A 57,671-nucleotide genomic window follows, 5' to 3' on the forward strand; every position below is an offset into this window, starting at 1 on the left:
GTTAATGTGCTGGTTGTAATACCAGCTGTTACTGTACTTCCAATATTAAAGGGAGCACTGTTAGCTATTGGGGTGCTCATTCCGACTTTATACCACACGAACTGTAGCCCAGTACCTGTAGCACTTACACTGAAAGTTGCTGTTCCTCCCACACATAAAGACTGAGTAGCAGTTGGTAAGTTTGTAGTGATAGTGGCAGGTTGGTCAACTGTTAATACAGCACCGTTAGATGTCAAATTACCGCAGGCACTCGTGCCGATGATCTGCACACTGTAAGTACCTTCATCAGTTTCAACAGGAGATTCTATCACATAAGTACTTGATGTAGCCCCCTCTATTGGTTGTCCATCCTTCAACCACTGGTAAGTTATACCTGAGCCAGCTGCCGTTACGCTGAACTCTGTTCTTGTACCCTCGCAGACTCTTACTGGTACAGGTTGTACTGAAATAGATGGCGGTGTGTTTACTGTTAAAGAACCTAGTGCAATAGCCTGTGTAGTAACACATCCATTTGTAACCACCACACTCACGGGGTAGGCAACATCAGGTGTGAAGCTGCCATCCGCAACTATAGTAAGCTGGTTTGTAGTTGTGGTATATGTTCTTATGTCATTACCTGAGCCTACAGTCCAGGTATATGTAACTTGAGCTGTTCCAGTTGGAGTAACAGGTGCGGTAAAAGTAACCGTACTACCAACGCAAACTATTGGATTTTGCAGTGTTGGAGTGGATTCTATAAGATCATTTACCCGTATTGTAATTGGGTTACTTGATGCATTTCCATCACATTTACTGCCAGTAAAAGCTTCTGCGAGATCAGATGTAAAATCAATAAAGACCTCATCCCCATCAATCAAAGTTGCTGGAGACACACCTTGGGCAGCTAAGGCTGCCTCAATTTCAGTACTAGTTAAATCTAAAGGACCAGTACCTTGTACGGTTTTAATATTATACACAACACCATTCCTCCTTAACTTCCATACCATTGTCAAGTTGGCAATACTCCAAGAGAAGTCAGAATCCAAAGTCGCAGTAAAAGTAGTAGGGTCACCAGGACAAATTGGATTGCTAGATACTGCTATAGATATAGCATAGTCCTCCAGCACCGCTCCATATACTCTGTAAGAAAGCTTACTATTAAATGATTCTCCGCACGCCAAATTACCTGAAACAAAAGCGGCATAATATTCAAGCGAAGACAAGCCTGCATTTGAATAAGTCACCCCTCTATTACCTTGTTCAGTCTTCTGGTTCTTGGTCCATTGGTAGGTAAACTGATTATCAGGCAGCAATACTCCTCCTGTTACAATCGGCTGAAAGAACCTATAGGACAGGTGCTTTTCAATATCAGTCGTTCCAGCAGGATAAGGATAATCAGGATTTGGAACAGGTAGTTCATTTATGCCAACTGATACAAATGAACCTGGATTGTTTGGATCTGGTTTAATCGGATCCCCAGCTTCGTTTGCAAGGTATGGGTATATAACGGTTGCATCACGATATACCTGAACTGTATGCGTAACGTTGTCTCCTCTACAGAAAGGCTTGATATTTGAAAAGGCAACTACATTATACTTAGACTTCCTGATCTTTACAGTTTTCGTTACAGTGTTTGTACAACCATTTGCTGTAACAGTGTAACTAATAGTAACATTAACCTCTGTTGCTCCTGAAGGAGCTGTTTTGATCGCTTCTGAAAACGCTGCACAAGGAGAAAAGGAGTTTCCAGAACTATTTGTTCTTCCTGGCCAACTCCAGGTACCCCCTGAAGGAGACCCTGTTAATGTAATGTTACTTTGCCCCGAGTATATAACCTGGTTATCATTAACACCTGAAATAGATGCTGTTGGCAGTGGGTTTACAGTTAGCGTTGCGGACGCACTGGCACTACTGCAGGACTTACCGTCTGTCACTACCACTCTATAGGTACCAGCCACACTGGCTGTAAAACTGGCAACATTTCCAGGGTCAGTAGCTCCTGATGGCACTGTCCAGGCATAGGTATAATTACCTGTACCTCCTGAAGGAGTAGCTGAAACAGTTGTTGTTTCACCTGCACAAACTGAAGCCCTTGAAAGAGAAACGGTTACTGTTGGTTTAGGATTTATAGTTACAGTGAATGTTATTGGATTTCCTTCACAACCATTTGCAGTAGGTGTTACTGTTACTGTAGCTGTTACTGCAGAGGTTCCGGTATTACTTGTTATAAAAACAGGTATGTTACCTGTCCCACTTAATCCAAAACCAACATTTACATCCGATTTCCAGGTGTAATTAGTGCCGTTAACATTGCTGCTAAAGCTTATGCCAGGCGCAGAAATTCCACTACAATACACTAAGTTTGATACGGTGTTAACAGCCGGTATAGGATTAACTGTTACAGCATAAGCATTACTTGCTTTATCAGTACAACCACCACTGTTCACCAAGCGCCGGTAATACATCTTGCCAACTGCTGAAGTTGACGGAGTGTATTCCGCCCCAGTAGCTCCCTCTATGTTCTCCCAAGGCCCAGAAGCGCTAGCACTTTGCTGCCACTGGTATAACGCCGTAGCAGGGCCTTCTCCACCTGCGAAGCTGCCTGTTAAAGGAGAAGCTGTAGCGTTATGACAATATACCTGAGTACCAGAGAGGAGATGATCAGTAACAAGTGGTGTAACAGTTATTTTTACAATATTGGAAATTGATTCGCAACTACCAGATATAGCAACCCTTCTGTACCATGTTGTTTGTTTTAATGAGCCAGGGCTGTGGTTTTGGAGCCAGTCATAACCTGTACGACTAAATCCTTCTGTACCTGATGTTGTACTATATTCCCAGCGATAAGTGATGTTACCACTGCCACCAGTTAGAACAGATCCTGTTAGCTGACCCGGATATGTATCATAACATACAGAAAAGTCTGAATTCGAGATGCTGTTTCCTACTATAACCGGAGTTACCTCAACTTTTACAGTAGCAGAGTAACTTGTACAGGCACCAGATTCTACCTTTCTTCTGAACCAGGTAGTTTCTGTTAAATTACCTGGACTATAGGTTGGAGTATTCGTTTCGGTTATTGCTGTAAATGATATTCCATCAGAACTACTTTCCCAGGTATAGGTGTAAGAACTATTTCCTCCTGTTGCTGCATTAGCCGTTATTTCTGGTACTGCTTCGCCAGCACAGGTTCTTATCGTTGCGGTTGATATAGTATTACCAACAGGAGGTGTTACAGTTATTTTAACAGCATTGCTGTTTTCTGAACAGTTTCCTGAACTAACTTTTCTTCTGTACCAAGTGTCTGCAGTTAGACTGCCAGGGGTATAATCCTGTGCTGTAGCTCCGCTTATTGCAGTAAAAGTGGTCCCGTCTGTACTTCGCTCCCACTGATAGGCAAAATTACCATTACCACCTGCAGGAGCCCCTGTTAAGGCTGCTGGTATACTACCAGAACAAATTGACTGATCAGTTGTGATGTTATAGTTAGTAATTAATTGAGTAACAGTTATTGTTACAGTACCACTTGGAATCTCACAGGCTCCGGAAATGGCTATTCTCCTAAAAATTGTGGTAGCTGTTAATGCTCCAGGACTATAATTCTGTGCTGTAGCACCGCCTATTTCAGTAAAGTTCGTGCCGCCATCTGTGCTCATTTCCCACTGATAGGCATAAGTATTGTTACCACCTGTTGGTATTCTACCAGTTAGGGTAGGCGCAGATTGGTTAGCACAAATCGTTTGATTTGTTATCGTTAAAGTATTGTTTGCGATTACAGGTGTTACCGTTACTCTTACGGGATCAGAGAAAACCGCACAGGCACCAGAAATCACAGATCTTCTATACCAAGTTGTTTGAGTTGGTGTTCCTGGATCGTAATTTACCCCATTATTAATACCTGATGCTGCCGTGAAACCAGAAGAAGATGATGACGTGCTACTCTCCCACAGATAAGTGTAAGTTCCACTTCCACCAGTAGCAGGATTGCCATTTATTTGAGGTGCTGTACCACCGGAACAGATTTCTGTATCACCTGATGATAATGTATTTGTTACAGCTGGAGTAACATTTATTGTAATAGGGTCTGATGTTTTCTCACAATTGGTACCATCAACCGTAGTTCTGATTGTAACCCAGTACCTACCTGCTTCTTTCGTAACGTACTTAGCAGAGGTAGCTCCAGGAATTATACCATTTTCATCGCTCCACTGATAGGCATAGGTCGAATTTTCTAGTGCCTGCAATGTAATTGATTCTCCTTCACACAAGTTCGTCGAACCCGTGTATGTTATGTTGGCAATATTTGCGTCTAATGCAACTACTTTCACCTGCATAGGAGAGGAAGTAGTTGGGCACCCATTGTTACCGTCTGTCACTCTAACTACATAGCTATAGGTACCAGGTTCTGTTACAGTAATACTTCTCTCTGTGCTTACAGCTGTTGTTCCGCCATTCAAGAACCACTCATATGTGTACCCGTTCCCGGCAGGTGCATCAAGTGTAACAGAATTGCCACCAGCCTGACAAAAATCTGTAGGACCTGATGGGGTTATTACAGCAGATGGTTGTGGTTTTACTGTAACAACAACCTGTTCAGTTAATGAGCAGCCACTGGCTGTGCTGGTAATAATATACGTCACCTGCAACGGATCCTCCGTGGTATTGATGAGCATCTCGTTTACTGCTCCGTTTCCGCTAGCGGCCGCATTGCTGATACCTGTCACTGCTGCTCTACTCCAGGAAAAAGTAGCTCCTGATGGTATACTAGTTGGTGTATAATTGAAAGGTTGGCTACTGCAGACTGTAGCCGTCAAAGAGCTAGTTAGTTTTGGTTTAGGATGTACCTTTACTTTCACCTGTTGAATCACATCTGGACAACCATTTGCTGTGATTCTAATTACATAGTTAATTGTTTGGGTTTCAGAAGTGGTGTTATTTAGCACTTCATTTATTGACCCTGTGTCGCTCGCTCCAGTAGTATTTCCATAGGAATCTGGCTGCCGAGTCCATGTAAAAGTAGCTCCGGCTGTCGCACTTGTTGGGGTGTAAGAAAAAGTGGCCCCGTCACATATATCTGCAGGGGAAGTAGTACTGGTCAAAGCAGGTTTAGGATTCACCGTCACCTTTACCTCCTGTGTATTGCTGCAACCGTTGGCGCTCATCGTAATGCTGTAGGTCACCACAACAGGATTTGGTGTCGAATTATATAGCGTTTCATTAATAGAAGCAGAAGATCCACTGTTCGTCGTGCTAGTGATGCCCGCCACCGCAGCCCTGCTCCAGCTGAAACTGGTGCCCGCTGTAGCGCTTGTGGCTGTGTAGGTGAACGGCTGCCCGCTGCAGACTGTGGCCGTTGCAGGGCTGCTCAGTTCTGGGCTTGGGTTCACCGTCACCGTCACCGGCTGGGTGGTGGAGCAGCCGTTGGCAACCATTGTGACGTTAAAAGTCACCTGCACCGGGCTAGAGGTAGTGTTCACCAGCGTCTCACTGATGCTGGCGGAGTTGCCGTTGTTAGCGGGATTGCTCACGCCCACCGCCGCCGCCCTGCTCCAGCTAAACGTAGTGCCAGGTGTCGCGCTCGTGGCCGTGTAGGTGAAGGGGGTGCCGCTGCACACTGTGGCTGTCACAGGGCTGCTCAGCCCTGGGCTCGGGTTCACCCTGACCGTCACATTCTGAGGAGGTCCCACACAGCCGTTTGCAGAGGCAGTAACCACGTAAGTAACATCAATCGGGTTGGCAGTCGAGTTTGTCAAGGTTTCGTTGATGCTGCCAGAGCTCCCGCTGCCGGAGGTGGAGCCAGTGATGCCCGCCACCGCCGTTCTGCTCCAGCTGAACGTGGCGCCAGGCGTCGCGCTAGCGGCGGTATAGCTAAAGGCGGTGCCGCTGCAGATGGCAGCTGGGGTAAGAGAACTGCTTAAAACAGGACGAGGGTTCACTGTCACGTCAATTGTTCTGACTGCTGTAGGAAAATCGCATTGGTTAAAAGCTCTTACACCTAAACGTACTGTTCCTGCAGCGCTGCCAAAGCTTACCTGTGCGGTACCTGAACTTGCACCTGATACTATTGTAGCACTACCAGAAACTACCGTCCACTCATAGTTCTTTGCCCCTGCAACACTTATACTATAGTTATTTGTTGAACTGGCACATACTGAAGTAGATCCTGCTGGTTGTCCAATAGTCAGCTTAGGATAAACTTCGAAGGGATATGGAGGTGTTGGAGAGAAGAAACCGTTACCCGTGTTATCCCTATTAGCAACTTGAATGGTATAAGTTCCTGCCGAGGTAAAAACTGAGGCTGGCAAAGCAACATTTATTATACTTGCTGAGAAGGCCTGCAAAATCGCATTATACCTTGTACCTCCAGCATTATCTTTTATAACAACATTTACATTTCCTTCACCTTTGTTACCACCAGTGGCAACGGTTCCAACTGTAAAGTCACTGCCATTGATTGTGAGCGCTACACCCTCACCAACTGTAGCACAAACAGGATTAACAGATGTGATCGTCTGCGCCCCCGCTACCTGTGCTATCAGCAGGAGAAATAGCAACAATAGAACACCAATAATATATTGCTTCGCTTCACTAGCTTCAGCAACTAAATGCGTAAACTTTTTCTTCATAATCAGGGGTTAAAAGCTTGGGCTAATTAGATAGGGCTGGGACGTTTATAAAGTAAAATATATAACTATACATATATCCTACTTTGTCGGGAAGTTTTTGGTTTTAAAAATATGGCTTTATAAAGCCTATAGATTCAAAACCTGCTGTTTTACAGCACAAAACCATTAATAATTTTATTTACTGGCTTACAACAGGTTCTCAATACTCTTACCTCAAGTAGAGTTTGAGACACTATCCAGCAACTTTACACAACATATGAAGCTGTAAATATATAACATAATTAATATATTGATTATTTCTTATATTATGTTGAACTTATAGTTAATATTTACAGCATAAACTTTATTTTGTTACATAACCAAACCTATATATTTAAAGCTATTGTACTATTTTTCACTGGCGTAAAAGAGGAGCTGCCAGAAAAGAGGGTGTAGAGTAAAAGAAAGCAGGTGTATAGCACAAAAATTGCACTTAATCCAAGCTCAGATTTTAGCTAAAACTGAAATTTATCTTTTAAGAGGAAGAAAAACACAACATTAGACAGGTATAATCTAAGTCAAACACAGTAACAAATAAGCTCGCAATTCAATGTACCAACCTAAATTACAAGCAAACATAGACACAAGAGAAGCTTCACCATCAAACCTTAGAGTATTTATCTTCAACTGTTTATAAGCAAATAGCTGGAAGGATAATATATGTTAAAATTAACATATAAGAATATATAGCAATGAATTAGCAGACACTCTAATAATTCGAAAACAGGGGGTATCCAGAACTATCATAACATAGTATTGTACTAATTACAAGACAGCTACATACACAGCAATGCAATAGTGTCAGCATAGATTTCTGTTTTTTTCAATCATTTTAGTCCCCTATAGCATCAAAACAGGAACAGCCCCCTTGGAAGTGTCACAGTCAACAAGAATATTAAACAGACAGTAAAACTCAGATGCCACATACAATAAAACTATGAAAGGCAGCAGCTATAATAGCTTGCTAGGGTATTATATAAATTGGTGATCACGTAGCAATAATTACAAACGAAGATGCAGGAGGAGCAGTAACTCCAGAGTGTGAGGGCACAAACACCAAAGCATCTTTAAGAAAAAAGGTATAATAGGAAAGAACTTATATAAACCATTCCTATAAGTTGATCAGGCGCTTCCTATCAACTTTCATTTACAACCCTTTAAATGAAACCCTACATCATTAACCGGCATCAAACAGCTAACTCTTCTACAGAGAACAAATCAAGAATTACATATTTGGAAAAGCTTACATAAAAGGGGAAATTGCGAAAAGACTAATCTACTATACTTGTTTTAACACCCTTAAACTACCTTTTTACAATGAAGAACTTACGTGCGCTTGTCGTAGCTGCAGTACTTGGCTTAACGCAGGCCGCAACAGCACAACAGGCAGACCTTTCTTATTTTTTACCGAAGGAGGTTCAGTATAACAAAGACGTACCCACTCCAAAAGAATTATTAGGCTACAATGTAGGAGAATGGCATGTCAGCCATGACCAACTGGCCATGTACATGCGCATTATGGCTGAGGCTTCTGACCGGATGACCATTACAGAATATGGCCGCACCCACGAGAACCGTCCCTTATACCTGTTAACTGTTACTTCGCCGGAAAACCTTAAGAACATTGAGACCATTAAGGCTAACCATAAAAAGTTAACAAATCCTTCTGAGTCAGGCAGCGTGAACATAAAGGATATGCCTGCCGTGGTTTGGATGGGATACAGCGTGCATGGCAATGAACCGAGCGGAAGCAATGCCTCTTTACTGGCTGTGTACCACCTTGCCGCCGCCCAGGGGCCAGAGATTGAAAAGCTTCTCAAGGAGACGGTGATATTGATAGACCCTTCCATTAACCCGGATGGCCTGAACCGTTTTGCCAGCTGGGTTAACACGCACCGTGGCAAGAACTTGGTTACGGATAACAACAGTGCTGAATTTGATGAAGTATGGCCGCGAGGACGCACGAATCACTATTGGTTTGACCTGAACCGTGACTGGTTACCACTGCAGCACCCGGAGTCAAAAGGTCGATTGGCAAAATTTCATGAGTGGAAGCCTAATGTGCTAACCGACCATCATGAGATGGGAACGAATGCTACATTCTTCTTCCAACCCGGAATTCCTAGCCGCAATAACCCTTTAACACCAGAGAACAACTTCAAGCTGACGCAGAAGATGGGTGGTTACCATGCCAAAGCGTTAGATAAGATCGGCTCCTTTTATTACACAGAAGAAAGCTACGACGACTTCTACTATGGAAAAGGATCTACTTACCCGGACGTGAACGGTTCCGTGGGTATCTTGTTTGAGCAGGCGAGTTCCAGAGGCCACGCACAGGAAAGCGTTAATGGTGTACTGTCTTTTCCTTTCACCATTCGCAATCAGTTTACCACAACGCTTTCTACCCTGGAGGCGGCACAGGCAATGCGTGAGGAGCTGCTAACGCACCAGCGCGACTTCTACAAAAATGCTTTGAACGAGGCGAAAAAAGCACCGGTGAAGGCATATGTTTTCGGATCAGAGCAGGACAAAGCGAAAGCTTATCACCTGGCGGAGATTATCAAGCAGCACCAGATCGAAGTTTATCGTCCGAAAGAGGCGTTCAAAATTAACAACACAACCTACACGCCTGAAAACGCTTACATCATCCCGACGGAGCAGCCGCAGCACAGGCTGATAGAGGCCATGTTTGAAAAGCGTACGACCTTCCAGGACAGCCTTTTCTATGACATATCTGCCTGGACTTTCCCATTGGCCTTTGACTTGGAACATGCCGCCTTGTCTTCGAAGAACTTTAAGAGCAGCCAGTTAGGTCAGAAAGTAGAGCAGCTTACTTTTCCTGCCGGTGAAGTAGTGGGTGGCAAGAGCGATTATGCCTATGTTTTTGAGTGGCACGGCTATTATGCTCCCCGCGCCCTGAACAATCTAATGGAACGAGGTATAGTAACCAGGGTGGCAACAGACAAATTTACTAATGGTGCCAACAAGCAGTTTGATTATGGATCTATCCTTGTTCCTGTAGCAGGCCAACCAGTTAATGCTGAAGAACTGCATAAAACTTTACAAGAGGTGGCAAGCAAAAATGGCATTACAGTACATGCCATGGCAACAGGCCTGATGCCACAGGGTATAAAACTAGGTAGTCCGATGATGCTTAGCCTGCAGCAACCCAAAGTAATGATGCTTATTGGTGACGGCGTGAACAGCTATGACATCGGGGAAGTGTGGCACCTGTTGGACAACCGTTTTGATATGAAGCCAACACTGGTAAAGACGAACAACTTTAACAGAATAGGCCTGAACAAGTACAATGTGATTGTAATGGCTGATGGCAATTACAACAGCATCTCTAAAGATAAGCTAAGAAGCTGGGTGCAGCAGGGCGGAACAGTTATTGGCATGGGAGAAGCTGCCAAGTGGTTAGCAGACAATGGCATTGGCAATATCACGTTCAAAAAAGATGAGGAAGAAACCAAAGCTCGTAAGCCTTATGCTGACATGGACAATACTGAAGGTGCACAGGTAATCGGAGGCGCTATTTTCGAAACTAGGCTTGATCTTACACATCCGCTGGCTTACGGTTACACAGATGCTCAAATGCCAATCTTCCGTAGCAACACGTTGTTTATGGAGCGATCTAAAAGTCCATACGCAAATCCTGTAATGTATACCTCCAATCCTTTGATGGCAGGATATGTTTCGAAGCCTAATTTAGAAAAGGTTAAGAACTCGGCTGCTGTTGATGTTTCGGCACTAGGGGCTGGTAAAGTAATTGCTATGCCGGACAACCCTAATTTCCGGGCCTTCTGGTATGGAACAAATAAGCTTTTCTTGAACAGTATCTTCTTCGGTCAGATTATCAGCGGCAGTTCTGCCCGTGCCGAAGAATAATAATTCTAATACGTCTTCCTGCAAAAAGGCCGAAGCTACTTAAGCTTCGGCCTTTTTGTTTGTCCGTCTTCCTGCCGCTCTCTCAATTAAAACACATCTTGGCTAAAGTTAATTTCTACGGGGGGGTTAGCCTACTTCAATAAACTTCCCACAATCTTTCCAAAGTTTTTAAGTACAATTTTAAACACATCTAATACAAGTTACTTACTAGAACAAATCTTCCTTTCAATACCGACTGAATAAGCTAAAATTCAATGCGGTAAAGAATTAGCAAGATGTAAATTCCAAATTTCAGCAAGCTTCAACAGATATAGCTTACGCATCAAAACCCAAACATAATTAAAGCCTGAAGTTTCTTACCAGCTGAATCTGTCACCAAATTAAATACAAATACAATACAATTTAGCTTAACCGATTTTTTAGTTTACAGCAGCAGTTTTATCTACCAGGGTATCAGTTTGAGCCCCTGATACCTGAAAACAACACCCTTATGAAGATACTTTTACCACTTTTCATCTCTGTCTTTATTTTTTTTGGGGTACAGACTCCGCAGGTGTACGCCCAGTGCGCGACACCAACAGTTTCCTTCCCTGCCGGCAAAGACATTGCCAAGTACTGCGGACCATCCACAGTGGCATTTAGCACAACCAGCACCGACCATAAACCAACTTACACAGTAAACGGAGGAAGTATTAAATCTTACTCCTGGGAAGTTAATGGTGTGGTAACATCTCAGGACCCAAACCCTACTATCAATTTTCCCACAGCTGGCTCCTATACAGTAGCAGTAACAGCTACCAGCACCTGCGGAAAAACATCAGAGCCTGCCACACAGACCATCATAGTTGAAGCACTGCCTGATCCTCCTTTGGTGGAGGACGTGTATGCATGTTCAGGCAGTAAGGCTACCCTTTGGGTACAGGATGCAAGGACTGAGCTGATATATAAATGGTACAGCACTCCTATTGGTGGCACCCCGCTTGTTTGGGGTACATCGTATACAACTGCACCTTTAAACCAGGACGTAACGCTTTATGTGGAAGCTGTTACACAATCAGGCTGCGTGAGTGCGACCCGTACAGAAGCAAAAGCCATAGCATCATCAATAGTGGGTGGTGCACAAAGCATTGGAAGCAACCAGGAAATCTGCAGTGGTGTTGTTCCAGCCATGTTAACAGGAGCAGCACCTTCAGCTGGCTCTATAACTTACCAGTGGTACCAGAGCATTACCAGCGCAAATACCGGTTTCACTCCTATTGCTACAGGCAGAGACAAAGATTACAACTCGCCGGCGCTTTATACTACAACCTGGTTCAAAAGAGTAGCTTACAGAGATGGCTGTGCTGTAGAGTCTAATGTGGTAAAGATCACAGTAACCACCCCTCCTGCCACACCAACCGCTATCGATACATATGTATGCTCCGGGCAGCAGGCAACACTAACTGTTAGTAACCCTGACCCGACTGTGGTTTACCGTTGGTATGCCACTCCTACCAGTACAACAACTATAGGTTCAGGAATCAGTTTCAGAACACCTGTTCTTACTGCAGACAGATCTTACTATGTAGAGGCTTCCACAACATCCGCCACAAACTGCTTTAATCCTACACGTGTAGAGGTGAAAGTATTTGTAACTCCCCCTATCATCAACTACTCTATAACTGCTAACCAGGCTATTTGCAGCGGTGGCACACCATCAAAACTTATCGGCTCCATTCCCAGTGGGGGTGGAAACGGAACTACTGGAGACGGGTACGTTTATCAGTGGCAGCAGAGTACAGACGGCACTTTTTTTAAAGATATTATTGGTGCTAACGCAATAGATTACTCTCCGCCGGCTTTAAGTACCACTACCTGGTACAGGAGGAAAGTAAGAACCTCCGGCCCCTGCCCGGAGGTCATTAGCAATGCGGTGAAAATTTCAGTCACTCCTTTACCTGTCTCTTTAGACATCGTAGATCCAACTGTATGTATAGGGTCGCCTGCCACTATCGTAATCAGTAATCCGGAACCTGGCTTTACTTACCGCTGGTACGATGTATCCTCTGGAGATCCGATATTAGCAACCGGCGCTTCTTACACGACAGTACCTCTTACCTCCGACAAAACTTACTATGTAGATGCCATCACGGCAGATGGATGTATCACGACACGCAGGCCCGTTAATGTGAAAGTTACAGCCCTGCCTGCTAAACCAGCCGCTGACGGGGTAACAGTTTGCCAGGGCAGCAGTGCTACACTTACTGTAAAATCCGCTGACGACAGACTCTTTTATAGATGGTATAACCAGTCGATGACACTATTGGCGAGCGGCACCACCTACACCACACAGCCGCTTACAGCTAACGCTACTTATTTTGTTGAGGCTGTAACTAAAGCTGCGCCAGGTTGTGAGAGTGAATTAACAACTGTAGAAGTCATCATCTCTGCCCCCATCACTAACAACATTATTTCCGGAGAACAGGAGATCTGCAGTGGAGGCATCCTGAACAAAATAACAGGAACTATACCTGCTGGTAACGGAGGCGGGTTCACTTACCAGTGGGAAAAGAGCGAGGATGGCGCTTTCTACTCAAGTATAGCAAATGCAACAGCTAAAGACTATACGCCCGGCACCTTAACCACTACAACCTGGTTCCGCAGACGGGTAAAAGGCATTGGTCCATGTCCTGAACATACCAGCAATGCTGTAAAAATCACTGTAAACCCGCTTCCTTCTACACCTTCAGTTAATAATGTATCCATTTGCGCAAACACCAGCGCCACTCTGAAAGTAAATTCTCCAGAGGCAAATGTTACTTTTAGATGGTATGCTGTTGCAACAGGAGGCAGTCCCTTGGCTACAGGAAACACTTACACAACCGATGTACTGACTACAAACAGAACCTACTATGTAGAAGGCTCATCCGCTGCCGGATGCGTTAGCCCAACAAGACAATCAGTTACGGTTACAGTAAGTTCTATTCCTAACACGCCACAGGCAGATAATGCAGCAACATGCGCAGGCGGAGCGGTCACTTTATCTGTGGCGAACCCGGACGGAAACATGAACTACAAGTGGTATAACGCTGCTACCGGAGGCACACTGCTGGCTACAGGATCAAACTACACAACTAGTGTGCTTTCTACCAGCACTACATTTTATGTAGAAGCCGAAACGGCAGCAGGTTGTACAAGCCCTTCCAGAAAGGCTGTTTATGTTGATGTAACACCTTTACCAGCTACTCCGGAAGCAAACGGTACAACTATATGTGCCGGCGACAAAGCAACAGTTTTTGTTAACAACCCTGACCCAAGCCTGATCTACCGCTGGTACGACGGAAGTAACCTTTTAGGCACCGGAATATCTTTTACCACAGACATTCTCTCTTACAGCACTACTTACTATGTAGAGGCCATCAATAATGCAGCCGCCAATGAGATGGTTTGCGCCAGCCCTACCCGTAAATCTGTGACCGTTACGGTAATTCCGACTATTGCCAACAACAGTATCAGCGCAAACCAGACAATTTGTGGAGGAGGCACCCCTGCTAAGCTAACAGGCACAACACCTAACGGTGGTGGCGGAAACTATACCTACCAGTGGGAGTACAGCGAAGACGGCACCAATTTCACGAAAGTAACAGGTGCCACTAACCAGGACTTCTCACCAGGTGCGCTTACTTTAACTACCTGGTTCAGGAGAAAGGTGCAGGGCCAGAGTAGCTGCCCGGTACATGTAAGTAATACTGTAAAAGTTACGATCTCCCCTGTTCCTGCTACGCCATCTGCTGCTAATGTGACTGTGTGTGCCGGAGAGGCAGCTACACTCTCAGTTACCTCGCCTGATGCATCTTTAACCTATAAGTGGTACACAACAGCCACAGGTGGAACAGCACTGGCATCAGGCAACTCCTACACGGCAGGCTCCCTGACCGCCAGTACCACGTATTATGTAGACGCTACCACTGCTTCTGGCTGCGTGAGTAGCAGAAGAGCAGTAACGGCAGCGGTAAGACCACAACCAAGCGCACCGACTGTTGCTGACAAAGCTGTTTGCGAAGGCGACCGTGCTACTCTTTCTGTTTCATTCCCTGATCCTACACTCACTTATAAGTGGTTCAGCATAAACGGAACATTATTAGCAACAGGAACCACTTACACCACTGATTATCTGACAGCAAGCATTACCTACTACGTAGAAGCATCAACTGTAACAGCCCCTGTTTGTACCAGCTCACGCAAGACAGTTGTGGTCACGGTAAACCCAAAACCAACTGCGCCTTTTGTTCCTTCAGTTACCATCTGCGCAGGAACATCAGCAGTTTTAACTGTACAATCTGCTGACGCTGATCTAACCTACAAGTGGTATACAGCACCAAGCGGAGGCACACCTATCGCAACAGGCTCCAGCTATACCACCACAACCCTTACATCAGCCAGTACTTATTATATAGAAGCCTATTCGGGATCAGGATGCGTGAGCCCGCGCTCAGAAGCACTGGTAAACGTAACTTCATCACCGGACACTCCTTTTGCAGATGACTTAGCCGTTTGCGCAGGCTCTCCTGCTGAGCTTACTGTGAAGGACGTAGATCCAACCTTAACTTACAGATGGTATAACACGGCTACCGGAGGCATACTTTTGGCAACCGGCACTACTTATACTGTTAACACACCGAGCACTACTACTTACTATGTTGAGGCCGTTACGGCACAGGGATGCGCGAGTGCATCACGAGATGCTGCAACAGTGACTGTCACGACAGTTCCAGGTACCCCTGATGCAGACAATGCTAATATCTGCTCTGGCAGCACAACTACGCTGCGTGTTAATAACCCGGCCACAAACCTGATCTACCGTTGGTACAGCACCAATGGCACACTGCTCTCAACAGGCATTGCTTATACTACAACTGCACTGACTATCAACACTACTTATTACATAGAGGCGGCCACAGGCACAACACCAACCTGTGTTAGCAACCGCAAAGCAGTAACAGTAAACGTAACACCGCTACCGGCAACCCCTGTAGCTGACAACGTTACTGTTTGTGCCGGAACAGCAGCCACCCTAAAGATTAAAGTTGTAGAACCTGACATGAATTACAGCTGGTACACAGTGGCTACAGGAGGAACACCAGTAGCTACGGGTACCTCTTTTACAACAGGTTCACTCACTACGAACAGAACCTACTATGCAGAGGCAACCTCGACCAACGGATGTGCCAGCTCCTCCCGAAAGGCCGTAACAGTAACTGTAACGCCACAGCCGGAGCAGCCAGCTGCTCCTGATCATACGATATGCTACGGAGACCGTGCTACGTTAACAGTCTCTTCACCTGATGCTGCTTTTGTTTATAACTGGTATGATAAAAACGGGGCTCCTCTGGCAACAGGAATTACTTTTACAACAGAAGCACAGTACGCCAGCAACACTTTCTATGTAGAGGCTGCAACCAAAACATCGCCAGCCTGCACAAGTCCGCGTAAGGCAGTTAACGTAAATGTTACACCGCTGCCTGCTGTACCGTTGGTTGATGATGTCATGATCTGTTCTGGCGCTACGGCCACACTACTGGTAAAAAATGCCGGCCCATCAGCTGTTTACAAATGGTACGATGACAATGGTATTCTATTGGCAACCAACACCACATATACCACTGCTTCACTTACGAACGATGCCATTTATTATGTGGAAGCTGCCACAGGATCGGGCTGTGTGAATCCGGTAAGGGCAACCGTAACGGTATATGTTACGCAGCCTATCACCAACAATACCATCACAGCTGCGCAGACTATATGCATCGGAGACACTCCTGCTAAACTTACAGGTACGCAACCGGTAAATAACAGCAGCGATGTTTCTTTCCAGTGGGAGCGAAGCGAAGACGGAATCAACTTCACTAGCATAAACAATGCAACAGGAAGGGATTTTGCGCCGGGCTCACTAAACGTCACTACCTGGTTCAGAAGAACGGCAAAGGTTGTTAACAGTATTTGCCCGCCGCATGTAAGTAATAGTGTTAAAGTTACTATCGTTCCGCTACCAGCCACGCCTGTAGCAGATAATATAACAATCTGCTCAGGAGCAACAGCTAAAGTGAGCGTGTCGGCTCCGGAAATAGGTTTTACTTACAGGTGGTATGATGTGGAAACAGGTGGCAACATTTTAGCCGCAGGTGAAACATTCACGGTAGAAGGCCTGAAAGCAGAGAAGACTTATTATGTTGAGGCTGTCAATCAAAACAACTGTGTGAGCTCCCGCAGATCAGTGACTGTTTTTGTGACGCCACTGCCAGCCATGCCACAGGCTGAGGATAAAGTGATCTGCACGGGCGATTTCACCACCCTTAGCGTTACCAACTTAGATGTAAAGCTTAACTACAGGTGGTTTGATGCAAAAGGCAGCCTGGTAGCAAACGGATCCTCATTCACTACCCCTGCCCTTACCAGCAACACCTTATACTTTGTAGAAGCTTACACCAACACATCCCTGGCCTGCACAAGTCAGCGGAAAGCGGTTAATGTGAGTGTACTACAACTGCCAGCTACACCAGAAGCTGATGATAAGGAGATCTGTGCCGGCAGTGCTACAACACTTTCCATCAAACAACCTGACCCATCCCTTGCATACAGATGGTATACAGCAGCCACAGGAGGCGTTGCTATAGCTGCCAGTCCATCTTTAGAAACAGGAGCCTTAACATCAGACAAAACTTATTATGTGGAGGCTATAACAACAACAGGCTGTGTTAGTTTAAGAAAAGCAATCAAAGTAACTGTTGCCCCACTTCCGGATGAACCACTTGCAGACAACCAGGCCGTCTGTTCCGGACAGCCTGTAGTGCTTTCTGTAAAACAACCTGATGCCACCCTTACTTACAGGTGGTTTGATACGGCCGGAAAACTTTTGGCTACCGGTAATACCTACTCTATCAGTGGCCTGCAAACAAGTACTTCTTTCTATGTAGAGGCAATGACAGCAGTAGGCTGCACAAGTCCGACAAGAAAAGCGGTAGTGGTTAGCGTAACATCTCTACCAGCTACTCCATCTGTTGAAAATGGTGCTATTTGTTCCGGAGAGAAAGCTACTCTTTATGTAAAGAATCCTGATCCTTCGCTGGAATACAGGTGGTACAACGATGCCGCCGGCACTAACCCGGTTGGCTCAGGGATATCCTTTACATCACCTACTGCGCTCTACTCCAACAGATCATACTTCGTAGAGGCAGTTAACACAGCAGGATGTGTTAGTCCTGCCAGAGAGCAGGCGGATGTATTGGTAACAAACAGGCCATCCCAACCAGCCGTGAACGATGCTCTCGTGTGTGCTGGCAGCAGCGCTACTTTAGCTGTTACCGCTCCTGATGCTTCTGTAGTGTACAAATGGTTCCATGCCAACGGCACGCTCCTGCACACCGGCACCACGTATACAACAGTTCCGCTATCGTCTCAGTCAACTTATACTGTTGTTGCGTTTGCAGCTACTGCTTCGGGTTGCACCAGTACAAGTGAAGGTGTAACCGTAAGTATCGTAACACCAATAACTAGCAATAGCATCAGCAATGGTCAGACGATCTGCAGTAATACAACTCCTGCTACACTGAACGGTTCATTGCCCGCTGGCGGCGGAACTACTGGATTGGAATACCAGTGGGAACGTAGCTCCGATGGATTGAATTTTGCGAGCATCGTTGGAGCTCACGGACAGGATTACACGCCAAATGCGCTAACATCGGATACCTGGTTCAGAAGAAAGGTAAAAGCTGCCGGCCCTTGTGCAGAAAGCATCAGCAATACAGTAAAGGTAACAGTGGTGCCACTGCCTGCTACACCGGTAGCAGAAGGTGAAACAGTTTGTGCCGGCAACTCTGCCACGTTAAGAGTTAACAATCCTTCTTCTACTGCTGACAACATTACTTACCACTGGTACAATGTTGTTTCCGGGGGCAACTCCCTTGCAAGCGGCATTTCCTTTACTACCCCTATACTTACAGCCAGCACTACTTATTATGTTGAGGCTGTTAATGGGAACGGATGTATCAGCAGCTCACGCAGGGCAGTTCAGGTGCTGGTTGATCAGCCGATAAGCAATAATTCCATCAGCTCACCCCAGCGTGTTTGCAGCGGAGCCACCCCTGCGGCCTTCACAGGCACTGTACCAGCAGGTGGCAACGGCACCTATACTTACCAGTGGCAATACAGCACCGACGGAGCGACCTTCACAGACATACCAGGCGCAACGGGTCAGGGCTACACTTCTGCAGACAAGTTCGTGGTTACTACCTGGTTCAGAAGAAAAGTAATTGCCGGTGGACCATGTGCTGAAAGCATTAGCAATACAGTAAAGGTAGAAGTAGTACAACTCCCGGTTGCCCCTACAGTGAATTCTGCAGCCATTTGCCCGGGCAACAGCGTAACGCTTTCTGTTTCTGCCATGGCTGGACTTACAGTGGAATGGTACGATGCTCCACAAGGTGGGAACCTTATTTTTATAGGCAGCACCTTCAGAACTCCTGTGATCAGCTCTACCACTTCTTACTGGGTTCAGACTGTGAACGCTAACCGTTGTGTGAGCGCCACCCGACAGGAAGTTAAAGTAAACGCAGTTGGCCCTCAGGTAGCTATTACCGATAACATTACCATTACGGAAGGCAAAATGGTACAGCTTAACGCTACTGGCGGAGTTGCTTACAGCTGGTCACCTGCAGAGGAGTTGTCTGATGCTTCCATTGCCAATCCGGTGGCCACACCTACAAAGACAACCACTTACTATGTGGCGATAACAACCAAAGAAGGATGTACAGTTACAAAAGGTGTGACCATCACAGTGCTGCCAAAGGTTGAGATTACAAATGTGATCACACCAAACGGGGACGGTTTCAACGATAAGTTCCTGATCCGGAACATCGAAAACTACCCTAATTGCATTGTGGAAATCTATACCCGGTGGGGTGAAAAGATCTTTGAATCGAAGGGATATAGTGAGCCGTGGGACGGCAGGAAAAACGGTACGCCGCTGCCGATGTCGGCCTACTACTATATTATCCGATTAGACAAAGATTCGGCACCAATATCAGGAAGTGTAACAATTGTAAAATAAACACCAGAAGAGATGAAAAGAATTTTAGCAGTTGCATTGGTTGTTATCGCCACAGTTGCACAGGCCTATGCACAACAACGCCCACAGTACACGCAGTATGCGCTTAACAATTACCTGGTTAACCCTGCAGTGGGTGGCATAGAGACCTACACTGATCTCCGCATGAGTTTCCGCAGCCAGTGGCTTGGTGTGGAAGGAGCACCAGAGACATTCTATGCGTCCATACAGGGTTCTATCGGATACCAGGGCAACGGTTCTTCGGGAAGAACCGCAAAACCAAACAGGTACGGTTTCTCCAGCAGAGGAGGTTATAAAAAAGCAATTCCACACCACGGTGTGGGTGCCGTGGTTCAAGTGGACAAAGCAGGATTACTAAGGGCTTCTACCCTGAACGGAAGCTATTCATATCACCTGCCCCTTACCGGTTATTTCACTTTATCAGGAGGGATAGCGGCCGGTGCAACACAGTATAGCGTAGACATGCAGGAAGCAAGCCCGGTTGATCCGAATGACCCGTACCTGACCGCCATGAAGCTTAACTCAACCAAGCTTGATTTAGGGTTAGGGTTGTGGTTGTATACCCCGGATTTTTACGTAGGTGTGTCGGGAATGCAGTTGGTAAAGAGTAAAGATGATCTTCAGGGCGATTCCCCAAACCTTTCGCTGCAGCCACACCTTTATGCTACGGCAGGTATGCGCTTCCAGCCTGACCGGGACCTGGCACTCATACCTTCCATCATGGTAAAAGCAACAGCATCAGCGGCACCGGCAGTTGACTTTAATTTGCGGGCCCTTTACAACCAACAGGTTTGGGGAGGTGTGTCTTACCGCCACAACGATGCCTGGGCAGCAATGGCAGGTGTTAATCTAAATTACCTCCTCGACCTGAGTTATGCCTATGAAGTCGCAACATCCAATTTAAACCAGGTAAGTGTAGGCACACATGAAGTAGTGCTGGGTATAAAACTTAACAACCGCCGCAAGGTGATCTGCCCAATGTGGGTATGGTAAAATTCCGATAAGTACCTGTGAACTGATTATACATTACCCAAAATAAAAACAGCGGCCGGAGCAGATGTTCCGGCCGCTGTTTTTATATCTGTCAACCAGACACAAGAATAGAAAGTATAAAACATTACCTTTGCACCTGATATTTTAAATCGAACAGATTATGAGCGCCAAGAGCTTTGAGATCCTTCTTGAGACTGCCTTTGACACTGAGAACCCTTCCGTTTTTGAGGAAGGAGCCACAAAAGTATATGAGCAATTTGAAAAAGTTTACAGGGATACGCATCTGAAAGGAGGCAAACTGACAGAAGAACTCAGCTTCAGGTTTGAGCGGCTGCGTTTAGGCGTGGCTATCGCTTTTGTAAAAGCTTTTACACGCCTTTCCACCAATGAGAAAAGCAAGGAAGCACTCGACACATTAAAAGAGGCATTAAAAGCAAAAAGCACCCGGGAGATTGATAAGATTGTTCAGAAGAAGATTACCACCTTCGATAATCTGTACCACGAGATTTTTGTTAATGAGCAGCGCGAGCAGATACTGGAGCTGTTTGAGCGCACCTTGGATGCCGCCACAAAGGAGGAGCTGGATGAGCTAATCTTTGAAGGCCTTGATCTGTTGCAGGAAGTAGATTGGGATGCTGCGGAACAGGAGGAAGACGATGATATAGAGCCTTTAGATGAGGATTTCCTGAAAAACATCTAACTTATCTCCTGAAAACGTAAGTATGGAAATTACACTGACTACACCTGCCTTACTTTTTCCTGCTATTTCGCTGCTCCTACTGGCCTACACCAACCGCTTTATGGCTCTGGCAAACCTGATCCGTAGTCTGAAGCAACGGTATGCCACCACCCAAAGCCAACTGATTTACGGTCAGATAGAAAACCTGCGTATTCGTCTGGTGTTGATCCGAAACATGCAGGCATTTGGCATCAGCAGCATCTTCGGCTGCGTATTTTGTATGTTTATACTTTTTGCCGGCTATACCACCGCCGGAAAGTATCTTTTTGGAATCAGCCTAATCCTACTCATGGTTTCCCTGGCATTAGCCTTGCGGGAGACACAAATTTCTGTTAATGCCCTTCGCCTTGAACTTGATGACTTGGAGGAGAAAGAAAACACTGGTGACAAGAGTATCTTATAGCTTCACCAAAATTGTAAACCCCCTTTAATCTTTCTGCTTTTCAAGCATTGTTGCTTAAGTTGTTCATAACCCTCCTACCTTCTATAACAGCAATTCCCCAAAGGTTTTTTAAAAACTTACACAACTTTAGAAAAACAATATATAAAACAAGATTTTTCACAATACGTTTGACTGTATTATTAAGGTATAAACTTTAGATTTAAAGGGATGAAGCTACGCTTATTCCTCCTCTTTCTATTCACTTGTTTCTGTTACAAGGTAAATGCAACTCATATTGTAGGAGGCGAGTTTGAATTGCAGCACCTAACAGGCTATAACTACAGGTTAATTTTAAACCTGTACTTTGACGACGTCCATGGAAACCCTAGTCGAAAAGACAGGTTTGTTAGAATAGGTATTTTTGAAAAAGGCACAAACCGCTTGATTTCAAGAATGGAACTTAATATGCGTGGTGAGTCAGCTATCAATTATACAAATGTAGGCTGCACTACTAGCGACCTTAAGACCTCAAAAATCATATACTATGAGGACATTTATCTTGATCCTTCTATTTATAAAAACCCTAATGGCTATTACGTTGCCTCTGAAATCTGCTGCCGAAATCCTCCTATTAGTAATATAGTTTCGCCAGGAGACGCAGGAACTACCTTTTATTTAGAGTTTCCTGCTGTAGTAAAAGATGGGGCATTTTTTATGAACTCATCCCCTAAGTTCTCTCCTCCTCTAAGCGACTATGCCTGCGTCGGCGAGCTGTTCTACCACAATTTAGCTAGTACAGACGCGGACGGAGATGAACTTGTGTATGACCTGGTGACTCCCTTGAATGGTCATAGCAAGCCTGGTAAAGATGCAGTACCCCCTGCATCTCCTGCACCCTATCCTGAAGTACAGTGGCAGCCAGGGTACGATGTCATGAATCAGGTACAGGGTACGCCACCAATGAGCATAGACAAAACTACAGGCAGACTTACTGTTAGACCTAAAAGCCTTGGATTGTTTGTTTTCGGTGTGCGGGTTCAAGAATTCAGAAACGGTGTTAAGATTGGCGAGGTCAGAAGAGATTTCCAACTCCTGGTTAAGTCATGCCACCGGAACGAATCTCCTCAGGTTTCAGCTTTGGTTCCAGGCACAAATGAACCTTACCAGGAAGGACAGGTGCTTCGTATAAGTTCAAAAGACCCGCGGTGCATAAAGGTAAAATTTACTGATCCGGACGAGGGTGAGCCAATCTCACTTACAGTGAAGCCTGTTAACTTTAACAACAGTTTCTTCAGCTTAGAAGGTAATATAAGCGGTGTTGTTAATACAGGAAATCAAGACGAAGTATTAGAAGCAACTCTCTGTTTAGACGCTTGCTTTGATACAAAAGGAAGTGTTTACCAACTTGACCTGATTGTGAGTGATGCAGGCGACAATGGCTGCAGTTTACCGCGTCAGGATACGTTGCAACTTAGTCTTATAGTTGAACCACTACCTAACAGCCCTCCCTCTATCTCGCTTTCTACCACTAAAAGGACAATGGAAGTGTCTGAGGGCGATGTTATCAGTTTTGATGTAGCAGGAACAGATTTAGATAACGAAGAGGTCACTGTTTCAGCTACTGGTAAAGGTTTTGATCTGAACTCTCAAAAAATAACTTTTGAAACAAAAAGTGGAATTGGAAAAGTCACAGTACCTTTTACTTGGCAGATAGACTGTGAAACTCCTAAAAAGAGTTTATATCAGGTTGAATTTTCTGTTACTTCCACTTCCTGCGGTAATCAAATAACTAAAACAGAGATTATTGATGTTATACCTAGAAGGTATGACATAGGTAACAACCATATTTCTAAAGGTCAGGTGGTATGTTTGGGTGAAACACCTGACCAACTTACTGGCAGCACTCCCACTGGTGGCAGAGGAGAGTTTATTTATGTATGGGAAATTTGTACTTCTGGTTCTCAGGACGAATTCAAACCTGCTCCAGGCATAAATAATCAACAGCACTATACACCGCCCATGCTAAACCAGACTGCTTGGTACAGGCGAAGAGTTACTTCTGGAAATTGCGATGTAAGTTTAAGCGAAAGTGCTAAAATAACTGTTGATGTGATACAACCATCAGCAGGCGAAGATGTTATAATTACCCAAGGAGGCTTTGTCGGACTTTCAGCTAAAGGAGGAAAAACATATTCCTGGTCTCCTGAAACGGGACTGTCTGATCCAAATATCCATAATCCAATTGCGAAGCCACAGGAGACGATTACTTACACCGTTACTGTTACAACTCAATATGGCTGCGTCTATACAGATGAGGTTACTGTTACTGTGCTCCCTCTAGTTGACCCCGCCAACGCCATCACGCTAAATGGCGATAATATGAATGATACTTGGCAGATACGCAACATTGAGCATTACCCTAACTGTCGTGTTCAAGTGTTTACCAAATGGGGCTCGCTTGTATATGAATCTAGAGGCTACAAAAGCCCTTGGGATGGAACGCACAATGGTAATCCCCTTCCTATGGCCGCTTATTATTATGTTATCGACCTTGGCATGGGTAAAAAACCAGTTTCCGGAAGTATCACACTAATAAAATAATAGCTTATGAGACCAGTTTTTACTTTACTATCTCTGGTTTTCATTACCTTGTCTGTTAGATCTCAGCAATTACCCCAACATACACTTTACGTACAGAATAATTTCCTGCTCAATCCTGCAGTAGCAGGTATAGAGAATTACATTGACCTACGCGCAGGCTACCGCACCCAATGGGTAGGTATGGAAGGGGCGCCAACCAGCTTCTATGCTAGCTTTCATACTTCTCTAAACAAAAACGATAGAAACACAAAGCGTTTGAGCATGCGGAACAACGGCTCAAATCCAGGGTCAGGAGCTAATACAAACAACCGCTTTTATATTAAGCCTCACCATGGATTAGGTGCAGTTGCTCAGGTGGATAAGGCTGGACTACTCAAAACATCCTCCTTAAGCCTTAGCTATGCCTATCACCTACCTTTAACTAGTAGAATTAATCTCGCTGGAGGTTTACTGGCAGGAATAAAGCAATACAGACTAAATGTAGATGCGCTGGATCTTGTCACTCCTAATGACCCTTTTGAGGCAAGTGATTTTAGTAATATGAATAAGGCTGACTTGGGCGTAGGCTTATGGCTGTACAGCAACTCGTTCTTTCTGGGAGTTTCTGGCATGCAACTTCTAAGAAGCAATTCAAACAGTGCAGAAGGAGGACCTTATGCGACTCTTCAGAAACATTACTTTGCAACTAGTGGAATAAAAATAAAGGCATCCAGTGAATTAGCTCTAACTCCTTCATTAATGGTTAAGATGGCTGAAAGTGGAGTTGTAATGGTGGATGGAAATGCAAAACTAACGTATAATGATCGCTTTTGGACAGGAATATCCTACCGCCATAATGATGCTTTTGCAGGCGCAGTTGGCATCTATATCAATCACATGTTAGATGTTAGTTATTCCTATGATGTAACAACATCAGCCATAAACACAGTAAGCGCTAACACACATGAGGTTGTGATAGGTCTTAAACTGAATAACGCTCAAAAAGTGCTTTGTCCGCAGTGGGTTTGGTAAAATATTAAGCGACTATTCTTCAATATTGTAAGCTACTTATAGAAGACAGTGTTTGTTAGGCTAAAAGGGAAACGCAGCAGGTATAATACTTCATGAGGATTATGATATAGAAGTCATACCTAATATTGCTACCTACAAAAGCATTAGCCGTCCCGTCAGTTGAACTTAATTAGCAGGCACTACACAATATTTTGTTTTAGTACACTAATTCAAAATGATTCTGTGGCAACCATGGCAGATTTCTGTCTTACTTAATGCCCTTCGCCTTGAACTTGATGACTTGGAGGAGACTTCTGAAGAAGGGAAAAAATAAATACTTGTTCAACAAATCGCCTTCTATACTTCTACTGCTTCAGGCCCTGGATTTAAATACTTTTCTTCCCAGCATTAGTCACTCATTCGCCTTCTTTTGCCCCTTTGTTATTCCTCCTTACTAAATAATATAGATAAGTTATATATATTTATTATCTTGAAATATCCAACTAAGTATAGATAACATCAAATTCCTGTATAGCTTGAGTTGGTTTTATTCATACCATTCTACCTTTAGTATCAAATGAAGAAACATCTACTGTTGCTGCTTCTGCTGTCTCTCTTAGTTTGCTCCAAAGCAATGGCAACACATATTGTAGGTGGCGAATTTGAACTACAGCACCTTTCAGGTTACAACTACAGGCTCTACTTTAATTTGTACTTCGACCAGGTAAATGGTCTGCCCGGAGCCAAAGACCCCTTTGTTGATGTTAATATTTTCGAGAAAGGTACAGACAAGCTGATCAAAACTATAAGGCTAAACAGAAAGTCAGAAACCAACCTGAACTACACCAATGTCGGCTGTACCACCAGCGACCTGAAGACATCAAAGTTGGTTTATTTTGAAGACATTTACTTAGATCCTTCCATTTATACTAGTCCTGCCGGTTATTATATGGTATGGGAGCGTTGCTGCCGCAATGGTACTATTACAAACATAGTTACCCCCGGCGAATCGGGAACAACTTTTTACATGGAGTTTCCTGCTGTTGTGAAAAATGGAACGTTTTTTAAGAACTCCTCCCCAAAGTTGCCTGCCCCACCTAGTGATTATGCCTGTGTTGACGAACTCTTTTACTATAACTTTAAAAGCACTGACTCTGATGGAGATGAACTTGTTTACGATTTAGTTGATCCACTTAATGGCCACTCCTCGCCAAGTAGCATAATTCCTCCTCCCATCAGTGCTCCCTATCCGGAAATTAACTGGCTTCCGGGTCACTCCAAAGACAACCAGATACAAGGTAACCCTGCCTTAAACATAGACTCTCAAACAGGTAGACTTACGGTTAATCCTGGCTTTGTTGGGTTATATGTTTTTGGAGTTCGCTGCCAGGAGTTCAGAAATGGAGTAAAAATTGGTGAAGTACGAAGAGACTTTCAGTTGCTTGTAAAGGCCTGCAGCAAAAATGAATCTCCTGAAATTTCCGCCAAGCTAACCGATAATACAACGCCTTATGTGAAGGGACAGGTACTAAAAATAGGAGGTACAGATTCACGTTGTATAAAAGTATACTTCACTGACCCGGACAAAGATGAGCCACTTACGCTTACCGCAGTTCCTGTAAACTTTAGCAATAACTTCTTCAGTTTGTCCGGCACAACAAGCGGCGTGGTAAACACAGTGACAGGTGAAAGAGTGCTGGAAGCCTCACTTTGTCTTGATAAATGCTTCAGCACCAATGGTGAAGTCTATTTACTGGACCTCATTGTAAGCGATAATGGAGACAATGGATGTGGCTTACCCAAACAGGACACCTTACGTGTCAGTCTGCAAGTGGAGCCTCTTCCAGACCAACCACCAGTCATCTCCTTGTCACCAAATAAAAGGGTAATAACTGTAGAAGCAGGTGATATTATTAATTTCGATGTACTTGGTTTCGATCCTGACAACGAAGAAGTGACATTATCAGCAGTAGGTAAAAACTTTGACCTGAACACGCAGAACATCACTTTTGAAACCAGAACAGGTGTCGGGCAGGTAACCTCCCCTTTTACCTGGCAGATAGATTGTAAGGCTATTAATGAGCCAAGTTACCAGATAGAGTTTACTGCCACATCATCCTGTGGAGAGGATATAAAATCAACTACGATAGTTGAGATCAGAACCAGACGGTACGACATTGTAAATAACGTTGCCACAGCTGAGCAAAGCATCTGCTCCGGTCAAACACCAATAAGTCTAACGGGTAGTATGCCTTCAGGAGGTAAGGTCGCTTATACTTACACCTGGGAGGCGAGTACCACCAGTAGTACCAGTGGCTTTACAGCGGCTCCGGGCATCAACAATACACAACATCATACCTCCCCGGCATTAACCAGAACAACCTGGTTCAGAAGAAAAGTTACTTCAGGTTTGTGCAGTGAAAGCTTAAGCGAGGCTGTGAAAGTCACAGTTTACGAGAAAGTAGATAACAACACTGTCTCAGGTACCCAGACTATCTGTATCAACACCGCTCCTGCTCTTTTAACAGGCTCTGCTCCGAACGGTGGCAGTGGTAACTACGGCTACCTTTGGGAGTACAGCCAGGAAAGTGAAAGTACCGGTTTTCAACCAGCCAGTGGTGTAAATAACGAGCAGAGCTACCAACCCGGCTCACTTTCCCAAACGACCTGGTACCGAAGAGTGGTAAGCTCCTCTCCATGTGAGTCTTTGCCTAGTCAAGCTGTGAAAATTACGGTGGTACCTTCTGTAACCCAGAATACAATTAGCGGTAATCAATTAGTGTGTTACGGAAAAGCTCCTGCACCACTTAAAGGCACTTTACCAATGGGTGGTACCGGAAGCTTTACATACCGCTGGGAGTACAGTACTGAGAGCGCAACGACAGGGTTTTCCCCAGCACCAGGTGTTAATACAAGTGTGGACTATACTGCCCCTCCTTTGTTTAGAAGCACCTGGTACAGGCGCGTAGTTACCTCTACACCTTGCGAGAGCATCAGTAATGCAGTATTTGTGACTGTTGATCCCTTACCTGATCCTCCTACGGCAACAGGTAGTATAATTTGTCCGGATGAAACAGCAACTTTGAAGGCAAGTTCACCTGCTGCAAGCTATATTTTAGAGTGGTATGACCAGGCTACAGGTGGCACTCTTTTACATACAGGCGACACCTATACAACTCCCTCACTACAGGTAACTACACATTATTTTGTGCAAACCGTGAATAAAAATGGCTGCTCCAGTTCAGAAAGAATAAAAGTAACAGCCACAGTTATGCCGCCAACTGCTGACGCAGGACCGGACAGAACTATCATCCAAGGTAACTATGTAGAGTTAAGAGCTAAGGGGGGGCTAACTTACTCCTGGTCACCAACAACCAGTTTATCAACTCCTAACGCTCAGAATTCTGTTGCAAGACCACAGGAGACAACCACTTATACTGTAACAGTAACATCGGAGTACGGCTGCATCTATACAGATGAAGTGATAATCACTGTACTGCCCCGCATAGAACCGACAAACGCTCTTACCTTGAACGGTGACAACATAAATGACACCTGGCACATCAGAAACATAGAGTACTACCCAAACTGCCGGGTACAGGTTTTTACCAGGTGGGGCGCCCAGATCTACGACTCAAAAGGGTACCAGGAGCCATGGAACGGTACGCACAACGGCAAGCCGCTGCCTATGGCCGCTTACTATTACATCATTGACCTTGGCATGGGTGAAGAACCAACTGCTGGCAGTATTACCTTAATTAAGTAATCAACATGAAGTTAATTTTTTCTTTACTTTTCCTGGTTACTTTAACCGTAACTGTGTGTGCTCAGCAAATGCCACAGCGAACGCAGTATACGCAGAATAACTTCCTCTTAAACCCGGCTGTGGCAGGTATTGAAAATTACACCGATGTGCGTGCCGGGTACCGGAATCAGTGGATAGGTCTGGAAGGAGCACCAACAAGCTTCTATACCAGCATTCACTCATCCCTGAATAAAAACGACAGAAATGTCAAGCGCCTGAGTATGCGTGGCAGAGGTTCTTCCGCCGGGTCAGGAGCCAATAAGAACAACCGGTTCTATGTAAAACCACATCACGGAATTGGCGCTATAGCTCAAATGGATAAGTCCGGATTACTCAGAACTTTCTCCCTGAATCTTAACTATGCTTATCACCTGCCTCTGACAAGAGAAATCAATATGTCGGGTGGTGTTGTAGCAGGCTTAACGCAATACCGGTTAAATAAAAATGCCTTGAATCTACTTACCCCTGATGATCCTTTTGTGGCAGGTGACATAGGGAACATGAATAAAGTGGACCTTGGTGTTGGAATCTGGTTATACAGCCAAAGCTTTTATGTGGGGGTATCAGGTATGCAGCTCCTAAGAAGTAGTTCCGACAACGCTGCAAGTAGACCAGGTGCAGCATTGCAAAAGCACTATTATGCTACTGGCGGTGTCAGAGTCAGAGCATCTGATTTGGTAACCCTTACACCTTCAGTCATGGTAAAAATGGCTGATAACGGACTTACTATGGTGGATGTGAACACGAAACTGATGTATGCCGAACGCTTTTGGTTAGGCGCCTCCTATCGCCATAAGGATGCGGTGGCAGCAACAGTTGGTGTTTACTTAAACCACATGCTTGATGTCAGTTACTCACAAGACATTACCACTTCTGACCTAAACAGGGTTAGCGCTAACACTCATGAAATTGTTCTTGGCCTAAAGCTAAATAATGCACAGAGAGTGCTCTGCCCGAGCTGGATCTGGTAAGCCTCACATGCCCTCCATTACATAACTTTTCAGGTGTTCTTACCTGCAGGGGTGTGGAATAAAAATTATCTAATCTTGTTCCTATTTTTGACACCTCATCATCAGTTGTTATCGTATAACCTGAATAACATATCATAAAAAGTAAATAATTTATAAAAAATATAATACTTAAAACTAATTTGTATAGAATCCAGAATAGTGATATATGCTAAGCATAGACTTACAAGAACGCCTGCCGTTTGCCTGCTAGTTTTTGTTTTGACGAAGTTACTTTAAAAGTAGTACAGATAATACGCATCGGAGAAGAGAACACCTCATTATCATTGGCAGAGTAGTTGGAAAACTAGGTGACAGGAAATTAGAGCGAAGAGAGTAAACACGCGGCGCTATTTAAAATAGAATTTATTCGTAATAATAAAAGTTTGATCAATGTCTAAAGCTAGAACATTCATAAGGCTTGTCTTTATCTCTTTCAGGCACATGTTTTTTACTAAACTTTACGGAATGGATATCCATAAATCTTGCCGCATTTCTTTGAGGGCACGTTTAGATAAAACATATCCCAAGGGCATCCATATAGGAGAAAGAAGTTATGTAGCAGCTGGTGCTGTTATCTTATCTCATGATTTTACAAGAAACATACATTGTGATACCTTCATTGGTAAGTCTTGCTTTATCGGCATAAATGCAATTGTGTTACCTGGCTTACGAATTGGAGATAATGTAATTGTAGGTTCCGGAACTGTTATTACGAAAGATGTGCCTGCTAACAGTATAGTAGCAGGTAATCCCGGCAGAATAATCAAATCTGGTATAGGAACAAAAAGATTTGGTCAACTTGCTAAGAGTTAATCCAGGTGTCTTAATTCTTGCTCTAGTAATGTTAGTAAGTTATTTGGAGTATCATAACTTACGTGATATAGTAATCAAAATAGCTGCTCCGGTTTTTGGCTTGGAAAAGCAAATAATTAGAAAACATAAAAGCCAGATTTTAGCTTATGAAGAACAAAATTCAGAGATAAAGGAGTGCGATTTCCTTTTAATTGGAGATAGCCACACCTATGGAATACCAGAATTTGAACTGCATCATACTTCGACTGTCGCTAACAGAGCGCTCAATGGCGAGACTACAAAAGGAGTATTATTCAGATTAGAAAAGAATATCTTATCTCTAAATCCCACTTATACGGTTATCCAATTAGGATATAATGATCTAAAATACCGATCAGTAGAAAATACTATCACTAATTATAAAAAGATCCTTTCGGAGCTTAAAAGTGAGAGAACTTACATTGTAAGTCTTTTTCCTGTCTTTCATGAAAGAACCTTCATTAACAGTAAGATAATCACCTTCAATAAAGCATTAAGAGACATTTGTGCAGGTTCGGAGAACTACATATATATTGATATACACAGGAAGTTATATGATTATTCATTGAAAGGTATCAACCCAACATATACCAGTGACGGAACTCATTTAACAGCTTCAGGATATAGCATTTATGTTGAAGGACTAAAAAATCATATTCTAAAAAATTGAACAAGACCACCCTACTTATACTGTACCATCGAGTATGGCTGCATCTATACAGATGAAGTAACAATCACTGCACTGCCCCGCATACCCTTTCAGGTGTTCTTACCTGCAGGGGTATGGAATCAATTCAAAAACTTTAGAAAACTTTTAAAGTTTAAGTCCCTCATCCTCAGTAGTGATCCTAAAATCTTAAATGTTGCAACAAGGAAATTAAAGTTTTTATCCTATATTTAACAATTTATATTTAATTTTTGCAAAATATAAAGCAATTAGATTCTTTGAGCGTAGCTTTACAAAAATGCCTGCCATTTACCTGGCAGCTATTTGATTTCCTGCTTACCTAACACACGACGAATGGCGAAGATACTTATAGCAGACAATTTTGCCCTGATCAGGGAAGGTATCAAGAAAGTACTGCACAGCGAGCCAGAAATAACTGTTGTAGCTGAAACAGATCATGGGGGTAATGTCCTTCGCTTAGTTGAGAAACATAAAATAGATATCGTACTCTTAGACATCAACATTCCAGGCATGCATGGTCTTGATATATTGAAAGACCTTAAAAAGCACTTTCAGAACCTGCCTGTGCTTATGCTTAGCATGCACCCGGCCCAGGACTATGCCTTGCGTTCCCTAAAGCTAGGTGCTTCAGGCTATCTCAGGAAAGACTCTCCTACCGAAGAACTGGTAAAAGCAGTACAGATGATCCGAACCGGCGGAAAGTATATACCATTTGCACTGGCAGAGCAGCTGGCAAACTGGATGGCAGGAAACAATGGCGAGGAGAGTAAGCACGCGGCACTATCAAACCGTGAATTTGACATTATGCAGCAGCTAGCTACAGGTACTACCTTAAAGCAGATTGCGGAGACTTTGAATATTACTGTCAGTACCGCTACCACTTATAAAAACAGGATGTATAAAAAAATGGGCTTCAGCACAAACGCAGACCTGTTGCGGTATTGTTTTAAAAACAACCTGATCCTATAAGCTACACTTAAAGGCCTGACCTTTACAAGTCACTTCTACCTGCCACTATTGTCACGAAAATAGTGACATACAATTACCTAAAATATCTACACAACTTTTTCACCCCTTCATACGTAGCCTCGCAACATTTTACCTACTTTTGCCAAAGTATTGTCACCCAGAATGGCGAAGCCATACCCTGAAGTGAAAATCATAGAACAAAACACACAGAATATAGATTTTATCTAATATATATCTTTAAAAAGAAGATATGTAGCTGCCTTATATTTAAGGTGCTCTTGTTCAAAAAATCAATATGTTTTTTACTGATCAGAAGCAATGGCGTGTGAGCCAGAATGGCGAAGCCATATCTTTTAGCATTCAACACGCTTGATAACATGGAGGAAAAGAACTGGTACGCCATCTACACAAAGCCGCGCTGGGAGAAAAAAGTGGCGGGCATGTTAAGCCAGGCGGGAATAGAAAATTACTGCCCCACTACAAAGGTGGTGCGCCAGTGGAGTGACAGAAAAAAAACCATCATAGAACCCCTGTTCAAATCCTATGTTTTTGTAAAGGTTGCCGAAAAACAGAAGTGGGAAGTAAGAAGCGTGCCTGGAGTGCTGAACTATGTTTACCACCTGGGTAAACCTGCCGCTATCAAACAGGAAGAGATAAATGCCGTCGCAGATTTCCTTAAAGAGCACGAAAGCGTGAGTGTACAGGAAATAAGTTTAAATGCGGGGGATGTGGTAAAGGTCAGAAGCCTTCCTTTTTCAGACCTGGAAGGAGAAGTGGTAGCAGTTAGAGGCAACGAGGCAATCCTGCAAATAACAAGTATGGGATTAGCACTGGTAGCCATCAGCAAGCGCAACTTGCAACTGGTAAAGACGCTGCAGACAAACTAAGAGTTTTATACCTGCTGCCAATGTTTTAACTTGCACCCTTTAAGGCTATAAATTCAAACTTCGCTCTACTCAAACTACGGTTCTCTTATATAATACTTCTACACCCTTTATGATTTTCAAGTACAAACGCTTTTCTTTTTTTAGTAAGCCCCTGCTTTTACTATGCATCCTTTGCTGTTCTTGTGTGAGCCAGAAAGAAGTAATCTATTTTCAGGCAGACCAATCCGGAAACGAGACGCAAACAATCGCGCAAAAACATGTATCTAAATTGCAGCCAGGTGATATACTTTCTATAATGGTGAGCAGCTTAAGCCCTGAAGCCAGTGCCATGTTTAATCCTTACCTACAAGCCAACGCTACAACGCAGCAGCAAACAACACAATCTACTGCCCCTTCTCCGGCAAATGGCTATTTGATCAATGAAGAAGGCTTTATTTCGCTCCCGTTGGTTGGAAAAGTAAAATTAGCGGGCTTAAGTACAAGTGAGGCCACAGATCTGGTGACAAAACACCTGGATAAATACCTGCAACAGCCTACAGTTAATATCCGCATCCTGAACTTTAAGATCTCTGTGTTGGGTGAAGTAACCAGACCAGCTTTATATACCATCCCCAACGAAAAGATTACTTTGCCGGAGGCTATAGCCTTGGCAGGAGATTTGACTATATACGGGAAGAGAAATAATGTGCAGGTTATTCGTGAAGTTGATGGCAAGCGTGTTTTCTCACAGGTAGACCTTACCGAGCGTGATCTGTTTAACTCCCCCTATTATTACCTGCAGGCAAACGATGTCGTGTATGTGGAGCCTACGAAAAGTAAAGTGATGTCAAGCGACAGAACAGTTCAACTCATTCCGGTTGTACTCAGCGGGCTTAGCTTGCTTACTGTTATTGTTACTTCTCTAACACGCTAATCCATTCCAGATCTTACTGCCTTTTATTTTTATATAAAGATGAACAATACCGACTTAAATAAGATCTTATTCAAGCAGCAGGAAGAAGAAACCATTGACCTTGCTGAGATCCTGTACAAATACCTGGTCCACTGGAAATGGTTTGTCATATCATTTGTACTGGCACTTGGAGCAGGATTTCTGTACCTGAAAACACAGGCCCCTATTTACAGCATCAACAGCAGCGTGCTCATAAAAGACGATAAGAAAGGTTTAGGCCAGGACGACATGCTGAAGCAACTCAACATCTTCTCCGGCACAAAGGTAGTGGATAACGAAATCGATATCCTGAAGTCTTATACCTTAATGGAGCAGGTTGTAACAGACCTTAACCTGCCGGTTCATTACTATAAAAGCGAACAATTAAAGAATATTGAGCTTTATGGCGTAAGCAGCCCCGTAAAAGTTACAGTTGTAAAGCCATCTGATCCAGGCGAAGATGCAGAGCCGCTTGAGTTGAAAATCATCAATGATAAAACTTTTCTGTTAAACGGCAACGAAGTAGCTTTTGATAAAGAAGTAAGCTCAGCTTACGGTACAATCCTGATCAGCCTGACTGGCAATGCCCCGGATGTAAAAGAGTTATTTGTTACTATCAGACCTGTATCTGCTGTAACAGAAAATTACATGGAGCTCTTAACAGTAGAAGCCAGCAGCAAAATGTCTACTGTGCTCAACATGTCGCTGGAAAGTGCTGTACCGCAGAAAGGCATCGACATCTTAAACAAGTTAGTAGATGTCTATAACCAGGCAGGTTTAGAAGATAAAAATAGAGTAGCAGCTAATACGCTTACTTTTATTGAGAATCGCCTGAAACTTGTATCAGAAGACCTGACTGAAGTAGAAAAAAATGTAGAAGCATATAAGGCTTCGGAAGGTATCACAGACATCAGCACAGAATCTAAATTATTCTTAGAGAGTGTTCAACAAAACGACCTGCAATTAAACCAGATCAAGATACAGGAGAGTGTTCTAAACAGTGTGTACGACTATGTACTGCGCAAAAATAACACCGCAGGAACAGTACCTGCAACCCTGGGGATAAATGACCCTACCCTGCTGGCACTCATAAATCAGTTGGTAGAGCTGGAAGCGAAGCGGGAGCAAACTGTAAAACTCGTAAAGGAAGACAATCCATTGATGTTGGCAATAGATGAACAGATCAGGAATGTCAAGATCAACTTAAGTGAAAATATTCAAACGTTTCAAAAAAGTTTGGCCATCACCAGGCAAAAACTTGAAGGCCAGAATGCAAGAATAGAAAGCACCATTAAAACAATACCAGGTAAGGAGCGAAAATTAGTAGATATAACCCGCCAGCAAGCCATTAAAAACAACCTGTATACTTTCCTTTTACAGAAAAGAGAAGAAACCGCCCTCTCCTATGCTTCAGCGGTATCTGATAGTCGCATCATTGACAGAGCCCGAAGCAAAAACAAACCAGTAAGCCCGAGCAAGACAAAGATATTGTTACTATTTGGCTTAGTAGGCTTGGCAGTTCCGTTTGGCATCATCTTCATCAAAGACTTGCTTAACAATAAGATCAGTAGCAGACAGGAAATAGAAAAAGCAACGAAAGCTCCTATTCTAGCAGAAATTTCCTATTCAGAACATGAAGAAGCTTTAGTGATTACCAGTAAAGAGCAAACTATCATAGGGGAACAAATTAGAGCTTTAAGAACGAACTTAGCTTTTGCTTCTCCTGGCCAGGCCTTACAAACGATTCTCTTCACATCCAGCATGACTGGCGAAGGGAAAACATTTATATCCTTGAATCTAGGTGCTAGTCTGGCCATGATAGACAAGAAAACAATTATCCTGGAAATGGACATGCGCAAGCCTAAACTTCATGCTTCGCTCAATATCCAGAACAACCTGGGCATCAGCAATTACCTGACAGGGCAAGCAAGCTTAGATGAGATCATACAACCAGTACCAGGACAGGAAAACTATTATATTATTACCTGTGGCACCATCCCTCCTAACCCAGCAGAGTTGTTAACAAAGGGACGTTTAGATGAACTTTTCCAGAGCCTGCGAGCGACTTTTGATTACATTATTGTAGATGCCCCACCGGTAGGTGTAGTAACAGATGCACAAATTCTGGAGCAGCAGGCGGATACAACCATCTACATCCTAAGACACAACTACACCCTCAAATCACATCTACCATTGGTGGACTCCCTTTATAAGGAGAGCAAATTCAAGAATATGAATTTGGTACTTAATTCTGTTTCTGAAAGAGCAGGTTATAACTATGGGTATGGATACGGCTATGGATATACAGAAAACCCTAAGGGTAAGAAAAGAAAAGCTTTTGCAAGAGCGTAAATAGATAACAATAAATAAAAATGAGAATAGCAGTAATTGGTACGGGATATGTTGGCTTGGTGACAGGCACCTGTTTTGCGGAGGTAGGTATCGATGTTACCTGCATCGACATAGACGCAAAGAAGATCGAGAACCTCAAGCAGGGTATCCTGCCGATATATGAGCCGGGTCTGGAAGAGATGGTGCAGCGTAACACACTCAAAGAGCGTCTTTCTTTCTCTACTGATCTTCCTGCCAGCATCCAGGGCTGCGATGCTGCTTTCATTGCCGTAGGTACCCCTCCGGGAGAAGATGGCTCTGCTGATCTGAAGTACGTGCTGGCTGTAGCCCGTGCCATTGGTCAGAACATGACCAATTACATGGTAGTAGTTACCAAGAGCACAGTGCCAGTAGGTACTGCCAATAAAGTACGTGCTGCCATAGAAGAAGAACTGGCTGCAAGAGGAGAGAACATTGCCTTTGATGTAGCTTCTAATCCTGAGTTCTTAAAAGAAGGTGCGGCTATCAATGACTTCTTAAAGCCAGACAGGATCGTAGTAGGTGTGGCCTCAGAGAAAGCAGAAGAAGTGATGAAGAAGCTCTACAAGCCTTTCCTGATGAACGGCCACCCTTTGATCTTCATGGACATTCCTTCTGCTGAGATGACCAAGTATGCAGCCAATGCCATGTTGGCTACTAAGATCTCCTTCATGAATGATATTGCCAATCTTTGTGAAATCATGGGAGCAGACGTGAACATGGTTAGAAAAGGAATAGGCTCTGATGCCAGAATAGGCAACAAGTTCATCTACCCGGGCATCGGCTACGGGGGAAGCTGCTTTCCAAAAGATGTAAAGGCGCTCATCCGTACAGCAGGGGAGAACGGTTATGAGATGCGCGTGCTGAAATCAGTAGAAGAAGTGAACGAGAACCAGAAGTCAGTGCTCTTCAACAAGATCAACACGCACTACAACGGAGAACTGGCAGGCAAGACCTTTGCTGTCTGGGGCCTTTCTTTCAAGCCTAAGACAGATGATATGCGGGAGGCGCCATCGCTGGTAATCATTCAGAAGCTACTCGAGCAGGGAGCAAAAGTAAAAGCCTATGATCCTGTAGCCATGGAAGAAGCCAGGCATACGCTTGGCGACAGCATTGAGTATGGCAAGGATGAGTATGAGACGCTTATTGATGCTGATGCTCTCTTGCTGGTAACAGAATGGCCGGAGTTTAGATCCCCTAACTTTACAGTAGTAAAAAAGCTGATGAAAGAGAAGGTGGTCTTCGACGGCAGAAACATCTATGATGCTACAGAGATGTGTGAAAAAGGATTTACCTACTACGGTATCGGCATCAAACGTTTCGTGCAGCATCAGTTAGACACAATTATAATTTAGAAGTAATTTCAATAATTTATATAAAATGAAAATTTTAGTTACTGGTAGTGCTGGTTTTATTGGCTTTCACCTAGCCTGTGCATTACTGGAAATAGGCCATGAAGTAGTAGGCATTGATAACATCAATAATTACTATGATCCAGCGTTGAAATTTGCGAGGCTTAATGAAAGTGGCATATTAGAAGAAGAAGTGTTATGGCACAGGGAAGCAAGGAGTCATAAATATCCAAAATACCGCTTTGTGCGAATGAACATAGAAAATAAAGGGGAATTGATGTCTCTTAGTGCTAGAGAAAATTTTGAAGTTGTAATACATTTAGCAGCACAGGCAGGTGTAAGATATTCTATTCAAAATCCTGATGCTTATGCACAATCAAACTTGGTGAGTTTTTTAAATATTTTAGAAATTTGCCGACATAATCCTGTAAAACATTTAGTCTATGCTAGCTCATCTAGTGTGTACGGTTTGAATGAAAAGATGCCTTTCTCGGTACAGGACAACGTTGACCATCCTGTTTCACTATATGCAGCAAGTAAGAAAGCAAATGAATTAATGGCTCATACTTATAGCCATTTGTATAGAATACCTACTTCAGGCCTTCGCTTTTTCACAGTTTACGGCCCATGGGGAAGACCTGATATGGCTTACTTCCTGTTTACAAAAGCAATTTCAGATAATAAGCCAATACAGGTTTTCAATTATGGCAAAATGAAAAGAGATTTTACATATATAGATGACATAGTAAATGGTATAATCAATGTAATGCAAAAACCAGCTGAGCCAGATAATTCCTGGAACGGGAAGTCACCCAATCCATCACGATCAACAGCTCCATACCGCATATTCAATATTGGGAATAATAATCCTGTAGAGTTGATAAGTTTTATCAAAGAGATTGAAAAAGGAATGAAAAAAAATGCATTAATGGAGATGAAGGATACTCAACCTGGAGATGTTGAAGCCACTTGGGCTAATATTGATGAGTTGATAGAAAGTTTTAATTATAACCCTAGTACTTCTATCCAATGCGGAATTTCAAAATTTGTCTTGTGGTACAAAGAACATTATGAAGTACAAGAGAGAAGTGCAGTTTAATTTAAGATTCAGATGCAAACTACTTTTCTAATTTAAATGATCATTAGCAGTATTAATTCCTACAGTGAAAGGTATTTAAGAAGCGGAAGAATTAAGCAAATACTTACTCTTTTTTCCGTTACGCTAGCAAGTATACCAATAGGAATAGTAACAAGTGTGGTATTGACTGGATTTTTAGGATCAAAACTTTATGGAGATTACCAATTTCTAAATAGCCTTTTTCTTTTTGCTGTAGTAATTTTTTCAACAGGTTTCTTTCAGGCAGCAAATAGAGCTTTAGTCTTGAACGAAGACAAACAAAAGAATAGAGAATACTATGGTGCAACACTAGTAATTTTATTAATGCTGTTTTTAGTGATGGCAGCTTTTCTTATAATATATTCTTATTTAGATGTAAATATAAAAAGTAAAGGTTTAAATAACCTTCTACTATTACTTATACCTTTTGGTTGGCTATATCTTCTAATAAACTATTTTGAAGTATTATTTCAAGCAGATAATAAAATTGGACTACTTTCAATATCTAGATTGTTACCCAAAGTGGGGTTCCTAACTTCTTCATTCATTATTTACTACTTCTTTATAAACATTGAAAAATATAAACTAGAATTAGTCTGGTTCTTTTTTATTATTACACAAATCATAGTATACTTCTATATAATAAAGAAATTAAAGGTTTCATTTAAAAATTTTAAACATAGAGTAAATGAGCTATGGAACTTGAATAAATCGTTTGGACTTCATATTTATTTAGGTTCTGTTTTTGGAGTAGGAATAGCACAGTTAACAGGAATTATAATAAGTTATTATAGTCATGATAACTCAGGTGTAGGCTATTTTGCATTAGCCTTCACTTTTTGTAGTCCTTTACAATTCATTCCAAATACAATAGCCACAACACATTATAAAGATTTCGCTTCCCAAAGTGTAATTCCCAATAAACTGATTTATTTTACTTTATTTCTTACGTTCATTTCTTTGATTCTATCGTGGATACTTGTGCCCATATTTATAAATTATTATTATGGGAAGGAGTTTGAACCGGTTATTCAATTAAATTTTGTTCTAAGTATTAGTATAGCATTGTATGGTATAGCAGATTTTTATAATCGGTTTCTTGGTGCGCATGGTAAAGGTAAACAGATAAGAAATAGTTCTTTTATAGTTGGGTTTATTGTACTGCTAGCTAGTTTGATTCTAATTCCTCAATTTGGTGCGCAAGGTGCCGTTTATTCCAGATTGGCAGGTGGATGTATTTATATTAGTTGTATGTTATTTTATTATAAAAAAAGTCATAAAATAATTTGACTTTCTTGTTCTTATAGATTAAAAGTGCTATAAGACAAATGAATATTTATTCAAATATTTATATTATCAACATTGTATAAGATAAATAAAAACCAGCCCATATTTGTTATTTTAATGTTAGGTATAATATGTAAGGTAATTTATACCTTTTTATACCAAATAGATATGGAAATAATAACAGTCGATGAGGTATACAGATGGTATCATCAGATAGGGTATATAGGTGATGGCATTATATCTATAGTGAGTATAATAAGTTTCATAAAATACAACAACCGTTTTCCAAAATTTGTAAATTTTTGTTATATAACCTTAGTACTTCTAGTATTTCTAGCTTCCATAAATGATATTAGTATAGTTGTAAAGAAACCAAGTTTATTATATTCTCCTAAAGGAGTAGGCACATGGATTAACATTGGAATTTTATACTTCGCGGGTAATGAAAAATATAGAGTAAAAGTATTTAAGGTTTTCCTATATATATGTTATTTTTTTATAGGAGTAAATTTAATACAAATTTACTCCCTTGGATCTGTTGAAAATAGAAATGAAGCTCTTTATGCCATAAGAGATACGACAATTAATTTAATATGGATTTATCCCTACTATTTTTTTCAAGAGAATAAAAATGGCAGCAGTGTTGAAATTATTAAAAAATATATTATAATATTACTGCTTGCTTTATTTGCTTTTACTATTGCTTCAAGGAGCTATTTAGCCATAGTGACCATTTTTGTCTGTATTAAAATAAAGCATGACTTAAAAAATCAAAGCAATAGCATCTTAATATATTTTAGTTTGAGCATAATATTAGGATGCATTTATTATTTTTTAATAAGTTCATCATTTTATAATTCCTTCGAAAGCTTTGCACAGATTTTTATCAATCGAGTAGATGAAGATAGTAGAAGCGATCAATTAGAAGAGTTTTTTTCTCAGTATGATGTAACCTCTATAATAACAGGTGAAGGCCCCCTTATTACGTGGAATTGGTCGGGTTACAAGGATGGGCCTTATCAATGGCTAGATAATCAATTCATATTAATCATGTGGTGGTTCGGTTTACCAACATGCATTATTTATTTCTGCTTTATAGTTAAGGCTTTATTCAAGAAGATACCAATTAATAACGGGGAAGCTGATAAAGGAAAATATATATTGTTCTTTTGGGTTTTAGCATGTGCAGGATTTGCAATTTATGTAACAATTAGTTCAACTCTATACTATTATTTTATTTCATTGATCATAGGTGGAATATATGTTAATAATAAAAGCTTTAACATCAATATAATCAGAGATGCATTATTAACAGAAAATAGATTAACCAAATATGAACAAATAAAATGCAGTATTAATGAGAAAGCTACATTGGATACTTGAAATTACAAATAGAATAATAGGAAATATTAACATTTTAACAGCTTATTTATGGGGAGTAAAATTAGGTATAAAGAATAAATTTTATGGTAGAACCCATTTTTTTAAGACCAAAAATTCTTCAATAACAATAGGTAAAGGATGTACATTTAGATCAGGGACTGTATCCAACTGGATAGGGGTTAATAGACCCTGCATGATTTCAACGCAAGAAAAATCTGCAACTATAGAAATAGGGAATAATTGTGGTTTTAGTGGTACAGTGATAGGTGCTTTTAAAGGAATAAAGATAGGTAACAATGTAAGATGTGGAGCTAACACATTAATTACTGATTCGGATTGGCATTTAGATGATCCACGGGCTAGTACTCCATCTGAAATTATTATTGAAGATCATGTATGGTTAGGAGTAAACAGTGTTGTACTTAAAGGAGTAACTATAGGATCGAATTCAGTAATTGGAGCTAATAGTGTAGTCACAAAGAGTATTCCAGCAAACGTAGTAGCTGCAGGAAATCCATGTAAGGTGATAAAAAACTTAGCACAAATAGAACATTAACAAATGAAAATATATATTGTATTGAATGAACCTTTTCCTAATGGTATGGCCTGTACTGCAAGAATTACATTGTATGCCAAAGGCTTTATTGAGCAAGGAATACCAGTACAAATATTGATCCCAAGAGCTACGGAAAAGTACAATTCAAAAATCAATAAAGATACTTTAGGTGATAAAGATGGAATAAACTTTAGATACTTTTCTGCTTCAACTTTAAGAAGTAAAACATTTATAAGACGAAGAATTGATGACTTCACTTCAATCTTAAAAACTTTCTTCTTTCTGATTACAAACATTAAAAAAAAGGATGTTCTATTAGTAGTTAGTAATGATGTACCACATATACTAATATGTAAGTGTACTTCATTATTAGTAGGCAATAAACTATTCCAAGAAAAGAGCGAATTTCCTTTAATTTTTATACGGGATACTTTTTTAAATAAACTCTATAAAAAGCTGTACATCAATAGTATTTATAAGTTATTTGACGGAATAATTGTAATTTCTGAAAGCCTGAAGGAATACTTACAAACAAAGACTAGAAATAACTGTAGGTTTTTAGTTGTGCCTATTATTGTTGATCTTAATCAGTTTAACCAAAACCAACAAAATATAAGGCTTACTAATGAAATAGTATATGCAGGAGCTTTAAATCAAACGAAGGACGGTATATTAAACTTAGTCAACTCTTTTGATCAATTTTCAAATAAAAATAAAACAAAAAGACTTGTACTCATGGGTGATATCAATGCTTCAGACTCTAAAGATGAAATCTATGAGCTAATTAGTAAAAAGAAACTAGAAGATAAAATAGAAATTACAGGATACATAGAAAGGGAAGAAATGATAAAGAGAATGAAATGTGCTGATACTTTAGTGTTATCTAAGCCTTCAAACTTACAATCTCAGCATTGTTTTCCTACTAAATTAGGAGAATATCTAGCAACAGGAAAACCAGTAGTAATAACGAGAGTGGGACCTGTTGATTTATATTTTAAAGATTCATTGAATGCATTTATAGCTGAACCAGATGATATTGATTCATTTACTTCAAAGTTGAATAAGGTATATAATGATTATGACAAAGCATTAGCTGTGGGCAAAGAAGGAAAAAAAGTAGCAAAATATAATTTTGATTATATTAAAAATACTGCTTCAATAATAGAATTTTTTAAAGATTAAAGCATATGGTTAAGTTATTACTTACTGGTGACTTCTGTCCAATTAATAAAATTGAGGATGTATATTTAAAAGGTTCAGCTATTAACCCATTCCTTGAATTTCGGAAAGAGTTCAAAGATATTGATTTACACATTACAAATTTAGAGTGTCCACTAACAGATCATCTAAGTCCAATAAGTAAAAATGGTCCCAATTTAGCAGCATCAACTAGAGCAGTTGGTGCTTTAAAAGAAGCTAAGGTAGATGTGGCTTGTTTAGCAAACAATCATATTTTAGACCATGGTAGTACTGCTTTGTTGAACACAATTGATGTGTGCACAGCAAATGGTATCAAGACAGTTGGAGCAGGTAAGAATATTGAACAAGCATCTAAAATTCTTTACTTAAATGTAAAGGGGAAAAAGATTGCACTAGTAAATCTAGCTGAAAATGAATTTACGATAGCAAATAAATTAATGGCAGGTGCAAATCCTTTAAGTATAACACAAGGATTTAAACAAGTAAAAGAAGCAGAAAGAAATTCTGATTTTGTAATTGTTATTATTCATGGGGGTAATGAATTTTATAAATATCCATCACCTCGAATGGTAGAGACATATAGATTCTTTGCAGAAAATGGAGCTTCTGTCGTAGTAGGCCACCACACTCATTGCATAAGTGGATATGAAATATATAATAATATACCAATCTTCTATAGTCTGGGAAATTTTGTATTTGATTGGAAAAACAAGAGACATAAATCTTGGTATTCTGGTATTGCTCTCAATTTATTTATAAAAGATGACAACAAAGTTGAATTTCGAATAAAGCCATTTTCACAAAACGATGGATTTGTAGGAATAAAGTTTCTAGACCCCGAAGAGGAGAATACCATTTTAGAAGAAATTTTTGAGATTAACAAAGTAATAATAAATCAAGATTTACTAGAAAAGGAATGGAATCAGTTTTGTTACAAGATGGGGCCATATTATTTATCTACAATTTTCAATTTAAGCCGAATTGAAAGAAAGCTGCTTAAGTTAAAGTTTTTCAGTAACATATTTATTAAAGGAAATAGAAAGATCAAGACACTTAACATGATACAGTGTGAAGCTCACAAAGATATCTTGTTAAATTTATTAAATAAATAATTCTATAATGGAAGTAGGTATACATAAAGATCGCTATGGAAAAATTGATCCTTTTTGTCTTAAGTATGAAGTAATTTTAAGTTATAATAGTATAAAGTCAAGCTGGATAGACATAAACGACAATACGTTTTGGAATGATATAAAAAGAATTAAAATCTTCATTTATAGATGGATTCAGTGGGATGATCATCATCAAATTGCTAAAGATATCATGCCTATAATTGAAAATAATTTTGATATAAAATGTTTCCCAGACTTGGCTACTTCATGGCATTATGATGATAAAGTAAAACAATTTTTTTTACTCAGTGCGTTTAAATATCCATTTATTAAATGTTGGATATTTTATGATAGAAGAAAAGCTTTGGAATGGGTAGAAAAAACATCCTACCCAAAGGTATTTAAGCTAAAGGGCGGAGCGAGTTCACAAAATGTGTTACTAGTGAATGATAAGAACGTAGCTAAGAGAATTATTGATAAAATGTTTGGTGAAGGTATAAACCCTAATAATCTTTACATAAGTGGCAGTACGAAACAAAAGGATTTCAAACTTATAAACTTTATCAAGCATCAGGGAGCAAACTTATTAAGAAAATACAGAGGAGAAGATGCAGAGCCTTATTGGCAGATAAATAAAAATTATATCTTATTTCAAGAATTCTTACCTAATAACAAGTTTGACACCCGAATCACTGTTATCGGAAACCGAGCATTTGGTTTCAGAAGATTCGTAAGAAAAAATGATTTTAGAGCATCCGGAAGTGGTTTGATTGACAATAATCCAAAACTTATTGACTTACGTTGTGTTGAATTGGCCCTTAAAATTTCAAAGGAAATGAAGTTTCAATCAATGGCTTATGATTTTCTTTATGATGAAAACAATAATCCGATGATTTGTGAAATAAGTTATACCTATGTAGATAAAGCTGTTTATAATTGCCCTGGTTATTGGGATGATTCACTTAATTTTCACGAAGGACATTATTGGCCCCAGTATTTACATCTTGTAGATTTATTGGGAGATGAATCTTTAAGGCAACCACAATTTATAGATGTTGATTAGATCGCTATTTTTATACTTTATTTATAATATAAATGAAAATTTTGATGGTTGTAGACACCTTAATAAAAGGGGGTCTCGAAAGAAGAATGTTAGAACTCATCAAAGCGTTGTCAAAAGATACTCTACAGTATGATATATATTTAATATCATTAACAAATAAAGTTGAATATGATTATGTGTATGATTTACCAATTAAATTTGAAGCTCTTGAAAGGAAAGGGAAAAAAGACTTTTCTTTATTAGGAAAACTCTGGCAAAGAGTGACTTCATTTAATCCTGATATAATACATTCATGGGGAAGTATGGCAAGTGTATTTCTTGCACCAATAGTAAAATTCAAAAAAATCAGGTTTGTTAATGGTTATATTGGCCAAGCACCACTAAAAGTTTCTCTCAACGATCCCTTTTATATAAGGGGTTTATTTACTTTCCCTATTTCTGATGCGATTGTGTCTAATAGTTTAGCAGGTTTGTCTGCTTACCGTACACCTGTTAAAAAGTCTTTCTGTATTTATAATGGAATTGATTTTGAAAGATTTCAAAATTTGAATGAACCATCTGAAGTAAAAGAAGACTTGTTTGGTAGTAATTATGATAAAAGTTTTCTAGTTGCAATGGTTGCAGCTTTTGAAGAGAGAAAAGACTATCATACTTTTATAAGAGTAGCTATAAAAATTTGCAAACAAAATTTGCAAACAAAGTTTTTATTAGTTGGGGGGGGAGAAAACCTTGAAGCGATAAAAGCTCTTGTTCCTAAAGAATTTCTCAATAAGAATATTTATTTTCTTGGAAAAAGATCAGACATAGAATCAATTTTACAGATAATAGACATAGGTGTTTTACTGACAAATAGTACAAAACATGGAGAGGGAGTTTCTAATTCTATTATCGAATATATGGCATCTTCAAAACCTGTAATAGCCACGCTTGGAGGTGGAACTAATGAAGTAGTTGAAAATGGTAAAAATGGATTCTTAGTTGATTATGCAGCAGAAGAACAAATTATAGATAAAATAAAATACTTGCTTGCAAACAAAACTGTTTCTCATGAAATGGGAAGAGCAGGATATCAAACAGTCCGTAATAAGTTTAGTATAGAAACTATGCGTGACAATTATATCCGCTTGTATAACGAAACTTTGTCTAATAAAAGAAATAAACACCATTCATATTCTTCACAATTTGAGTTACAAGTTAGCTCTCACTCATAATAGAAATATTAAATAGATTTTAACTAATTTTTCTAACAATAGAAGGTTTACTTCTATTGTTAGAATACAAAAAAATGAAAATATTAGTTTGCAATAAGTTCTACTTTCCTAAAGGTGGTGATTGCGTATATTCTATAGAACTTGAGAAATTATTGAAAAAGAATGGTCATGAAACAGCCTTCTTTGCAATGAATCATCCTCAGAATCATTTTTCTACTTACTCCCAATATTATCCTTCTACTGTTGATTATTCAACCAAAAATTTAGCGAACCTACAAGAACAATTACTGCGACCTATATTTTCAGTTGAGGTAAAGAAGAAGTTTAATGCTTTACTTGAAGCTTTTAAACCTGATATAGTACATGTAAACAATATTCATTCCCAGCTTTCCCCAATCATTGTAAAAGAAGCTTATAAGAAAGGTATACCTGTTGTATGGACTTTACACGATTACAAGCTTATATGTTCCCGATATGACAGCATGCGTAATGAAAAACCATGTGAATTGTGCTATCAAGATAAAACCAACGTCATACGCCATAAATGTTTGAAGGGTAGTTTAGCTGCGAGTATGTTAGCCTATACTGAAGCAACTTGGTGGAGTAGTGATAGGTTAGAAAAGTATACTTCAAAATTTATAAGCCCTAGTACCTTTTTAAAAGAAAAGATGGTTACAGGTGGTTTTAATCCATCAAAAATAATTACCCTACCTAATTTTATCGACGAGAAGAAAATCGCTGATCAGCCAGAGGTCAAGGAAGATTATTACTGTTTTGTTGGCAGATTATCAAAAGAAAAAGGAATTGACACTCTTTGTGAAGCAGCATGCAAAATTCCTTCTCATAAACTTCTAATAATAGGAACAGGACCAGAAGAAAAATTTTTAAAAGAAAAGTACTCCTGTCCTAACATCCAATTCTTAGGTCATAAAGGGTGGATTGAACTACAGCCAATAATTGCAAAAGCAAAATGTTTAGTAATTGCGTCTAAATGGTATGAAAATAACCCTTTAAGTGTAATTGAAGCTTTAGCAAATGGTACTCCAGTAATTGGCGCAAAAATAGGTGGTATACCAGAATTAATACAGGATGGAGTAAATGGTCTCTTATTTGAACCCGGAAATAGTGATGACTTAAAAAATAAGATTGATCTGTTCTTTGATAGTTTCTACAGTAAGATAGACAACACATCCCTTATAGAACAAATTAAAAAGAATCACTCTTCTGAAAAGTATTATTTTAAACTGATTACCCTTTATGAAAGTCTTCTTTCAACCCCCTCTCTTATAACTGCCTAAAAAAGCATATTTATGAAACTTATTGTTATTGGAACTAGAGGCTTCCCTTATATACAGGGAGGCATAGAAACTCATTGCCAAGGCTTATATCCGGAGCTTGTCAAACTAGGATGTGACGTAACTGTAGTTAGACGTACAGCCTACATTAACGCATCTAATAAAATAAAAAAATTTCATGGAGTTAAATTTAAAGATATATGGACACCTAAATTGAAGAGTTTAGAAGCAATTGTCCATACATTTCTTGCTCTTATTTACTGCAGTATTAAGAGACCAGATATAGTACATTTTCATGGAATAGGCCCTTCTATTTTTGTACCACTAGCAAGGATTTTAGGATTAAGAGTAGTTGTAACAACACAGGGTCCTGATTATGACAGGCAAAAATGGGGGACTTTTGCAAAATTTGTACTAAAGCTAGGAGAAAAGCTAGGAACTAAATATTCGAATGAAGTTATAGTAGTCTCTGATGTTATAGAAAAATTAACACAGGACAAGTACAACAGATTCAATTCTAATCTGATTTTTAATGGAGTTAATTTCCCAAATAAGAGTGAAAATACCGAATATATAAAATCTCTTGGTTTGACTAAAAATGGATATATAATTGCTGTCGCAAGGTTTGTTGAAGAGAAAGGCTTTCATTATTTGATCGATGCTTATATCGCATTAAAAAACAAAGACTATAAGTTGGTACTAGTTGGTGATGCTGATCATGAAACAAATTATTCTCTTGAACTGAAGAAAAAAGCTAGAGAAAACGGAATAGTATTGACAGGCTTTATCAAAGGAGAACAACTAAATGAAATTTTCTCACATGCACGTTTATTTATACTACCTTCTTTTCATGAAGGATTATCTCTTGCACTTCTAGAAGCTTTAAGTTATGATCTTGATGTTCTGGTAAGCGATATCCCTGCAAATACTAGTGCTCCATTAGCTAAAGATTCTTTTTTTCCTGTTGGTAATGTTAAGGAATTAACCAGAAGATTAAGTTATAAGCTAAAAGAACCTGTTTTTTCAGATAAATATGATTTGAATGAATATCAGTGGGATATAATAGCGAAAAAAACTTATAAGGTCTATACCAAGGCCTTACCAGCAAGAAAATCTAAGCAAATTCAAGTTGGTCAGGAAAAAGTAACTTATGTTGAGATACAACAACCACATAAAACTAGTAATAGAATTAGCAGAAATAGTGAATCAAGTAACCCACCAAAGACAGCTTCAGTTTTATAAAAATCTACATTTAGTCTGTAATCAAGATTTTGAATAAAATCTTGATTGTTACTCTTACAATTTTTTCTTCCCGCTAATCCGCACTCCTGCTTCAATAGTTCTTAATGAAAGCTATTATTTCTGAAAAAAGTGTTGAAAAAAATTGTGAAGAGATTTCACTAATCAGAAGTATAATATTCAAGATAATATAAAAACATACCTAGTTAAACTAGTACAGTAAATTTGATGAAAAAAGCTTTAATTACAGGTATCACCGGACAGGATGGTGCTTACCTGGCAGATCTTTTATTAGAAAAAGGTTACGAAGTACATGGTATCAAGCGTAGAAGTTCTTTATTCAATACCGATCGAATTGATCACTTGTACCAGGATCCGCATGACAAAAATGTACGGTTTCATTTACATTACGGAGATCTGAGCGATTCCACTAACATCATTCGTATTATTCAGCAGGTGCAGCCAGATGAGATCTATAACCTAGGTGCCATGAGCCATGTGAAGGTAAGCTTTGATACACCTGAATATACCGCTAATGCAGATGGTATAGGCACACTTCGCATTCTGGAAGCTGTGCGTATACTTGGTCTAACAGAGAAAACCAGAATTTACCAGGCTTCTACTTCTGAGTTGTATGGCCTGGTACAGGCTGTGCCACAATCAGAAACTACGCCTTTCTACCCACGTTCTCCTTACGCGGTAGCGAAATTGTACGGCTACTGGATAACGGTGAACTACCGGGAAGCCTATAACATGTATGCCTGCAATGGTATCCTATTCAATCATGAATCCCCATTGCGTGGTGAGACCTTCGTTACCAGAAAAATTACGCGTGGAGCCGCGAAAATTGCGATGAGTCTACAGGATAAACTTTACCTGGGTAACCTGGACGCACGTCGTGACTGGGGTCATGCAAAAGATTATGTAGAGGCTATGTGGCGCATCCTGCAGCAGGATACTCCTGAAGATTTCGTGATCGCCACGGGTATCACTACTACCGTTAGAGATTTTGTAAGAATGGCTTTTGCGGAAGCAGGCATTGAACTGGAATTCACAGGAGAAGGTGTGGATGAAAAAGCAACAGTTGTATCCTGTGCTAACCCGGATCTCCAGCTGGAGATCGGTAAAGAAGTAGTAGCCATAGATCCACGTTACTTCCGCCCTACTGAAGTAGAGTTACTGATAGGTGATCCTACTAAGTCTAGGACTAAATTAGGTTGGGAGCCAAAGTATGATCTTCCTGCCCTAGTACAGGATATGATGCAGGCAGACCTGGAGCACTTCCACAGGGAAAAGATGCTACAGGAAAGAGGGTATGCCGTTAAGAATCAGTTCGAGTAAATGCAGCAAAAAAATAAAATTTATGTAGCCGGCCATAGAGGCATGGTCGGCTCTGCTATTGTCAGGAAGCTGAAGCAGGAAAGTTATACCAACATCCTGGTCCGTACTTCCAAAGAACTGGACCTTCGGAACCAACAAGAAGTATTTGATTTCTTTGCAGAAGAGCAACCTGCTTACGTTTTTTTAGCAGCTGCCAAAGTGGGTGGCATTGTAGCCAACAATACCTACCGTGCAGAATTTCTGTATGATAACCTGATGATCCAGAGCAATGTGATCCATGCTTCCTACCTGAACCATGTACAAAAGCTTATGTTCCTTGGTTCATCCTGCATCTATCCGAAATTAGCTCCGCAACCTTTAAAAGAAGAGTACCTGCTAACAGGTGAACTGGAACAGACGAATGAGCCTTATGCCATTGCTAAAGTTGCCGGAATAAAACTTTGTGATGCCTACAGACACCAGTATGGGTGTAACTACATATCGGTAATGCCTACCAACTTGTATGGCCCAAATGATAATTACGACCTGCAGAACTCGCATGTGTTGCCTGCCCTGCTAAGAAAATTCATTACAGCGAAAAAGAACAAAGCTCCTTCTGTGCAGCTTTGGGGTAGCGGCACACCTAAGCGGGAGTTTCTACATGCCGATGATCTGGCAGATGCCTGTTTTTACCTGATGAAGCACCACAATGAGCCGGGTCTGGTAAACATTGGTGTTGGGGAAGACATATCTATCCTGGATCTGGCAAAGCTCGTTCAGAGAGTAGTCGGATATGAAGGGGAGATTGTGCTGGATACAACAAAGCCAGACGGTACGCCTAGGAAGCTGATGGATGTATCTAAGCTCCACTCCCTTGGATGGAAAGCATCTATCCCTTTACAAAAAGGTATCGGAGAGGTATATGAAGAAGTGAAAGATTTTGACTGGAACTAAATAGTGGCGTTACCTTTACTGCCTGAGCGTGACTCTGAGAATCTATGCCTTTTACTTTTTCACATCCAGCTGCTGTACTACCACTGAGACTACTTCCTCAAAAGTGGACATCCTTAACTGGTTTGGTAATAGGTAGTATTATTCCTGACTTCGAGAAGTTTTTGAAGATGGAGGCAGGTAATACTTATAGCCACACCTGGCATGGATTGTTATGGTTTAACTTACCTCTGGGAATACTTCTTTCGTTTTTATTTCATGGAGTCGTTCGCGATCCTTTACTTGAGAACCTCCCTCCTGTTTTCAAAAGGAAACTTTTATGGGCCAGGAGCTTTAACTGGTTTTCCTACTTTAGAAGGAATAGTTTCGTTGTACTAGCATCCTTATTAATCGGGTCTGTTTCTCATCTTTGCTGGGATAGTCTTACACATCAGGAGAGCTTAGCCATAAAATTGGCTCCCGTTTTAGCAGAAACAGTAAAGATTGGCGACTATAAGATACGGCTATTCAAAATGCTGGATCTCTTAAGTTCAGTTTTAGGTCTGCTTTTTATTATTTACGTTATTTTACAGTTTCCTGCAACTAAGAGTCAAATAAGACCAACCAATACTTTTGGCATCTACTGGCTTTTAGTGCTTGTTACAACATTCCTCATCATAATTTGCAGGATCTTATTTGGATTGGATTTAACTGAACCCTGGAGCTTGTTGTTTACTTCCATTTCAGCAGGACTAATAGGTATAATAAACGCATCACTCCTGGTTAAGCACATTTCCAGGTTGTTATCATAGCTGCGGTATTGAGCACCAAATCTTACTTTAGGATTTGGTCACATATACTACATACTTATAAAGACTAAACATGAAAGAGAAACTTTTCTCAGCAATAGAAAAACAATTAACAGAAGAAAACTTCTCTATTGCCAGCAAAAACCATAACCGCCCATGGGGTGGTTATTTTGTGATTAACGAAGACCAGGCACAACAGTTTGCCGATACTTACTTTGATGGCATGAATGTGGATCAGCTTAAGATATCGGGGAAACTTAGTCCTAAGATTCTGATCGTAGCACCAGAGAAACGCCTTTCCTGGCAATATCACCACCGCAGAGCCGAAATATGGAAAGTAGTAACAGGTAAAGTAGGCGTGGTAACAAGTACTACCGATGAAGAAGGTCCACTACAAGAATTAGAGCCAGGGGAATTGATAACCTTAAAACAAGGTGAACGCCATCGACTGGTTGGCTTAAAGGAATGGGGAGTGTTGGCAGAGATCTGGCAGCACACGGATGCTATTCACCCATCTGATGAAGAAGACATAATTAGATTGCAAGACGACTTTGGCAGATAAGCATAACAAAGCATACCCTTCGGCAAACCAGTGAAATGATCCTACACATATCTACTTGCACTATGAAAGTAAGTTATAAAAATAAAAGTGCCATCACCATTCTCTCAAAAGAAGACCCCATCTATAAAGTAGCCTTACATGCTTTATAAAGTCAATAGCCAACAATAAACAAAATATAAAATTTCAAATAATTCTTATATTTATATATATAAATATCTAAAAATTTTATAAATTGCTGCCTCTTTGATTACACTTTTACTCCAATGCAAACCAGATATACAAGCTTTTCGAAAGCACTTAACCTAATAGTAGACTTTTTCCTGTTGAATCTGGCCTTATACATTTGCTTTGTATTAAAGAATCCGGACAAATTTGGAGATGATGTATCAGAGCGCTATAAAGTAGGCTTTCTTATCCTGAACCTGATATGGTTCTACTGTGCCACCATAAACAAGCTTTATGAGGATATTTTCAAGCGTGATGCTATACCTACTATAAGGGTAACCTTACAGGCTTTGATACTTATGGGCATAATAAGCCTTGTGCAGAGTTCGATTCTGCCTTATACGAACCTGTCATTCTGGTTGATCAGTACTTTTCTCATCATATACGGAATTCTGCTCCTTACCTGGAAGACAGTTTTCCTGCTTGCCAGAAGACCAAAACGCTGGTCGTTGGTGAGGTTTAAAAGGATCGTGATAGTGGGAGCTGGCACACAGGGTGTAGACCTTTATAATTACCTAACAGAGAACAAACAACTTGGCTATGATGTAGTAGGCTTCTTTGACGACAACACCCCCTCTCTGCCGAACAGGAATAAAGTATTAGGCACAGTAGAGGATTGCCTGAACTTCGTTGAAGAACACGGTATAGCGGAGGTATACTGTGCCTTACCAGACATCGCAAGAGATAAGATCAGGATGTTGATGGAAGAATCAGACAAGCGCATGATCCGGATCAAACTGGTACCTGATGTAAAGGATTACTTCAAGACGAATTTCATGGTAGAGCTATACGGCCATATGCCTATACTTACACCACGCCGTGAACCACTGGAGGATAAAGCCAATGAAATTGTAAAAAGAGGCTTTGATATTGCCTTCTCTTTATGTGTGACCGTTTTCCTGCTCAGCTGGTTAATACCTGTTATGGCGCTTATTATTAAGATGGAGTCTAAGGGTCCGGTCTTTTTCAGACAGCTTAGATCAGGGAAAGATAACCGCCCGTTCTATTGCCTCAAGTTCAGAAGCATGCACGTGAATAATGATTCTGATCTGAAGCAGGCTACAAAAGGAGATGCACGCATCACACGGGTTGGCTCCTTCATCCGGAAAACAAGCATTGATGAATTGCCTCAGTTCATCAATGTACTAATGGGCGACATGTCGGTAGTTGGTCCAAGGCCACACATGCTTAAGCATACCGAAGACTACTCGCAGATAGTAGATAAATTTATGGTGCGCCACTTTATCATTCCTGGCATTACAGGCTGGGCACAGGTTACAGGTTACCGGGGCGAAACAAAAGATGCGGAAGTGATGGAGAAAAGAGTGGAAGCCGACATCTGGTACCTGGAGAACTGGTCGTTTCTGCTTGACCTCAAAATTGTTGTACTCACAGCCTGGCAGGCTATCCGTGGAAATGGTAATGCCTATTAACCCTTCCCTTTTAACTATCCAGAATTAAGAAATTTAACAGAAACAGTTAGGCTCTTCCCAAGCCAGCTTCTGGCTAAAAATCATTAAGCTCGTCAAACAAAATCTCTTCTACATATTTGAGGAGATTTTTATTTGACGAGCTTTGAAGGTTTAGGCACTGACTTTTCTATTATTTACTTTTCTATTTTAGAAAAGCTATTATTATAAATAACCTATATTGTAGCATAGAATGAGCAGAAGCAAATTGATAAAAGCGTTCTCTGTAGTACTTTTTTTATTTGTTGTATATAGCGCGAAAGCACAACAAACATTTATCCCGCTGCAGCAGGAATACAGCAGACTTATTGAGAGAGAAGCGATAAAGCAAAACTTAGCAATACACTCTTCTTTGAAGCCTTACCTCCAGAGCGAGGTAGCAGAACAATTCTCTTACGACTCCCTTCTCGCTGGTAGATACAGCAATACAAGCAGGAAAGAACATTCCTGGATTCTTCGTAAGCTTTATCAGGAACACCTACTACAGTATAAAGACAGTACAACCGGTCTTTACGCTGATTTGCTGATGGATTTTACTTTCGGAAAAGAACTGGGTCAGGGCTACCTATTCACAAATACCAGAGGTGCACAAGTGCAGGGAAATTTGGGCAAACACTTCTCGTTCTATACTGCTTTTTATGAAAACCAATCAAAACTCCCTGATTATCTGGATAAAAATGTAAAAGAAAGAGGAGTCGTTCCCGGTCAGGGCAAAGCCAGAAGCAATGGAGAAGGCTTTGATTATGCCATACCTTATGGCTATATAAGCTATACACCTAACAAGACCTTTAACATTCAGTTTGGGCAGGATAAGAACTTTTTAGGAGATGGATACCGCTCGCTCATACTCTCCGACTATGCTTATAGTTATCCATTCTTAAAAATTAATACACGTTTCTGGAAGATCAAGTACACAAATCTCTGGACACAGTATATGGATATTAGCAAAGGATTTCAGGGTTCATCTTACCCAAAGAAATATGCTGCTTACCAGTACCTGTCTTTTCTTCCTACTCCGGAGCTAAACGTGAGTATCTTTCAATCTCTGATTTGGGCGGCAGACTCAACTGGGAACGGCGCTTTTGAGCCAGCTTTTCTGAACCCGATCATTTTCATGAACTCCCTCAACTTTAACATGGGGTCTCCTGCAAATTCTATGATGGGTTTGAATATTCGCTATAATTTATTCCGTCAATTCTCATTTTATGGCCAGTTTGTTCTCGATGATTTTAATGTCGGTAAACTCAAACAAGGGAATGGTTTCTTTCAACAGAAGTTTGGGTATCAAATGGGTTTGAAGGCTTTTGATATTTTTGGGCTAAGTAATCTATATGCTCAGGTTGAATATAATACGGTGAGACCTTACGTTTATGCTCATAAAATTCCTAGCCTCAACAACACACACTATAATGAGCCACTTGCGCACCCACTAGGTGCTAACTTTAAAGAATTGATAGCTATAGGTTCCTACAGGTACAGGCGGTTCTCACTAGATGCTAAATTGAATTATGCCGCTTATGGCGCTGATGCTACTATTAACGAACATAATGGTAAGAATATCTTCTTATCAGATTACGATGCGCCTAATGGAGAGCTGTCTTTTGGCAATTACACTGGTCAAGGCACAAAAACAAAACTCTATCATTTCAGCTCCAGCCTAAATTACCTGATGAACCCACATACAGGACTCAAAGTAGAAGCAGGGTTTGCCTATAGGAAGGAAGCATCTGCTATAGTAAATACAAATACACAATTATTTTATTTTGGTGTTAAAACAAACCTGAGAAACAGGTACTATGATTTTTAATTACTGATACATTATAAATTGCCAGGAATATAATAGAGAAGTAGATGAGTATGATCCCATCAACAAGAACGATAAAAGAGCTTAGTGGGGTATATGCAGAGTAAGGCTAGTGCTAACACACACGAGGTGGTTCTTGGCCTCAAGTTAAACAATGCGCAGAAAGTACGCTGCCCACAGTGGGTCTGGTAAGGTAGGTTTAGTGGCACCAGATCTCTCTGAGCTATTTTCCATTCAAAGAGCTACCTTTGCACTTATAATTAAAGTGCTAACGAATGACAGACCCAAAGAAGCTGGCCATAAAGGATTTTGTGTACGAGTTGCCGGATGAACGCATCGCAAAGTTTCCATTGCCGGAGCGCGATCAATCTAAGTTGTTGGAATACCGCCACGGACAGATTTCCGATCATACATTTACTGAACTTCCAAGCCTGCTGCCACAATACACATTGCTGGTCTTTAATGATACCAAAGTTGTGCAGGCACGTCTGCTGTTTCAGAAAGAAACAGGTGGAGTTGTAGAGATCTTCTGTCTGGAACCTATAGCCCCGCACCGTGAAGTTCAGATGGCAATGCAACAGACCGGAAGCAGCACCTGGAAATGCCTGGTAGGGAACAACAAACGTTGGAAAAGTGGCCCTGTAACACTGGAATTTGAAGGGGGTACCATTCGAGCAGAACGTGAGGCACAGCAGGAAGGGCATTTCCTGATTCGCTTTACGTGGGAACCGGCCGAACTGACTTTTGCAGAGGTGCTGGAGCGTTGTGGAAAGCTACCGCTCCCCCCCTACCTGAACCGTGAGCTTACGCCTGAAGACCATACCCGATATCAGACTATTTACGCAAATCAAAAGGGCGCTGTGGCAGCCCCTACTGCCGGATTGCATTTCACGGATCGGGTAA

Annotated in this window: 34 protein-coding genes (2 of these 34 cut by a window edge); 33 read left to right on the plus strand and 1 reads right to left on the minus strand. The window is 41.0% G+C overall.

Features of this window, described 5'->3' with window-relative positions:
* Positions 1–6,605 carry the 5' portion of a PKD-like domain-containing protein gene (locus ACFSRY_RS10585; RefSeq protein ID WP_377506662.1) on the minus strand. Its footprint begins 1,231 nt before the window's first position, so only the first 6,605 of its 7,836 coding nucleotides appear in the window; its start codon is at positions 6,603–6,605; its stop codon lies off the left edge, out of view.
* Between the two features lie 1,356 nt (positions 6,606–7,961).
* Between ACFSRY_RS10585 and ACFSRY_RS10590 the strand changes: the two genes are divergently transcribed.
* From ACFSRY_RS10590 to ACFSRY_RS10750, 33 genes are all read left to right on the plus strand, one after another.
* Positions 7,962–10,535, plus strand: coding sequence for a M14 family metallopeptidase (locus tag ACFSRY_RS10590; protein ID WP_377506665.1), 2,574 nt, complete (start codon positions 7,962–7,964; stop codon positions 10,533–10,535).
* A gap of 490 nt (positions 10,536–11,025) precedes the next feature.
* A complete protein-coding gene (locus ACFSRY_RS10595) occupies positions 11,026–19,620 on the plus strand; it encodes an Ig-like domain-containing protein (RefSeq protein WP_377506668.1) in 8,595 nt (2,864 codons plus the stop codon).
* A 12-nt stretch (positions 19,621–19,632) separates the two neighbouring features.
* A complete protein-coding gene (locus tag ACFSRY_RS10600) occupies positions 19,633–20,631 on the plus strand; it encodes a PorP/SprF family type IX secretion system membrane protein (RefSeq protein WP_377506671.1) in 999 nt (332 codons plus the stop codon).
* 160 nt (positions 20,632–20,791) lie between these two features.
* Positions 20,792–21,331: a hypothetical protein gene (locus tag ACFSRY_RS10605; RefSeq protein ID WP_377506674.1), complete on the plus strand. Its 540-nt coding sequence runs from the start codon at positions 20,792–20,794 to the stop codon at positions 21,329–21,331.
* 22 nt (positions 21,332–21,353) lie between these two features.
* Entirely contained in the window at positions 21,354–21,773 is a 420-nt protein-coding gene (locus ACFSRY_RS10610; RefSeq protein WP_377506677.1) for a DUF2721 domain-containing protein, read from the plus strand.
* Positions 21,774–21,980: 207 nt separating this feature from the next.
* A complete protein-coding gene (locus ACFSRY_RS10615) occupies positions 21,981–24,353 on the plus strand; it encodes a gliding motility-associated C-terminal domain-containing protein (RefSeq protein ID WP_377506680.1) in 2,373 nt (790 codons plus the stop codon).
* Positions 24,354–24,359: 6 nt separating this feature from the next.
* Complete coding sequence (locus ACFSRY_RS10620) at positions 24,360–25,364, plus strand: PorP/SprF family type IX secretion system membrane protein (RefSeq protein WP_377506683.1); 1,005 nt, start codon at positions 24,360–24,362, stop codon at positions 25,362–25,364.
* Positions 25,365–25,977: 613 nt separating this feature from the next.
* Positions 25,978–29,109 (plus strand): Ig-like domain-containing protein, encoded by a 3,132-nt coding sequence (locus ACFSRY_RS10625; protein ID WP_377506686.1) that lies wholly within the window; start codon positions 25,978–25,980, stop codon positions 29,107–29,109.
* A gap of 5 nt (positions 29,110–29,114) precedes the next feature.
* On the plus strand, positions 29,115–30,119 hold the full coding sequence (locus tag ACFSRY_RS10630; RefSeq protein ID WP_377506689.1) for a PorP/SprF family type IX secretion system membrane protein: 1,005 nt from the start codon (positions 29,115–29,117) through the stop codon (positions 30,117–30,119).
* Positions 30,120–30,623: 504 nt separating this feature from the next.
* The gene (locus tag ACFSRY_RS10635) at positions 30,624–30,971 is read left to right on the plus strand and encodes an acyltransferase (protein WP_377506692.1); all 348 of its coding nucleotides are present in this window, start codon (positions 30,624–30,626) and stop codon (positions 30,969–30,971) included.
* Complete coding sequence (locus ACFSRY_RS10640) at positions 30,958–31,659, plus strand: SGNH/GDSL hydrolase family protein (RefSeq protein WP_377506695.1); 702 nt, start codon at positions 30,958–30,960, stop codon at positions 31,657–31,659. The genes ACFSRY_RS10635 and ACFSRY_RS10640 overlap by 14 nt, the downstream gene beginning before the upstream one ends.
* A gap of 351 nt (positions 31,660–32,010) precedes the next feature.
* Positions 32,011–32,646, plus strand: a complete 636-nt coding sequence (locus ACFSRY_RS10645) for a response regulator (RefSeq protein ID WP_377506698.1) — start codon at positions 32,011–32,013, stop codon at positions 32,644–32,646.
* A 335-nt stretch (positions 32,647–32,981) separates the two neighbouring features.
* On the plus strand, positions 32,982–33,533 hold the full coding sequence (locus ACFSRY_RS10650) for a UpxY family transcription antiterminator (RefSeq protein WP_377506701.1): 552 nt from the start codon (positions 32,982–32,984) through the stop codon (positions 33,531–33,533).
* A 184-nt stretch (positions 33,534–33,717) separates the two neighbouring features.
* Complete coding sequence (locus ACFSRY_RS10655; protein ID WP_377506704.1) at positions 33,718–34,446, plus strand: polysaccharide biosynthesis/export family protein; 729 nt, start codon at positions 33,718–33,720, stop codon at positions 34,444–34,446.
* A gap of 39 nt (positions 34,447–34,485) precedes the next feature.
* Complete coding sequence (locus ACFSRY_RS10660; protein WP_377506707.1) at positions 34,486–36,816, plus strand: GumC family protein; 2,331 nt, start codon at positions 34,486–34,488, stop codon at positions 36,814–36,816.
* Positions 36,817–36,836: 20 nt separating this feature from the next.
* Complete coding sequence (locus ACFSRY_RS10665; protein ID WP_377506710.1) at positions 36,837–38,189, plus strand: UDP-glucose dehydrogenase family protein; 1,353 nt, start codon at positions 36,837–36,839, stop codon at positions 38,187–38,189.
* Between the two features lie 25 nt (positions 38,190–38,214).
* Positions 38,215–39,285: an NAD-dependent epimerase gene (locus ACFSRY_RS10670; protein ID WP_377506714.1), complete on the plus strand. Its 1,071-nt coding sequence runs from the start codon at positions 38,215–38,217 to the stop codon at positions 39,283–39,285.
* A gap of 36 nt (positions 39,286–39,321) precedes the next feature.
* On the plus strand, positions 39,322–40,593 hold the full coding sequence (locus ACFSRY_RS10675; protein WP_377506717.1) for a lipopolysaccharide biosynthesis protein: 1,272 nt from the start codon (positions 39,322–39,324) through the stop codon (positions 40,591–40,593).
* 165 nt (positions 40,594–40,758) lie between these two features.
* Positions 40,759–41,973, plus strand: a complete 1,215-nt coding sequence (locus ACFSRY_RS10680; RefSeq protein WP_377506720.1) for a hypothetical protein — start codon at positions 40,759–40,761, stop codon at positions 41,971–41,973.
* Positions 41,948–42,529 carry an acyltransferase gene (locus tag ACFSRY_RS10685; protein WP_377506723.1) on the plus strand — a complete coding sequence of 194 codons (582 nt, stop codon included), beginning with the start codon at positions 41,948–41,950 and terminating at the stop codon, positions 42,527–42,529. The genes ACFSRY_RS10680 and ACFSRY_RS10685 overlap by 26 nt, the downstream gene beginning before the upstream one ends.
* Positions 42,530–42,532: 3 nt before the next feature.
* On the plus strand, positions 42,533–43,711 hold the full coding sequence (locus ACFSRY_RS10690) for a glycosyltransferase (RefSeq protein WP_377506726.1): 1,179 nt from the start codon (positions 42,533–42,535) through the stop codon (positions 43,709–43,711).
* A 5-nt stretch (positions 43,712–43,716) separates the two neighbouring features.
* Positions 43,717–44,841, plus strand: coding sequence for a CapA family protein (locus tag ACFSRY_RS10695; RefSeq protein ID WP_377506729.1), 1,125 nt, complete (start codon positions 43,717–43,719; stop codon positions 44,839–44,841).
* A 7-nt stretch (positions 44,842–44,848) separates the two neighbouring features.
* Positions 44,849–45,904 carry a hypothetical protein gene (locus ACFSRY_RS10700; protein ID WP_377506732.1) on the plus strand — a complete coding sequence of 352 codons (1,056 nt, stop codon included), beginning with the start codon at positions 44,849–44,851 and terminating at the stop codon, positions 45,902–45,904.
* 44 nt (positions 45,905–45,948) lie between these two features.
* Positions 45,949–47,115, plus strand: coding sequence for a glycosyltransferase family 4 protein (locus ACFSRY_RS10705; protein ID WP_377506735.1), 1,167 nt, complete (start codon positions 45,949–45,951; stop codon positions 47,113–47,115).
* A gap of 74 nt (positions 47,116–47,189) precedes the next feature.
* Positions 47,190–48,413 (plus strand): glycosyltransferase, encoded by a 1,224-nt coding sequence (locus tag ACFSRY_RS10710; protein ID WP_377506738.1) that lies wholly within the window; start codon positions 47,190–47,192, stop codon positions 48,411–48,413.
* A 12-nt stretch (positions 48,414–48,425) separates the two neighbouring features.
* Positions 48,426–49,652, plus strand: a complete 1,227-nt coding sequence (locus tag ACFSRY_RS10715) for a glycosyltransferase family 4 protein (RefSeq protein WP_377506741.1) — start codon at positions 48,426–48,428, stop codon at positions 49,650–49,652.
* Between the two features lie 225 nt (positions 49,653–49,877).
* Positions 49,878–50,990: a GDP-mannose 4,6-dehydratase gene (gene gmd, locus ACFSRY_RS10720; RefSeq protein WP_377506744.1), complete on the plus strand. Its 1,113-nt coding sequence runs from the start codon at positions 49,878–49,880 to the stop codon at positions 50,988–50,990.
* Entirely contained in the window at positions 50,991–51,923 is a 933-nt protein-coding gene (gene fcl, locus ACFSRY_RS10725; RefSeq protein WP_377506747.1) for a GDP-L-fucose synthase, read from the plus strand.
* Positions 51,924–51,967: 44 nt separating this feature from the next.
* Positions 51,968–52,711 carry a DUF4184 family protein gene (locus tag ACFSRY_RS10730; RefSeq protein WP_377506750.1) on the plus strand — a complete coding sequence of 248 codons (744 nt, stop codon included), beginning with the start codon at positions 51,968–51,970 and terminating at the stop codon, positions 52,709–52,711.
* Positions 52,712–52,781: 70 nt separating this feature from the next.
* Entirely contained in the window at positions 52,782–53,270 is a 489-nt protein-coding gene (locus ACFSRY_RS10735; RefSeq protein WP_377506753.1) for a phosphoheptose isomerase, read from the plus strand.
* A 263-nt stretch (positions 53,271–53,533) separates the two neighbouring features.
* On the plus strand, positions 53,534–54,928 hold the full coding sequence (locus tag ACFSRY_RS10740) for an undecaprenyl-phosphate glucose phosphotransferase (RefSeq protein ID WP_377506756.1): 1,395 nt from the start codon (positions 53,534–53,536) through the stop codon (positions 54,926–54,928).
* A 229-nt stretch (positions 54,929–55,157) separates the two neighbouring features.
* Positions 55,158–56,771: a hypothetical protein gene (locus ACFSRY_RS10745; protein ID WP_377506759.1), complete on the plus strand. Its 1,614-nt coding sequence runs from the start codon at positions 55,158–55,160 to the stop codon at positions 56,769–56,771.
* Between the two features lie 272 nt (positions 56,772–57,043).
* Positions 57,044–57,671 carry the 5' portion of an S-adenosylmethionine:tRNA ribosyltransferase-isomerase gene (locus ACFSRY_RS10750; protein WP_377506762.1) on the plus strand. 590 nt of this gene lie beyond the right edge of the window, so the window shows 628 of its 1,218 coding nt (coding positions 1–628); the start codon lies at positions 57,044–57,046; its stop codon lies off the right edge, out of view.

It is taken from the genome of Pontibacter locisalis, from assembly GCF_042684605.1.
Classification (GTDB): Bacteria; Bacteroidota; Bacteroidia; order Cytophagales; family Hymenobacteraceae; genus Pontibacter; species Pontibacter locisalis.

What these genes read in the sequence shown, in the direction of transcription:
- ACFSRY_RS10705 (WP_377506735.1), top strand. Translation starts at nt 45,949, where the DNA reads ATGGTTGTAGACACCTTAATAAAAGGGGGTCTCGAAAGAAGAATGTTA.
- ACFSRY_RS10635 (WP_377506692.1), top strand. Translation starts at nt 30,624, where the DNA reads ATGGATATCCATAAATCTTGCCGCATTTCTTTGAGGGCACGTTTAGAT.
- ACFSRY_RS10645 (WP_377506698.1), top strand. Translation starts at nt 32,011, where the DNA reads ATGGCGAAGATACTTATAGCAGACAATTTTGCCCTGATCAGGGAAGGT.
- ACFSRY_RS10670 (WP_377506714.1), top strand. Translation starts at nt 38,215, where the DNA reads ATGAAAATTTTAGTTACTGGTAGTGCTGGTTTTATTGGCTTTCACCTA.
- ACFSRY_RS10675 (WP_377506717.1), top strand. Translation starts at nt 39,322, where the DNA reads ATGATCATTAGCAGTATTAATTCCTACAGTGAAAGGTATTTAAGAAGC.
- ACFSRY_RS10650 (WP_377506701.1), top strand. Translation starts at nt 32,982, where the DNA reads ATGGCGAAGCCATATCTTTTAGCATTCAACACGCTTGATAACATGGAG.
- ACFSRY_RS10685 (WP_377506723.1), top strand. Translation starts at nt 41,948, where the DNA reads ATGAGAAAGCTACATTGGATACTTGAAATTACAAATAGAATAATAGGA.
- ACFSRY_RS10600 (WP_377506671.1), top strand. Translation starts at nt 19,633, where the DNA reads ATGAAAAGAATTTTAGCAGTTGCATTGGTTGTTATCGCCACAGTTGCA.
- fcl (WP_377506747.1), top strand. Translation starts at nt 50,991, where the DNA reads ATGCAGCAAAAAAATAAAATTTATGTAGCCGGCCATAGAGGCATGGTC.
- ACFSRY_RS10680 (WP_377506720.1), top strand. Translation starts at nt 40,759, where the DNA reads ATGGAAATAATAACAGTCGATGAGGTATACAGATGGTATCATCAGATA.
- ACFSRY_RS10700 (WP_377506732.1), top strand. Translation starts at nt 44,849, where the DNA reads ATGGAAGTAGGTATACATAAAGATCGCTATGGAAAAATTGATCCTTTT.
- ACFSRY_RS10715 (WP_377506741.1), top strand. Translation starts at nt 48,426, where the DNA reads ATGAAACTTATTGTTATTGGAACTAGAGGCTTCCCTTATATACAGGGA.
- ACFSRY_RS10615 (WP_377506680.1), top strand. Translation starts at nt 21,981, where the DNA reads ATGAAGCTACGCTTATTCCTCCTCTTTCTATTCACTTGTTTCTGTTAC.
- ACFSRY_RS10660 (WP_377506707.1), top strand. Translation starts at nt 34,486, where the DNA reads ATGAACAATACCGACTTAAATAAGATCTTATTCAAGCAGCAGGAAGAA.
- ACFSRY_RS10740 (WP_377506756.1), top strand. Translation starts at nt 53,534, where the DNA reads ATGCAAACCAGATATACAAGCTTTTCGAAAGCACTTAACCTAATAGTA.
- gmd (WP_377506744.1), top strand. Translation starts at nt 49,878, where the DNA reads ATGAAAAAAGCTTTAATTACAGGTATCACCGGACAGGATGGTGCTTAC.
- ACFSRY_RS10620 (WP_377506683.1), top strand. Translation starts at nt 24,360, where the DNA reads ATGAGACCAGTTTTTACTTTACTATCTCTGGTTTTCATTACCTTGTCT.
- ACFSRY_RS10595 (WP_377506668.1), top strand. Translation starts at nt 11,026, where the DNA reads ATGAAGATACTTTTACCACTTTTCATCTCTGTCTTTATTTTTTTTGGG.
- ACFSRY_RS10735 (WP_377506753.1), top strand. Translation starts at nt 52,782, where the DNA reads ATGAAAGAGAAACTTTTCTCAGCAATAGAAAAACAATTAACAGAAGAA.
- ACFSRY_RS10625 (WP_377506686.1), top strand. Translation starts at nt 25,978, where the DNA reads ATGGCAACACATATTGTAGGTGGCGAATTTGAACTACAGCACCTTTCA.
- ACFSRY_RS10730 (WP_377506750.1), top strand. Translation starts at nt 51,968, where the DNA reads ATGCCTTTTACTTTTTCACATCCAGCTGCTGTACTACCACTGAGACTA.
- ACFSRY_RS10665 (WP_377506710.1), top strand. Translation starts at nt 36,837, where the DNA reads ATGAGAATAGCAGTAATTGGTACGGGATATGTTGGCTTGGTGACAGGC.
- ACFSRY_RS10745 (WP_377506759.1), top strand. Translation starts at nt 55,158, where the DNA reads ATGAGCAGAAGCAAATTGATAAAAGCGTTCTCTGTAGTACTTTTTTTA.
- ACFSRY_RS10630 (WP_377506689.1), top strand. Translation starts at nt 29,115, where the DNA reads ATGAAGTTAATTTTTTCTTTACTTTTCCTGGTTACTTTAACCGTAACT.
- ACFSRY_RS10710 (WP_377506738.1), top strand. Translation starts at nt 47,190, where the DNA reads ATGAAAATATTAGTTTGCAATAAGTTCTACTTTCCTAAAGGTGGTGAT.
- ACFSRY_RS10590 (WP_377506665.1), top strand. Translation starts at nt 7,962, where the DNA reads ATGAAGAACTTACGTGCGCTTGTCGTAGCTGCAGTACTTGGCTTAACG.
- ACFSRY_RS10695 (WP_377506729.1), top strand. Translation starts at nt 43,717, where the DNA reads ATGGTTAAGTTATTACTTACTGGTGACTTCTGTCCAATTAATAAAATT.
- ACFSRY_RS10605 (WP_377506674.1), top strand. Translation starts at nt 20,792, where the DNA reads ATGAGCGCCAAGAGCTTTGAGATCCTTCTTGAGACTGCCTTTGACACT.
- ACFSRY_RS10610 (WP_377506677.1), top strand. Translation starts at nt 21,354, where the DNA reads ATGGAAATTACACTGACTACACCTGCCTTACTTTTTCCTGCTATTTCG.
- ACFSRY_RS10690 (WP_377506726.1), top strand. Translation starts at nt 42,533, where the DNA reads ATGAAAATATATATTGTATTGAATGAACCTTTTCCTAATGGTATGGCC.